We start from the raw sequence: 57,671 nt of genomic DNA on the forward strand, positions 1-57,671 counted from the left end.
CGGACACAGTCGTAGAAGGGAACCAGCGACAGCAGGAAGTCCAGCGCCTGTTCGCGAAAGGTGGCGTCATAGCCTTGTTGATACAGATGGGTGCTGAACTGCGTCTGGTGGTGGGTGGCTAAGGTCATCGCCAGCGCTTCCAGCGGCGCGCCGGTCTGCTTTAGCCTTTCTTGCTGCTCGTGTATTTTTAAATCATAACGTTTGTAGCGATAGTGGCGCGGCGCGGGAAACAGAGTGTGATAGCGACTATCGTCACGGTCCACGCGGCTTAAAAGATACCTGCCCTCCTGGAGCTGCAGGGCATAAATTCGCTCTTCTTGCTGATGACGTGCAAGCAGCAGTTCCACGCCGGGTAGGAGCTCCAGCACTAAATCGACGACCGATTGCCCGCTATGATGCAGGCCGCTTAGCTCAAAAGCGGAAAACGCGGCAACCGGTGAGCGCTCCGCCCGCGCGAAGGTGACCTGCGCCAGACGGATAAAATCCCTCTCCACCTCGTCCAGTCGGGCAAAGGTATTGCTCAAGATCAAAAGATCAACGGTAGCGTAATGGCGGGCCAGTTCAGCGTTTTGTTCTTCAAAACGCCCGTCGATATCGGGCAGCGGCGGCAAATCCGCTTCTCCCGGCGGTGGGCAGGAACAGTGCCAGGGGCCGTGGGCGTTGAGGTAACTTTCCGTATCGGCCTGTAACGCCGCCGCCGCGTCGGCGCGGGCCAGCTCGGGACAGCGGTTGACGATGGCGTCTTGCGCCAGCTGGCGGCGGCTGCGCCAGGCGTCCAGCGCCATACCAAATTGACGTACGGGATCGTTGGCCAGCATCTCGGCATCCACATCGAGGATGAAGCGTTCCAGCGCGCGCGTACGCAGCTCCTCTTCCGGGTAAGCGGCATCGGGAAAGTGATAACGATAGCGCAGCAGGGCAGGGAGCTGAAAAATTTCCAGATATTCCGGCGGCAGCGCGCGTTTCTCCAGCAGCAGCGCCAGCGCGAATCCAAGATCGACGGCTTCATCCACCGAGAGGGCATGAGGCGTGGCGCGCTGTGCCTCATCAGCACGTGCCATCCTCGCCAGCCGCAGCCCCGCATGGGCATAGGCCCAGCGTAAATCCACCACGGGGAGGGCGCTCCAGCGGCGATCGTGAGGCCAGCTCATCAGCGCCGGCGCTGACTTACCGGCCACCTCTTCCAGCAAATATTTACGCGCCGGGTAGTTTAACGTGCCGCCCTGGACGTCGTGTTGGTGCATCAACTGATGCAGCCAGTGGCGCAACTGCCCGACCAGGGCGGCATGCGGCGTTAGCTGCCGCCCGGCGTCGGCCAATGTGTCCGCCAGCAGCGCCTCGAAAGTTTGGTTGAAGAGGACGCCCGTTAACCAGCCGTTAAACAGCTGGTGTTGCGTGTCGGGGCTGAGCCACTCCCCAGGGTTGGCGCCGTATAGACCCGCGGGCCGCAGCAGCTCTTGTACCAGCTGTGATAGGTGCGCCGGCCGGCGGACGAATTTCACCACCAGATTCACCCGGTGTCGAAGCGATAACACCGCGTCGTCCTGCGGATCAAGCCGGCGATGCTGTAGCAGTAGGGTATGAATGGCCCGCGTTTGCGCCTCAAGTCGGGTGGAGGTCATTTCCAGCGGCGTTATGGCCGCGGAATCGGAACTCAGGGCGGCAGGCGTCCGCCCGCCGCCGGAGAAGAACGGCGCCGCAATGCCGGCCGGCGCCGGGCCGGCGGACGATGGCCCCGGCGCGCTATCATCCCGCGGCGGCAAGGCCGTGACGGCATCTTCATCGCCCGCGCGCTTCAACGCTGGCGGCACCGACGCGCCGATCCTCGATGATGTCGGGATAGCGGGCTGCGGCTCAGTCCGCCCGGCGGCGGACGCTACCGTTTCCGGCGGCAGGCGCACCAAGGCGGTTTTATCGTTTCGGGGTGGCGCTGCGCGGAAGGGAGAGGTTGCGCCAACCGGGAACGTCTGACGAAAAGCGGCCGCGGCGCTGGTCGAGGATGCCGCGTCGGAGGGGGACGTTGCACCGGCAGAGAACGCCGTCGTGGCGCGAAGGCCGTCTGCCTGGGTTGTGGTTCGCGTCCTCGTGATGCCTATGTCTTGCGCCGCGGGCGTCGTCGCTGCCGGAGGTGAGAGGCTCGCCATCCCGGCCGGGTCCGGCGTTAGCGCACTCACCCGCCAGAGCCCCGATCCTTTGCCAAGCGCCGACCCCTTGCTAAAAATTGCGCCCTCCGCCGGCGGATCGCGCCTGGGCACCTTCAGCACAACGGGGCGTCGTCCAAGGGCTTGTACCGGTTGTAGCTGTACCGAGAGGAGCGCCAGAATAAAAATATTCGCCATGGCTTTATGATAGCCGCTGTAATGCTCACGATGGGGAGATGGGTCAACGGAAGACCATCGTGACCCGCGCGGACGCGTGGCGTTTTTCGACGCGCGGCTTACTTGCAAATCATTATAGTAATGCCCAATACATTTACGATGGCGATTAATACTGGTTGGCATAAGCGATCTCCAGACTATTAACGCTAAGGCGCAATAAAATGGCCGGTAAGCGTCAAAATTGAAACGGTTAAATTCGCTAATTACGCTTCGCTGCACGTTCAGCGCGGCAATTAAAACGCGTTATAGACCTGTTGCCAACGACGATCGTTGGGCTGCAAGCGGCGCCGATGTGTAGCCTCTAGCTGCCATTACCCGCTGCGATAGGTGGAGAGATAACGATGCCGCACGATCGGCTGAGTTAATTTTAATGACTCAGTTGGCAATAACATCAGCCTGAATATCGCGTATGTTTCTGCGTCCTTACAATTCATTGGTGTATTATTGAGTTAAGGCGTTACCCATTAACCCATCAATGGTTAATGTCCTCGTCATTAATAAGGTTATCCCGTAGCTTGTCAATAATAAATTGAATTTTTACGGCATTAATCGATTCGTTTATCATTAAACTGCTATTGCTGACAGCAAATAAAATAGACGATCATTATTCAAGTTTTGCTACACGGCGTGCGAACGGCAGAGGAGTAACGTTGATAAACGACAGGACGAGGTAAATTGCGGTTGCCCTCCGGCCGATACCCTCGACCCCATGACCTACCGCCGTTCTGCAACCTTGCCTGGCGCTTCGCAACCATCGCCCGGTGAGGTGCAGCGATTAACGCCGGTGGCTGCTGGCAAAACCGAACGGCGATGGCGGGCATCGCCGCTGTTTATCACATTGTGTCCTTACCAGAGGGTGAAAAATGTTTTTCTTTTATTGCAACTTGACGGCCGATGAGAATAAAAGGGGATGCGTCGACCGGTTTATTTCTCTCTGCCGCAGTATGACTGTTAATAATCCGAAAGTTCTGTTAGGCAGGCGCAAAAGTTTTTTCCCAGGAGAGTAAGGAAGAATGAGTGAAATATTAAAGTCAGAAGGCTTGATGATGCATTGCGGTGCAAAATACGCCATTGGTCATGATCTCTTAGCGCCTTTTTTTTATTATTTCCCTTCTCTAATTCGCTATAATTAATGCCGTATATCGTCTCTTATGCTGTGTTTTATTCTATTTTTCGCTTGGCTGTTGTCGTGTAAAAATGTTAATTCATTTCGGCGGGTGAGGGTTGAGGTATAGTCCCTTCCTGTTAGCGTATTGCATAGCTGAAAGACAGCTGTGATCCCTGGAAATAAAGGAGAGACATGATGATTACCGAATTATCGTCGTACCGCCGGCAGATTGGCTGCCACCATAATCGCCAATTACCAACGAGTAATATCCACCGCAATTCCGCGGCCAGAAATGACGAAACGACTGCCCGCACCGTGCCATCGCGGTGTATGCCGCTATTGATAACGGGCTTGTTACTCACGAGCCAAATCGCCCAAGCGCTTGCCGCCCCGCCTACCGTTGCCCGGGGGCAGCACGGTCCTCCATCGCGCGGCGCTGGCGCGTTGCGCACCGTCAGACAGACAGCTGCAGCGCATTCCCCGAGCAAAAGCTACGCGCCCGCAGCGCCCGCCTTGGGCGTGGGACATGCGCCTGAGCCACCCGTTTTTCCCAGCCGGTTAGACCGGAACAGCGTGCTTGCTGGGCTTGACCTTTTCTCTCACCCGGGCGAAGCGCAAGCGCCGCCGGCACGCGCCGCTGCACGTAAAAAACGCGACTTCCTGAGAACCCCTAGCTTAATCTCTTTTCCTGGTTGTGACGCTTCAGGACGCCTCAATCTGACCGCCCCCGCGTCGCAATGTCGGGATGTCACCGTTTCGCAGTGTCCGGCCCGGCACCTCGACGAGGCCGCAGCGTCCCCCGCGCGGTTACCTTTCTCTCTGGCGCAAGCCGCCAAAGAAGGGGATCTCGGTTGCGTTAATGCCTGCTTACGCGCGGGTACCGCCGTCGACCAGCGTGATGAAAATAATTACACGCCGCTACAGTTGGCCATAACACATGGCCACTTCGCCGTGGTAGACACTTTATTGAGCCATAACGCAAGCCTTGCGGTGGTCACTCGGGACAAGAACGCCACCGTGCTGCATTTGGCCGCACACGCCGGTTGTCCCGAGGTGTTGCTACTGCTGACTGATGTTGACAGAGGCTTAGTCAATCAGAAGGATAGCTGTGGATGGACTCCATTGATGATTGCCACGCAATGGCCCGACCCCACGCTGTGCTCAACCCTGCTTAACGTCACGGGAATCAATGTCAACCTTACCAATGCTTATCATCAAAGCGCCTTGTGGTTAGCAACCGCCCATGGCAGCAAGAAGGTCTTTGATCGGCTACTTCAATGCCAGGATGTTGACGTTAATATTGCCGATATCTATAACAATACCGCGCTAATGGAGGTGGTCAAAAAGGGTAAAAATTACCGCCTAAACCAACTTCTTAACAACACTAGTATAGATATCAACCGGCAAAATAATTGGCACAAGACGGCGCTAATGCTGGCGATTGAACACAACAAGCCCCGGATGTTTGATTCATTACTTGCGGCTAAAGGGCAAAACCTCAGCCTTCATGGGTGGCATGGCGAAACGGCGCTACATATGGCGGTGAAATCGGGCAATTTAAGCTACGTTCAGAAACTGATGGCCAAAAGCACTGACGAGATCAACGCGACGGATTATGACGACAACACCGCGCTGCATATGGCGGCCTACGCCGATGAACCGGCCATCGTCGAGCAGTTACTAACGGCTAAGAATATCAACGTCATGCTTACAAACCGTCATGGGAAAGATGCCCTACATTGGGCTACGAAATCTACCGAGGCGTATTGGGTGCTTAGAAACTATACGAAGCAGCATCAACTCGGCCCCATCGACGATGTGACCGACGACGAGATCGCCCTAGATCTGCGTTGGGCGACCCCGGATCCGTAGGACTAAGCTGCCCGCTTTGCGTCGGCAAACCGCCCAGTAGCGCGCATTGAGCGGCGTGCTGTGAGGCAGACAGGCGGCGCGCATTGCGCTGCGTGCTGTGAGGTAGGCAGGCGGCGCGTGCTAGGGCATCCCCGTGCGAATGCGGTCTCGACGGCGCGTGGCAACGCGGGTAAGCGGACACCACGCGCAACGGGATAACGCAAATCCAGCGCAATGGGGTATGGGGTAACAAGCACAACGGGGTATGAAATACGCGACGCAACGGGGTAAAGGGAATAACAAACCAAACGCCGGGACCCGAGGGTCGCCGGCGTAGGGTAAGGCGAGGACTTATTTCAGCAGCAAACGCGCTTTGCTCAGCACGTTATCGACGGTAAAGCCGAACACTTTAAACAACTCTTCCGCCGGTGCCGATTCACCGAAGGTGGTCATGCCGACAATCTGCCCGTTCAAACCAACGTACTTGTACCAATAGTCGGCGATACCGGCCTCTATGGCGACGCGCGCCGTCACCGCTTTCGGCAATACCGACTCGCGATAGGCCTCGTCCTGCGAATCAAAGACGTCGGTGGAGGGAAGCGATACCACGCGCACCCGGCGCCCTTCATCCTTCAACTGCTGATAAGCGGCCACCGCCAGTTCCACTTCCGAACCGGTGGCGATAAGGATCAGTTCCGGCTGCCCGTCGCAATCTTTCAGCACATAACCACCGCGGGCGATATCCGCCAGCTGCTGGGTTGTGCGATCCTGCTGCGCGAGATTCTGACGCGACAAAATAAGCGCGGTAGGACCGTCATGGCGCTCGATGGCTTTCTTCCAGGCAACCGCCGTTTCCACCTGATCGCAAGGGCGCCAGTTACTCATATTCGGCGTCATGCGCAGGCTGGCCAATTGCTCCACCGGCTGATGGGTCGGACCGTCTTCACCCAGGCCAATGGAGTCGTGGGTATATACCATGATGTGGCGCGCCTTCATCAGCGCCGCCATGCGCACCGCGTTACGGGCGTATTCGACGAACATCAAAAAGGTGGCGGTATAGGGCACGAAGCCGCCGTGATGGGCGATACCGTTACCAATGGCCGTCATGCCGAATTCGCGCACGCCGTAATGAATATAGTTACCGGCGGGATCATCGGCGATAGAGGTGGATTTCGACCAAATGGTCAAATTACTCGGCGCCAGATCCGCCGAACCGCCCAGGAATTCCGGCAGCATGGGACCAAAGGCCTCCAGCGCATTCTGCGAGGCTTTACGGCTGGCGATCTTCGCCGGTTTGGCCTGGAGCTGCTCGATGATTTTCTGGCTCTCCGCCTGCCAGTTTGCCGGCAGTTCACCCTTCATCCGACGTTTGAACTCGTGCGCCAGCTCGGGGAAAGCGTTTTCATAGGCGGCGAATTTATCATTCCAGGCAGCTTCTTTCTGCTTGCCCGCCTCTTTCGCATCCCAACCTTGGTAGATTTCCGCCGGGATCACGAACGGCGGCTCGTTCCAGCCGAGCGCTTTGCGGGTAGCGGCGATTTCGTCGTCACCCAGAGGCGCGCCGTGGGCGCCGTGAGTGCCGGCTTTGGTCGGGGCGCCGAAGGCGATAACCGTTTTACACATCAGCAGCGACGGCTTATCGGTGACGGCGCGGGCGTTCTCGATGGCCGCTTTGACCGATTCACTGTCGTGGCCGTCCACGCCGCGCACAACGTGCCAGCCATAGGCTTCAAAACGGGCGGCGGTGTCATCGCTGAACCAGCCTTCGACGTCGCCGTCGATGGAGATGCCGTTATCGTCGTAAAACGCCAGCAGTTTTCCCAGCTTCATGGTGCCGGCCAGCGAGCAGACTTCATGGGAGATGCCTTCCATCATGCAGCCGTCGCCGAGGAAAACATAGGTATGGTGATCGACAATCTCATGGCCAGGACGATTGAACTGCGCCGCCAGCGTGCGTTCGCCAATCGCCAGACCCACGGCGTTGGCGATGCCCTGGCCCAGCGGCCCGGTGGTGGTTTCCACGCCATCGGTGTAGCCATATTCCGGATGCCCCGGCGTTTTGGAATGCAGCTGCCGGAAGTTTTTCAATTCTTCCATCGGCAGATTGTAGCCGGTAAGGTGCAACAGGCTGTAAAGCAGCATCGAACCGTGCCCGTTGGAAAGAACAAAACGGTCGCGGTCGGCCCATTTCGGATTGGACGGATTATGGTTCATGTAATCGCGCCACAGGACTTCGGCGATATCCGCCATGCCCATCGGCGCGCCGGGATGGCCGGAATTGGCTTTTTGCACAGCGTCCATGCTTAACGCACGGATAGCGTTGGCCAGCGCTTTTCTTGATGTCATTAGATGCTCCAAAGGTTACAGTTTTGCCGCCAAAAGATCTTCCAGGCTTTGTTGGTCAACCGCGAACTGGCGGATGCCTTCGGCCAGTTTGTCCACGGCCATCGCATCCTGGTTGTGTTCCCAGCGGAATTCCGATTCAGACAGCGGCGCCGGCTGATGAAAACCTTCGGTAGAGGGAGACAGTTTACGCTCAACGCGCCCATCGCCTTTGTGCAGCTCTTCCAGCAGGGCGGGGGAAATGGTCAGACGATCGCAGCCGGCCAGCGCCAAAATCTGCTCCACTTTACGGAAGCTGGCGCCCATGATAACGGTCTGATAACGGTGCTGTTTATAATAATCATAGATTTTGCGCACCGACACCACGCCCGGATCCTCGTCGACCACGTACGGATCGAGCGGTTTACGCTGGTTATACCAGTCGTAAATGCGGCCGACAAACGGCGAAATCAGATACACGCCCGCTTCGGCGCAGGCGCGTGCTTGCGCAAAGGAGAATAGCAGCGTCAGATTACAGTTAATGCCTTCTTTCTCCAGCTCTTCCGCGGCTTGAATTCCTTCCCAGGTGGAAGCAAGCTTAATGAGAATACGCGATTTATCAATGCCCTGTTCCTGATAGAGTGCCACCAGTTTACGGGCCTTGGCGACACACATGCCGCGATCGAAGGAGAGGCGCGCATCCACTTCGGTAGAGACACGTCCAGGCACGCTTTTCAGAATTTCCACGCCGATATTGACCGCTAATTTGTCGCTGGCGTTAATAATCTGGGTTTCGCGGGTGCCGCCCTGCTTGCGGGCGTAGGCCAGCGCGTCTTCAAACAGCGGCTGATAGGCGGTGAGGCTGGCGGCTTTCAGGATCAGGGATGGATTGGTGGTGGCATCTTGCGGTGTGTAATGACGGATGGACTCGATGTCTCCGCTGTCGGCCACGACGGTGGTGAATTGTTTCAGACCTTCTAACTGGTTCATTTCTCTACTCCATGAATTGAATACTATCACCCGCATAAGTGACGGTTAACGTTAGGATAACACTGCATCAACAAGACGTAGAATGAAATACGCTTTTTCTGATTATTATGATGACTCTAATCGATGGCCGCGCGGAAGGCAGCGTCCGGGGGGCCGGCGCTGTCGCGTAAGGTCATCAATCTACTGTATCTTGTCATAAATAATTGTGAAAGAGTGCTATATATTCGCGTCGCGTTCAAACCTGATGCAGCCATTTATCCAACTGACGCGCAAATTCCTGGCGTTCTCGCTGCCCGAGCGGCGGCGGACCGCCCGTCTGTATGCCGCTGCCGCGTAGCGTGTCCATAAAATCCCGTAGGGTCAGTTTTTCGCGAATCGTAGCCTGCTGATAAAGCTCACCGCGCGGATTAAGCGCCTGTGCGCCCTTCGCCAGTACTTCCGCCGCCAGCGGAATGTCGGCGGTAATGACCAGATCGCCCGCGGCGGCGCGTTTGACGATTTCATTGTCCGCCACGTCGAAACCGGCGGCCACCCGCAAGGTGCGGATAAAGCGTGACGGCGGCACTTGCAGCGATTGATTGGCCACCAGCGTGACCTGTATTTCATGCCGCCCGGCGGCGCGAAACAGAATGTCTTTAATCACCCGGGGACAGGCATCAGCATCCACCCAGATTTCCATGGCGTTACTCCTGCAGCCAGTCGCGGACCGGCAAAAAGTCGCGATATAGCGCGGCTTCAGGGCTATTGGGCGCCGGCTCGTGATGATATTCCCAGCGGGCCAGCGGCGGCATCGACATCAGAATAGACTCGGTGCGGCCGCCCGATTGCAGACCGAATAACGTGCCGCGATCGCACACCAGATTGAACTCGACATAGCGGCCGCGGCGATAGAGCTGGAACTGCCGCTCGCGTTCGCCCCAGGTATGGGACTTGCGCCGTTCGACGATGGGCAAATAAGCGTCCAGATAACCCTGGCCGACGGCGCGGGCAAAAGCGAAGGCCTGGTGAAAACCGGGGGTATTCAAATCATCGAAAAACAGCCCGCCGATACCGCGCGCTTCGTTGCGGTGCCTGAGAAAAAAATAGTCATCGCACCAGCGTTTGTAGCGGGGGTAGACGTCGCCGCCGAACGGCAGGCAGAGCGCTTGCGCCGTGCGGTGCCAGTGCACGGCATCTTCGTGAAAGCCGTAAAACGGCGTCAGGTCGAAACCGCCGCCAAACCACCAGATGGGTGCCGTGCCCGGTTTCTCGGCGATAAAAAAGCGCACATTGGCGTGGCTGGTGGGGACGAAAGGATTTTCCGGATGCACCACCAGCGAGACGCCCATGGCTTGATACGATCGTCCAGCCAGTTCCGGTCGGTGGGCGGTGGCGGAGGCCGGCAGGGCGCCGCCATACACCCGCGAAAAATTCACCCCGGCCTGCTCGAAGACCCGGCCCTGGCGCAGTACTCGCGTCCGTCCGCCGCCCCCCTCGGCGCGCTGCCAGAGATCTTCATGGAAAACGGCGCCGCCGTCGGCGGCGGTCAATGCAGCGCAAATCGTCTCCTGCAGCCCAAGGAGATAGGCATTGATATGTTCGATATCCGGTTGTTCCATCGCTAAATCCCTGTATGTGAGCGGCGAAAAGGTGAAGCCACGCCAGTATAACGCCGCCGCGGCCGTAACACTAACCGTTGCGGGCCAAAACGGCGCTTAGGCGCGGTGTAGACGCCGCGGCGGAGGTAAACGACGTCGAAAGAGAGGGGATTTCGAGCGAAAGCGCGCGAAAGAGTCATAAACCGCGCCGGAGTTATTTGCCTTCATCGCAAATAACGTGATAATCAGTTGAATCATTCATTACTCTGTAGCGGCGGCGGCAATTATGGAAATTCGAGTATTTCGTCATGACGATTTTGAAGAGGTCATTACGCTATGGGAACGCTGCGATTTGCTGCGATCGTGGAACGATCCCGAAATGGATATCGAGCGTAAGCTGAATCATGATCCCGATCTTTTTCTGGTGGCGGAAGTGGCCGGGGAAGTGGTGGGGTCGGTAATGGGCGGTTATGACGGCCACCGCGGTTCCGCATACTACCTGGGGGTGCACCCGGATTATCGCGGCCGCGGTATCGCCAATGCGCTAATAAGCCGGCTGGAGAAAAAATTGATTGCCCGCGGCTGTCCAAAAATCAATTTGATGGTGCGCGGCGAAAACGACGCGGTGATTAGCATGTACGAAAAGCTGGGATACGAAATGCAAGATAGCGTATTGCTGGGCAAACGGCTTATTGAGGATCAGGAGTATTAAAGCGGAGCGACACCGGCGGCCCTCCCGCCGCGGCGTCGCGTCGCGCGATTATTGTTTTTGCAGTTGCTCAACCTCCACCGAGGTCCCCTGCGGGCCTTTATGCAGCCTACCGCTGACGGTAATGAGATCGTCGGGGGAGATATCGGCCCCGTGCCAACCGTCCGGGGCGATATGCAGCGCCAGCGAGCCGGTTTTGTCGTGAAATTCATAGTTATCCTTGCCCAACTACCGGTGAATATTCCCGGTCAGCGTTACCCACGCGCCGTCGCGCAGGGTCTTCACCTGTTTGATCGGGGTAGGGCGCAGGTCCTCGACGCCGCGAATGCCGTCGTCCTGCTTTTGCGGCGGCGGTGGGGCTTTGTCGGGGTGGAAGCCGCCGTCGGGGGCAGCCAGAACGGCGGGGCTAAACAAAGCCAACAGCAGCGCGAAAGTGGTTCTCTTCATCCGGACTCTCCTTTTATATCAACCTGATTTGTCTGGCTGCGGCCGGCCAGGAATAGTAACATCGTCAGATTGAGGCCATGTCGATACACCCTTAAGCATGGCACAGCGGCGCCGATTTGCGAGCCGGCGTCGGTTTCAAACAACAAGGAGAAATGATGAAGTCGTTCCGTCCGTTAATCATTGGACTGCCGCTCCTGCTGGCCGGGTGCTCGACGCTATCCGACCTTTCCTGGTCAAGCTTTTCCCCTTTCCATTGGTTCGGCGAAAGCCGCAAGGTGAGCGATCAGGGCGTCGGTGACATCACCGCCGCCACGCCAATGACGCAGTCGGCCCTGGAGAAGGCGCTGGGAGGCGATTACCGATTGCGCGGCGGTATGGAAACCCGCGACGGCGATATCGTCAGCGTGTATCAGGCGCTGAGCAAGGGACAGGTCAAACTGACCGTCTACGGGCCGTCATCAGGCCGGGTCGCAGAGGTGGCGGTAGCCGATGACGCCATCGAAAGCGCCTGGGGCGTCAAGATCGGTACGCCGTTTAGCGCTGTTTTTCAGAAAGCCTATGGTGCCTGCCACAAGGGAAGCGGCGAGGATCGCGAGGCGGTGGTATGTCAGGCCCCGCAAAGCGGCCACGTCAGTTACGTATTCAAGGGCATCTGGCACGGTCCTGAATCGCTGATGCCGGCTGACGATCAGCTGCAAACCTGGCAGGTGAGCAAAATCATCTGGCGTGCGTCCGCCACGCGCTAACGCCCCCTGGCTCTTTTCAGCGCCTTGCCCGCCGGGCGACGCTGCATGTCATTGTTTGACGCTGTCTATAAAGGGGCGCACCTTTCACCTGACGCGCGCTTCTCGGCTTTGTCTCGGCGGCCGCGGCGCCAGGTGACCGCCGGGCGCCGAGCGACGCTTGGGGGGGCGCGCATCAGCGCTCGCGCGCTTCGCCTCTTTGCCATAACCCCCGGGCGGCCCGTCGTGCGCGAGCGCTGACGTTGACAACCTCGGGCGTGGCTTTCCCGTTCGGCCGTTCCTCTCCCGCGCCCCTCGCCTTATGCTTTTTGAGACTTGTAAATCACCAATCGATATATAAAAGCGTTACGGGTTATCCCTCCGTTATAAATAAACTGTAAGGCTATCGGGGCGGCCTTTTTGTCCTTCACCAATAGGACACTTTATGACCTTTACGCTTTTTTCCGGCCGGGCGGTGCGCGGGTGCGTCGCGGCGGCGATGCTGGCCTGCGGACCGGCGCAGGCCACGGCATTGCTTAACAGCTCCTATGACGTGGCCCGCGAGCTGTTCGCGGCCCTGAATCCCGGCTTTATCGCGCAATGGCAGCAGGCGCATCCCGGCGATACGCTGACCCTTCGTCAGTCGCACGCCGGATCGTCCCGGCAGGCGCTGGCTATCCTACAGGGGTTTCCGGCGGATGTGGTGACCTACAATCAGGTGACCGATGTGCAAATCCTGCACGATCGTGGCCAGTTGATTGCCGCCGATTGGCGCGATCGCCTGCCTAACCAGAGTTCGCCTTACTATTCAACTATGGCGTTTCTGGTGCGCAAAGGAAACCCCAAAGGGATCCACGACTGGAGCGATTTAGCCCGGGACGGCGTACGGCTGGTGTTTCCCAACCCGAAAACCTCGGGGAACGGCCGCTATACCTATTTAGCCGCCTGGGGCGCGATGGAGCAGGCGTTTAACGGCGACCGCGCCCGGACCCGCGCCTGGATGCAGAAATTTCTCGCCAACGTCGAGGTCTTCGATACCGGCGGGCGCGGCGCGACGACGACCTTTGTCGAGCGCGGGCAGGGGGATGTATTGATAAGTTTTGAGTCGGAGGTCAATAGCCTGCGCGATCAGGCCGGCACCGGCGATTATGACGTTATCGTGCCGGCCACGAATATCTTGGCGGAGTTTCCGGTGGCCTGGGTGGATAAGAACGTGGAGAAAAACGGGACCGCCGAGGCGGCGAAGGCTTATCTCAACTATCTCTATAGCCCGGCGGCGCAACACATTATCGCCGGGTTTTATTATCGGGTAAACGATACGCAGATGATGAAGGCAAACGAAAGCAAATTCCCGCCGACCCGGCTTTTCAGGGTTGAAGATCGGTTCGGCGGTTGGCCGTCGGCTATGGCGACGCATTTCGACCGCGGCGGCGAACTGGACCAATTGCTGGCGGCGGGGCATCGCTAATGCTGGCCATGACCACCAAACGGGTCCTGCCCGGCTTCGGCCTGAGTCTCGGCGGCAGCGTGCTGTTCGTCTGCCTGATCCTGCTGCTGCCGTTAAGCGCGCTGGTCATGCAGCTGGCGCAGATGAGCTGGTCGCAATACTGGGAAGTCATCACCGGCCCGGAGCTGCTGGCGGCGTATAAGATAACGTTAATCTGCGCCGGGGTGGCGTCGCTGTTTAATGCGATTTTCGGCATGCTGATGGCCTGGATCCTCACCCGCTACCGTTTTCCGGGCCGTGCGCTGTTAGATGGCCTGATGGATTTACCGTTCGCACTGCCTACCGCGGTGGCGGGGCTGACGCTGGCCACGCTATTTTCCACGACCGGCTGGTACGGCGGCTGGCTGGCCCAGTTTGGCATCAAAGTCTCCTATACCTGGCTCGGCATCGCCGTGGCGATGGCCTTTACCAGCATCCCGTTCGTGGTGCGCACCGTGCAGCCGGTGCTCGAAGAGCTCGGGCCGGAATATGAAGAAGCGGCCCAAACCCTGGGCGCGGGGCACTGGCAGACGTTTCGCCGCGTCATTTTGCCGGAGGTCGCGCCGGCGCTGCTGGCGGGAACCGCACTGTCGTTTACCCGCAGCCTGGGTGAATTTGGCGCGGTGATCTTTATCGCCGGCAACATCGCCTGGAAGACCGAGGTCACCTCGCTGATGATTTTTATCCGCCTACAGGAGTTTGATTACCCGGCGGCCAGCGCCATCGCCTCGGTGATCCTGGCGGCGTCGCTGCTGCTGCTGTTTATCATTAATGTGCTGCAATCACGCTTTGGCCGCCGGCTGGGAGGGCAATGATGACGGATATCTCCGCCTTTAACGGCGCCGCGCGCGCGCCTTTCCCGTGGGGAAAATGGCTGTTGGTCGGCCTCGGCGCGCTGGTTTCGCTGCTGTTGCTCCTGGTGCCGCTGATTTCGATTTTCGCCACCGCGCTGGCCGAAGGGGTGGCGGCGGTGGGGCGCAATCTCAACGATAGCGACATGCTGCACGCCATCTGGCTTACGGTGCTGATCGCGCTGATAACCGTACCGGTCAATGTGGTTTTCGGTACGTTAATGGCCTGGTTGGTGACGCGGTTCAATTTCCGCGGCCGCCAACTGCTGCTGACGTTGATGGATGTGCCGTTCGCGGTCTCCCCGGTGGTGGCGGGCTTGTTGTATCTGCTGTTTTATGGCACCAACGGCCCCCTCGGCGGCTGGCTGGACGAGCATAATTTGCAGTTGATGTTCTCCTGGCCGGGAATGGCGCTGGTGACAATATTCGTCACCTGTCCATTTGTCGTGCGCGAACTGGTGCCGGTGATGCTCAGTCAGGGCAGCGAGGAGGATGAAGCCGCCATTTTGCTCGGCGCATCCGGCTGGCAGATGTTCCGCCGCGTTACGCTGCCCAATATCCGCTGGGCGTTGCTGTATGGCGTCATCCTGACCAACGCCCGCGCCATCGGCGAGTTTGGGGCGGTATCGGTGGTGTCGGGGTCTATCCGCGGTGAAACCTATACCCTGCCGCTGCAGGTGGAATTACTCCATCAGGATTACAACACCGTGGGCGCGTTTACCGCCGCCGCGCTGCTGACCCTGATGGCGATTGTGACATTATGCTTGAAGAGCGGGCTGCAGTGGCGCCTGGCGCGCCATCAGGCGGAGCTTCAACCGGGGGAATCTCAATGAGTATCGCGATCGATAAGGTCAGTAAGTTTTTTGATAACAGCAAAGTACTGAACGCTATTTCGCTGGATATCAACGCCGGGGAGATGGTGGCGCTATTGGGACCTTCCGGCTCGGGCAAGACAACGCTTTTGCGTATTATCGCGGGGCTGGAACACCATAATAGCGGCCATTTACGTTTCGGCGGTAAAGACGTCAGCCGGGTGCACGCCCGCGATCGCCACGTAGGGTTTGTGTTCCAGCACTACGCCCTGTTTCGCCACATGACCGTCGCCGAAAATATCGCCTTCGGTCTGACGGTCCTACCGCGACGGGAGCGTCCCGGGCGTGCCGCTATCAAACAGAAAGTCGCCAGCCTGCTGGAGATGGTGCAGCTGGGCCATTTGGCCGCGCGCTATCCTTCCCAGCTTTCCGGCGGTCAAAAGCAGCGCGTGGCGCTGGCGCGCGCGCTGGCGGTGGAGCCGGAAATCCTGCTGCTCGACGAGCCGTTTGGCGCCCTGGATGCGCAGGTGCGTAAAGAGCTGCGCCGCTGGCTGCGTCAGCTGCACGAAGAGCTCAAGTTCACCAGCGTGTTTGTCACCCATGATCAGGAAGAGGCAATGGAAGTGGCGGATCGGGTGGTGGTGATGAGCCAGGGCAACATCGAGCAGGTGGGAACGCCGCAGGAGGTTTGGCGCGAGCCGGCAAGCCGCTTTGTGCTGGAGTTCCTGGGCGAGGTCAACCGGCTGGACGGTGAAATCCGCGGCGCCGAGCTCTTTGTCGGCCCGTACCATTGGCCGTTGCCTTACGCGCCGGTTCATCAAGGGCAGGTAGAGCTGTTCCTGCGGCCGTGGGAAATGGCGTTAAGCGAAAAACCCACCGCCCGCTGCCCGTTGCCGGTACAAATTATTGATGTCAGTCCGCGCGGCCACTACTGGCAATGGGTAGTACAACCGCTGGGCTGGCACCCGCAGCCTTTGACGGTGGTGGCGGCGACGGAGTCGGCCGGCACGCCGGCACGGGGCGATCGTCGCTACCTCGGTGGCCAGAACGCCCGCCTCTACACCGGCGATAAAGCCCTGCAACCGATAGCCTTCGCCGAAAGCGCCTAAAGCCTCCTCTTTTCATGACCCGTGCGTTGCGCGGGTCTGTCCGCCGCCGACGTTCCGTTGCCCGTCACCCGTTGATTTGCCGCGGCATTTCACATCGAAAAAGCCCGTGCAGTTAAAGCCCCCGGCGGCGTTTGCGGCTTAATAGTGAGGAAATAAATCTCATCATACACCAACCTGACGCGGGCTGCGGGCTGCGGGCTGCGGGCTGCGGGCTGCGGCCGGTGGCTGTCGCGTCAGCGGTCGGCACTCTATCCCCCTTAACGAGGTAAGTCATGGCTGAACTGTTTGAACCCATAAAGATCGGCGCTATCGAGCTGGCTAACCGCATCGTGATGGCCCCGCTCACCCGGATGCGCGCCGACGACGAGCGCGTGCCCGGGGCGCTGGCGCAGGAATACTATCGTCAGCGCGCCAGCGCAGGGTTGATTTTCACCGAGGCGACGTCGGTGTCGCCGCAGGGCGTCGGTTATCCCAATACGCCGGGGATTTGGTCGCAGGAGCAGACCCAGGCGTGGGCGAAAGTGACCGCGGCGGTGCACCAGGCCGGCGGTAAAATCGTCAGCCAACTTTGGCACGTCGGGCGGATATCCGATCCCCTTTACCTTGACGGCGAACGGCCGGTCGCCCCCAGCGCCATTGCGCCGGAGGGCTTTGTCTCGGTTATCCGTCCGCAAAAAACCTATGTTAACCCGCGGGCGTTGGAAACCGACGAAATCGCCGGGATCGTAGAGGATTACCGGCAGGCGGCGGAAAATGCCAAGCGCAGCGGCTTTGACGGCGTGGAGCTGCACGCGGCCAATGGCTATCTTTTCGATCAGTTCCTGCATGACGGTTCCAACCAGCGTACCGATCGCTACGGCGGTTCGATAGCCAATCGCGCCCGCTTTTTGCTTGAGGCGGTGGATGCGGTGCTGACCGTCTGGCCCGCCGATCGTGTGGGGGTGCATCTCAACCTGATGTCGGACACCCACAGCATGCGTGATTCCGATCCCAAGGCGATGTTCAGCTATGTCGCGCGAGAATTAAACGCGCGCGGGCTGGCGTTCATCTTCGCCCGTGAGGCGCTGGACTTTCCCAACCGCTTGGCGCCAACGCTGCGGCAGCATTTCCACGGCGCGTTAATCGTCAACGAAGGGTTTACCGGCGCAAGCGCCGCCGCCACGGTCGCCGCCGGTGCCGCTGAGGCAGTAGCGTTCGGCAAACTGTATATCGCCAACCCGGATTTGGTGGAGCGCCTGCGCGGCCAGGCGTCGCTAAACGAGGTCAACCCGCAGACCCTCTATGCCCGCGGCGCAGAGGGCTATATTGATTATCCGGCGCTCAAGGATCAGGTCGCCTATTAACGACGGTGCGCAGAGGAGGGGCCTGCGGCGGCCGGTGTTCCGCGTGCGGCGACGGCGTGCAATGGCGCCGTCAAACGGTTTCGTGCAGCGGCCCTGCCATGGCAAAGGGCAACGGCGCGGTGCAATGCCTGCGCGCGATGGCCATGCGCCGCCCCGACCCCGCTTTTTTTATGGCGGGAATCTGATACTATTTAAAGAAGACGGTGTATAACATTCGCTAAGCGCTTGATACTTCACTGCACGATAATGACCAACAAGGGCGGCCGCACGGTCGCCTGTTTTTTTAATGGAACCCAGGCCGTGACCACGCTCGAACAGTGCATAGGCAATACCCCGCTGATAAAGCTCCAGCGCATGGCCCCCGCCGGCGGCGGCGAGATTTGGTTGAAGATGGAAGGCAATAATCCGGCGGGATCGGTGAAGGATCGCGCCGCCTTATTTATGATTCAACAGGCGGAGCGGCGCGGCGAGATCGCCCCCGGCGATATCTTGATTGAGGCCACCAGCGGCAACACCGGCATCGCCCTGGCGATGATTGCCGCGCTGAAGGGTTATCGTCTGAAACTGCTGATGCCTGACAATATGAGCATGGAGCGGCAGGCGGCGATGCGCGCCTACGGGGCCGAACTGATCTTGGTGGATCAGGGGCTCGGGATGGAGGGCGCACGCGACCGCGCGCGCGCGCTTGCCCGTGCCACGGGCGGGAAAGTGCTGGATCAATTCAATAATCCAGATAATCCGCTGGCGCATTTTACCACCACCGGGCCGGAGATCTGGCGTCAGACCAACGGGCGCATTAGTCATTTTGTGTCCAGCATGGGCACCACCGGCACCATTATGGGCGTCGGCCGGTTTTTGAAAGCGCGCCGTGCGGACGTCACTATCGTCGGGCTTCAGCCGGCGCCGGGAAGCAGTATTCCCGGCATCCGGCGCTGGCCGGCTGCCTATATGCCGGCTATCTTTCAGCCTGAGCTGGTGGATCGAACCCTGGATATACTTCAAGACGAAGCGGAAACGACGATGCGCCGACTGGCGCGGGAAGAGGGTATTTTCTGCGGCGTTAGCTCTGGCGGAGCGGTGGCCGGCGCATTGCGCGTGGCCGCAGAGGCCCCGGGGAGTCTGGTGGTTGCCGTCTGCTGCGACCGCGGCGACCGCTACTTGTCCACCGGCGTATTCGATTAGGCTGATGCTGCGTCAGCGCTTTTGCCGCATTCTGGCATTATCGGCAGCACCTTTTGCTCACTCGCGGGTCAAACAGTGGCAGGCCTGTGGCCTGATGGATGATGCAAGGCTGTCTGGCGCTAACGCGGGAGAGCAATGGCGACGTTTGTGGGGAGAAAAAAATGAAAATTTTGCTGGTTGATGACGATCGGGAACTGGGCAAAATGCTGAGCGAATACCTGACCGCGGAGGGTTTCGATACCTCTTTGGCCCTAACCGGCCAGGAAGGGGTGGACGGCGCGCTTTCCGGCGACTATACCGCTATGATTCTGGATATCATGCTACCGGATATGAGCGGCACCGATGTCTTGCGCCAGGTTCGCAAAAGCAGCCGTATGCCGATTATCATGCTGACCGCGAAAGGCGATAATATCGATCGCGTCATCGGCCTGGAAATGGGTGCAGACGATTACATGCCCAAGCCCTGCTATCCTCGCGAGCTGGTCGCGCGGCTGCGCGCGGTGTTGCGTCGTTTCGATGAACGGCCGGAGCAGCCTGCCGAGGCCGGCGTCGCAAGCTTCGGCGATCTGATACTCAATCCTGCCACCCGCACCAGCTTATGGCGAGGGAAAGCGTTCGATCTTACCGCTTCGGAATTCAATCTGCTGGAGCTTTTGATCCGCGCGCCCGATAGAGTGGTGTCAAAAGATGACCTGTCGGAAAAGGGGCTGGGCCGTCGCCGTGAGGCGTACGATCGCAGCGTCGACGTGCATATCAGCAACATCCGGCAAAAATTGTCGCTGCTGCCCGGCAGCAGTTTGGGCATTGAAACGGTACGCAGTATCGGCTATCGGATCCGCTGATGAGAATACCGGGGCGGTTGTTCTGGAAGATCCTGCTCGGCTTTTGGCTGATATTCCTGCTGATTACCCAGGCGCTGTGGGTCGGTTTTATCCTGTATGGCAATCGCCACGAACCGCCGGAAGAGTCTATCGCCCGACGTTTCATCCGTTTGCAGATGGTGTCGGCCGAGTCGGCGCTGAAAACGGGCGGACTACCGGCATTGCAGGCGCTGATGGCGCAGTGGCCGGACGGGGAACAAACGCTGCTGGTCGCCAAACCGTTAACGCCCGCCGACAGCAAACCCGGGGCGGCGGCAGAAAACGCTGCCTTTTTCGCCGACAAGGGGATTCGTCCGGCGACGCCCGCGGGAGACGAGGAGGCCGGCGCCCCGCCACAGCGCGGGCCGTCGGGAAACTCCGCGCTGCCGCCGCTGGAATCCATCGCCAACCGGCAGGTAACGGCGGCCGATGGTCGGCAATATCTGCTGCGCTACGACTTTGAAAGCTTACGCAGGCAGTATCACAACGGCCATAGGAGCAATATCCTCAATATGCCCAGTCCGTTGTTCTGGCTGGGGATGACGGTCGGGCTGCTGTTCAGTTTGCTTCTGGCTTGGAACCTGACCCGCCCCATGCGCCAGCTGCGCCGGGCCTTTGCACGCGTATCCCTGGGGGATTTAACGGTGCGCCTCTTTCCCGTTATGCGCCGCCGTCACGATGAGATAACCGAGGTGGCGAAGGACTTTGACGCCATGGCCGAGCGGCTGCAGGTGCTGGTCGCGGCGCGCGAGGCGCTGCTGCACGATATTTCCCACGAGCTGCGTACGCCGCTGGCCCGATTGCAATTGGCCATCGGACTGGCGCACCAGAATCCGGCTAATGTGGAGACTTCCCTGGCGCGCATCAAGCAGGAAGCCGAGCGTCTGGATCGCATGGTGGGGGAGCTGCTGGCGCTTTCGCGCGCGGAGCACCAGGGCATGCTGGCGGAGGAGTATTTCGATTTACTGGGGCTGGTGGAAGCGGTGGTCAACGACGCACGGTACGAGGCGCAGCTCACCCGGGTGACTATCACGCTGACCGCCCAGCAGCCGGCGGACTATACCGTCAAAGGCAACGCGGAAATGATGCGCCGCGCGGTGGAAAACATCGTGCGCAATGCGCTGCGTTTTTCACTCCCAGGGCAAGAGATTGCGGTAAAGCTAGCGGTGGAAGATCGCCTGCTCACAATTAGCGTAGCAGACCAGGGGCCGGGGATTGCCGAAGAGAAGCTGTCCAGCATTTTCGATCCCTTTGTGCGGGTGAATTCCCCGCAAAGCGGCAAGGGCTACGGCCTTGGGCTGGCGATTACCCGCAAAGTGCTGTTGGCGCACGGCGGGTCGGTCGACGCCCATAACGGGCGCGAGGGCGGGCTGCAAATTTATTTGCGGCTACCGCACTGGCAGTAACCTCACTGGCAGTAATCCCACTGGCAGTAATCCCACTGGCAGTAACCCCACTGGCAGTAACCGTTTACGGCCTGGCCGCCGACGGCAAAAATGAACGGCGCTCATTGAGCGCCGTTATCGTTGTTCCGGCCGCAGCGGCCGGAAAGGAAGGGGAGGGGCTACTTGCGGATACGGATGATCGGCGTTTCACCGACCACAACGCTGCCGGACAATTTCACCAGCTCTTTGATTTCATCCATATTGGAAATCACTACCGGCGTCAGGGTCGATTTCGCTTTTTCTTCCAGCAACGGCAGATCAAACTCGATCACCACGTCACCTTTTTTCACACGTTGACCTTCTTCAGCGATACGGCGGAATCCTTCGCCTTTCAGCTCAACGGTATCGATACCGAAATGGACGAACAGCTCAATGCCGCTGTCGGATTCGATGGAGAAAGCGTGATTAGTCTCGAAAATTTTGCCGATCGTGCCGTCTACCGGAGCGACCATTTTATTGCCGCTGGGCTTGATGGCGATCCCATCGCCCACGATCTTTTCAGCGAAAACCACGTCAGGAACATCTTCAATGTTTACAATTTCCCCCGAAAGAGGTGCAACTATTTCAATGCTTCCCGTGTCTTTCTTGTCATCGGAAACCAGAGATTTCAGTTTATCGAACAAACCCATGATCTTCTCCTAAGCATTTATATCGGGTCAGCGTCGTGAAATCAGCAGAGCGTTTTTTCTTCAATAAATTTGTTGACCAGATTCATCAACTCTTCCGCTGTTGGCTGAGCTAATGCTTCCTCTGCTAATGCCTTTGCATCGCCAAAATTGGTATTGCGAATAATTTTCTTGATGCGCGGGATAGAGATAGCACTCATGCTGAATTCATCCAGTCCCATCCCTAATAACAGTAGTGTAGCACGTTCATCTCCCGCCAGCTCGCCGCACATACCGGTCCATTTGCCCGCAGCGTGAGACGCGTCAATGACTTGCTTAATTAATGTCAGTACCGCCGGAGACATGGGATTATACAGATGAGAAATAAGCTCATTACCGCGATCCACGGCAAGAGTATACTGGGTCAGGTCGTTTGTCCCAATACTAAAGAAATCGACTTCCTGGGCCAGATGGCGGGCGATCACCGCGGCGGCGGGCGTTTCCACCATCACGCCGACTTCGATGCCCTCGTCGAAGGCCTTGCCCTCTTCGCGCAGTTGCGCTTTCAACAGCGAGAGTTCCTGCTTCAGGGTGCGCACTTCTTCTACGGAAATGATCATCGGATACATAATGCGCAACTTACCGAACGCCGAGGCGCGCAGAATGGCGCGCAGCTGGGCGTGCAGCATCTCTTTACGATCGAGCCCGATGCGGATAGCGCGCCAGCCGAGGAACGGGTTGTCCTCTTTCGGCAGATTCATATAGGGCAAATCTTTGTCGCCGCCGATATCCATGGTGCGCACGATAATCGAACCGGTGGGCATGGATTCCGCCACCGCTTTATACGCCTGGAACTGCTCCTCTTCGCTGGGCAATGAATCGCGGTCCATAAACAGGAACTCGGTGCGATAGAGACCCACGCCTTCCGCGCCGTTGCGTTCGGCGCCCGCCACGTCGCGCACGGTGCCGATATTGGCGCAGACTTCCACCTGATGGCCGTCAAGCGTGACGGCGGGCAGATCCTTGAGCTTGGCCAGTTCGCTCTTCTCGGCGGCGTATTGGCTTTGCAGCGCTTTCAGTTCTTCAATCACCGCCGGTTCAGGATTGATATAAATCTGGTTGTTGATAGCGTCCAGAATCAAATAATCGCCGTTGGCGACCTGCTTGGTGATGTTACCCGTCCCAACAATCGCCGGCAGCTCCAGCGAGCGCGCCATAATCGAGGTATGGGAAGTCCGGCCGCCGATATCGGTGACGAAGCCCAACACTTTATCCAGGTTCAGCTGCGCGGTTTCCGACGGTGTCAAATCCACCGCGACCAGCACGGCTTCCTCGCTGATGGCGCTCAGGTCGATAATCGGCATAGCGAGAATATTGCGCAGTAAACGTTTACCGATATCGCGCACGTCGGTGGCGCGCTCTTTGAGGTATTCGTCGTCGAGTTCTTCCAGCGCTTTCGCCTGCGTTTCAATCACGGTATACACGGCAGCATCCGCGCTGGCGAGGTCTTCTTTGATAAGGGCTATGATGTCCTGCTCAAGCTCTTCGTCTTCCAATAACATGATATGGCCTTCGAAGATGGCTTCCTTTTCCTCACCGAAGGTTTCACCCGCTTTGGTTTTGATCGCTTCCAGCTGCGCGGAGGCTTTGGCGCGTCCGGCAAGAAAACGTTCAACTTCCGGTTCGACCTGGTCCGCGGTGATCTTTTTCCGGTTGATGACAATCTCATCTTCCTTCAGTAGCAGCGCTTTACCAAAGGCGATGCCCGGTGATGCTAAAATGCCTGAAATCATAACCCTACCTTACTCATGACACATATTAACTAAAAAGACCGGGCCGTATGTTACTCAAGCTCTGCCATCAGTTTAACCAAATGTTCTACCGCCTTTTGTTCATCCTCGCCTTCCGCGGCGATAGTGACGACGGTACCCTGCGTCAGACCAAGGGTTTGCAGTTTGAACAGGCTTTTCGCGCTGGCGCTTTTGCCATTAGAGGTCACGGTGATTTCGGAACTAAAGCCTTTGGCTTCCTTGACAAACTGGGCGGCGGGACGGGTATGCAGACCATTAGGAGCAGTAATCGTAACTTCTTGCTGGTACATTTTATTTCCCCAACTTATTAGATGATATCAGTGTTATGGGGCTAAAGTTTAGCCTAAAAGGTTCACTTTAGCCTATATGGTTGTGGCGGAGTCTGTGGCGCGATCGTAGGCGATACTCGTCCTGACGGGGCATCACAGCATTAATTGCTTAATCACGCCGTTTGAGGCATGAATGCTTTTGACATTAATCATTATGCCGCTTTTCGTCGGAAATCCATAGGCCGGCGAGCGTTTCTGTTGACTGTATAATAAATAGCCTGATTAATTTCATACTCCGAAATAATTGTCCGCTTAAATACAAGACAGGACCAACAAAATCAATTCGTGGTGGGTTAAAAGTATGATCCAGTCCACAAAAAAGCACCCTGGCGGGTGCTTTTTTCAACAAACCGGCTATAGCGGGCGCTATTGTAATTCAGGCGAAGTAAACAGATCGGCAAACAGCGCGGTGCTGAGATAGCGCTCGCCGGAGGAGGGCAGGATCACCACAATATTTTTGTTGGCGAAGTCTTCCTCTTCTTGCAGCTTCAGCGCTGCCGCAACGGCGGCGCCGGAGGAGATGCCGGCCAGGATGCCTTCCTCTTCCATCAGGCGACGCGCGGTGCCGATCGCTTCGTCGTTAGTAATTTTCTCGACCCGGTCGATAAGCTTCAGATCCAGATTATCGGGAATGAAACCGGCGCCGATCCCCTGGATTTTATGCGGCCCAGGCTTGATTTCGTCTCCGGCCAACGCCTGGGTGATGACGGGGGAATCGGTGGGCTCCACCGCGACGGTAAACACGTTCTTACCCTGCGTATTTTTCAGATAACGGCTAACGCCGGTGATGGTGCCCCCGGTACCGACCCCGGCGATAAAGACGTCTACATCGCCGTCGGTGTCTTGCCAGATTTCCGGGCCGGTGGTCTGCTCATGGATGGCCGGATTGGCCGGATTGCTGAACTGCTGGAGCATCAGGAAGCGCTCGGGATCGGTCGCGACAATTTCTTCCGCCTTGGCAATGGCGCCTTTCATCCCTTTCGGGCCGTCGGTCAACACCAGGTTGGCGCCCAGCGCTTTTAGAAGCTTACGGCGCTCGCTGCTCATGGTTTCAGGCATGGTCAGCGTCAATTTATAACCGCGGGCCGCCGCGACATAGGCCAACGCAATGCCGGTGTTGCCGCTGGTGGGCTCCACCAACTCCACGCCCGGTTTAAGCACCCCCCGCTTTTCCGCATCCCAAATCATATTCGCGCCGATGCGGCATTTGACGCTGAAGCTGGGATTGCGCGATTCCACCTTCGCCAGGATGCGGCCATTGCCTATACGGTTTAGACGGACCAGCGGGGTGTGACCGATAGTCAGTGAATTGTCTTCATAAATTTTGCTCATGACCAGTCCTATAGTTCGGGTGCGAAAGAAAGGGGATTTTCAGCAAAGCATACCCTTTCAGCATAGGGGTGGAAGTGACAGAATCGTATATCGTTATGTTATTAAGACATAAGTTTTTAAGAACCGGATAAAGTATGGCCGGCGCGATAGTTGTCTACCCACATCGCCGTGGCGCCACATACCGCCACCGGCAAAATCACCAGATTGACCACCGGTATCAGGGTAAACAGGCTCACCAGCGCCCCAAACTGCAGATTGGCGACCTTGTGACGGCGCAGCGCGGCGCGCATCGCCGGAAAGGGGACCTTGTGATTATCAAACGGATAATCGCAGTATTGAATTGCCAGCATCCAGGCGCTAAAGAGGAACCACAGCACTGGGACCAGCGTTTGGCCGAGGGCGGGAATAAAATGCAGGGCCAGTAATATCAGCGCTCGGGGTAGGTAATAGCACAGCTTCACCCATTCGCGATGCAACATGCGCGGCGTATCGCTCATCAAAGCTACCATGCCGCTGTCCGGGGCGTCATGGCCCGTCAGGCGCGATTCCAGCCGTTCGGCCAGCAGCCCGCTGAACGGCGCGGCAATCACATTGGCCACGGTACTGAAGAAATAACCGAACACCAGCAGTACTGCCAGTACGCATAAAGGCCAGAGGAGGTAATTAAGCCAGTGCAGCCAATGGGGTACGTAGCTCATCAATTGCGGTATCCAGACGCTGAGCTGGCGATACAGCCACCAAAAAGCGCCTCCCAACAGCGCGATATTGACCAATAGCGGTAGCAGGACGTAGCGTTTAATTCCGGGTAGCATGATTAAACGCCAGCCGGCGAAAAAATAATGCACGCCGCTGCGGGAAGTTGTCTCGTTTTGCATGTCGTTTTGTGCCATTTTTGTCCGAATAGATAAAGGTATAACCCAGGTTTTAAGCGTTTATGGCTGCCGCTTGGCTCATTTTGTCTGAAAAAGCAGCAAAAAAAATAACTTGCCAAACTCTTTTTGCCAGAAAGTACCCTGTAGACTTGCACTTGTCTACGCAGGCAAATACAGTTAAGAGAGTAAATGTTTGCCGCTATGGCAATGTGCAATGAATTAGAACAGCTGAGATGGCAATGATGCAGGATTTGCGTCTGATATTAATCGTCGTGGGTGCGGTCGCGATTATAGCGTTGCTTTTACATGGTCTGTGGACCAGCCGTAAAGAGCGCTCTGCGGTTTTTCGCGATCGCCCGGTCAAACGACTGAAACAAGAACGTCAGGATCAGGACGAGCCGCCGCTGTCTGAGCGGGATGAGGGGGTGGGCGAAGTTCGCGTCACGCGCGTGCGCCACCACGACGACGCGGATGTTGGTCGCATCGACGACGACGCGCCGTTCTCACGTCCCGCCGCGCGCCCCGCCCACGCCGGTGAGGGTCAACGGGATGATGATGTCGATCCTCTGCTGGATGAAGGTTTCGGGCAGTCCGCTCCCGGCGCCGCCAGACCCCACCGCGAGCCGCCGCAAATCCGCACCGCCGAGCCCGCAATGCCCGCGCGCGCGCAGTCCGCGCCGGGCGACGATGCGGAATATGACGACGACCCGCTACTGCCCGCCGCCGCTCGCGCCGCGGCGCCGCAGAATGAATACCGACCGTCGGCGCCCTCCGCCGCGCTTGATCCCGTAGACGAGGACGCGGCGCAGCCGTCGCCGGTGCGGGAAAAAGAAACGGTGCTGGTGCTCCATGTCGCCGCCCACAACGGGACGGTGTTAGGCGGCGAAGAATTGCTGCAAAGCGTACTTCAGGCCGGTTTTCAGTTCGGCGAAATGAATATTTTCCACCGCCATCTCAATCCCGCCGGCAGCGGGCCGGTGCTGTTCAGCCTGGCCAATATGGTCAAGCCCGGTTCTTTCAATCCTGACGATATGGCTGACTTTACCACCCCCGGTATCTCCATGTTCATGATGGTGCCCTCCTATGGCGATGCCCATCAGAACTTCAAACTGATGTTGCAATCCGCCCAGCGTATCGCCGATGATTGCGGCGGCGTCGTGCTTGACGACGAGCGACGCATGATGACCCCGCAGAAACTGGACGGGTATAAAGCGCGCATTCGTCAGGTGCTGGACGCCAACGCCGGCGCCTGAACGCGTGAGCGATCCGGCGCGCCGCCGGTGTACCTCGACCGGTCGAAGAGGCGTCACCCGCGCCCACCGCTCGCGGTGAAGCCCGAGCGTCAGGCGGCGGGTGACAGCGTTTGACGGCCGTGGCGAGCCGGCCCCGCGATGGCGTGTCGCCCGCGCCCGCCGTCTGCGGCTACGCTTATCCGGTCGGTTACTGCTAAAATAGCGTTACTCCTCAGCCCCCGCTTGCGGGGGTTTTTGCTGCTGATGGTGCATCATGGAACAGATAGAACAACAGATCCTGCGGCTGCGTGAGCAGTTGCGACATTGGGAATACCTCTATTACGTGGAATCCGCCCCTGAAGTGCCCGACAGCGAATATGACCGGGTCATGGCGGAACTGCGCGAGCTGGAGGCTAACCGGCCGGACCTGCTGACCGCCGATTCTCCCAGCCAGCGCGTTGGTGGGCAGGCGCAGAATAGCTTCGGCCAAGTGCGCCATGAAGTGCCGATGCTTTCGCTGGATAACGTTTTTGAAGAGCCCGGTTTCCTGGCGTTCGACAAACGGGTGCGGGACAGGCTTAAGCGCGATGACGATATGACCTACTGCTGCGAACTCAAACTGGACGGTCTGGCGGTTAGTCTGTTGTATGAAAACGGCGAGCTGGTGCGGGCTGCCACCCGCGGCGACGGCACCACCGGCGAGGATATCACCGCCAATGTGCGCACCATTCGCACCATTCCGCTGCGTTTAAAAGATAACGGAGACCTGCCGCGTCTGCTGGAGATCCGCGGCGAAGTGTTTATGTCGGAAGCGGGCTTTCAACGGCTGAATGAAACCGCCAAACGGGAAGGGGGCAAAGTTTTCGCCAATCCGCGCAACGCCGCCGCCGGCTCCTTGCGCCAACTGGATCCCGCCATCACCGCCAAGCGGCCGCTGACGTTTTATTGTTACGGCGTCGGCCTGCTGGAAGACGGCGCGCTGCCGGAAAGTCATTGGGAGCGGTTGCAGCAGTTTAAAGCCTGGGGCGTACCGGTCAGCGATCGCGTCAGCCGCTGTACCGGCAGCGCCGCGGTGCTGGCGTTCTATCAACAGGTGCACGAGGCGCGCGCGACGCTCGGCTTTGATATCGATGGCGTGGTGATTAAAGTGGATTCGCTGGCGCTACAGCAGCGCTTGGGGTTTGTCGCCCGTGCGCCGCGCTGGGCCATCGCCTATAAGTTTCCGGCCCAGGAGCAGTTAACCCGGGTGCGGGACGTGGAATTCCAGGTGGGACGTACCGGTGCCATCACTCCGGTGGCGCGGCTTGAGCCGGTGCTGGTGTCTGGCGCCATGGTCAGCAATGCCACTCTGCACAACGCCGATGAGGTCGAGCGGCTGGGACTGATGATTGGCGATACGGTGATTGTCCGCCGCGCCGGCGATGTCATCCCGCAGATCGTCGGTGTCGTCGCCTCCGAACGGCCGGAGGGTGCGCGGCCGGTGGCGTTTCCGTCCCATTGCCCGGTCTGCGGCTCGGATGTGGAGCGCGTTGAGGGCGAGGCGGTGTTGCGCTGTACCGCGGGTCTGGTCTGTGCCGCGCAACGAAAGGAAGCGCTGAAACATTTCGTTTCTCGTCGGGCGATGGACATCGACGGCATGGGGGATAAGATTATCGATCAGCTGGTGGAGCGTGAGCTGGTGAAAACGCCGGCCGATCTGTTCCGACTGACGAAAGAGATCCTGACCCGGCTCGAGCGAATGGGGCCGAAATCGGCGCAAAATTTGCTGGATGCGCTGGAGAACGCCAAACAGACCACCTTCGCGCGTTTTCTCTACGCGCTCGGGATCCGCGAGGTGGGCGAGGCGACGGCGGCAAATCTGGCTGCCGCTTATGGTACGCTGGACGCGCTGACAGCCGCCGATATTGACTCGCTGACGGGGGTGCAGGACATTGGCAAGATTGTGGCAACCCACGTACGCCACTTTTTCGAGGAAAGCCATAATCTTGAGGTCATTAGAGAGTTGCTGAGCCCGACGATAGGCATCCATTGGCCGGCGCCTGTGGCCGCATCCGTCGCGGCGGGGGATAACCCGTTTGCCGGTAAGACCATTGTGCTGACCGGATCGCTCAGCACCCTGTCGCGGGATGAGGCCAAAGATCGGCTCGTGGCCCTCGGCGCTCGGGTCAGCGGCAGCGTTTCCGCCAAGACCGATCTGCTGATCGCGGGAGAGGCGGCCGGTTCTAAACTGTCCAAGGCTCAGCAGTTGAATATTCCGATCATGGATGAGGCGGAAATGATGCGTCTTTTGGGGGATTAACCTGACGTGTAAGGGGGCGAAAATGGAAAAAGAGGATCTGGTGGCCATTGCCAATACCGCGATGCCGTTTGGCAAATATCAGGGGCGGATGCTTATCGATCTGCCCGAGCCCTACCTGCTCTGGTTTGCCCGCAAAGGGGAGTTTCCGGAAGGGCGGCTGGGCCAGCTCATGAGTCTGGCGCTGGCGATAAAGATAGAAGGGTTGGATAGCCTCATCACGCCGCTAAAACAGCGGTAAAAGCCGTCTCAGGCGGCGGTGGCGGGGGGCGTTAAGGCGCCGCGCCCATGGCGCTGGGTTGGCGGACGCGCCGGGGAGGCTTCTCCTTGGCCACGCCCCTCGGCCGCCGATGCTGGCGTGCCGTCCCTGGACCTCGCGTTGAGACTCCGCGCGCCATTGCTGTCCCTCGCGTGCCAAAACCTAATGCCGTTAACGGCCCAGGGTGGATAGCTGATGCGCGCCATTCACGTCCTGCGCGCGAATGCCTGATGCGCGCCGTTAACGTTCCTCGCCTGCGGAAGGCCTGATGCCGTTAACGCGCTCCCCGGGTCCAGAGGGTGCCCAACGCGGCGGGTAGAGCCGCCCGGCGCCCGAAAACGACGAGTACCAGCATCACGGTGATGAAGGGCAGCATCTGAATGACATCGGTAGGGAGATTCACCCCCAGCACCTGTAGCGCGGTGGTCAGCGACAGGCACGTCCCGAACAGCAGCGCGCCCGCCAATACCCACAGCGGGCGGCCGCGCGCCAGCATTGCCAGTACAATAGCGATAAAACCGTTGCCCTGCGTCATGAACGGCACGAAGATACCGGCGCCGATCTGCGCCATGTAGGCGCCGCCCAGCCCGGCCAGTGCGCCGGTCGTTAGCACCGCCAACGTACGCGTTCCCTGCACGCTGACCCCGGCGGCGTCCAGCGCGGCGGGCTTATCGCCTGCCGCCTGTAGCGCCAGTCCGGCGTTGCTGGCGCGATAAAGCCAGGCCAGCAGCGGCACGCATCCCACGGCCAAATAGACGACCAGCGGCTGCACGAACAGGGCTTTGCCGAACACCGGCAGATTAGCAAGCCACGGCACGCTGAGAGTGTTGACGCCACCCAGACGGGGATAGCTATGGCTGAAGGCCATTTGCTGTAGTAGCGCGGTAGCCCCCTCGGCGCCAAGGGTCAGGGCGATCCCGATGACTATCTGATTGAGCCGCAGCCACAGGCACAGACCCGCCATGAGCGCCGCCACCATCATCCCGCCTGCGGCGCCGGCCCATAAGCCCAGCGCCATGGAATCATGGCGCCAGGCCACCAAGAATCCTAACCAGGCGCCGGCCAGCATCATGCCTTCCAAACCGATATTCAGCACGCCGGCCTTTTCCGACAGTTGCTCACCCAGCCCCGCCAACAACAGCGGGATGCCGGCGACGATGGCTCCCATCAGTAAGGAGGTGACAAAACCGCTGGTTAACCCTTCCATGTATTCTCCTTCGCCGACGCTAAGCGCCGTCCTGAGGGATATTACGCAGCGCGCGATGGCGCAGCGCCTGCCGCAGCCTGGCGACCGCCAGACGGGTCAATCCCGGCACGATCAACAGCAGCGCTACGGTCAACAAGGTGAAATGGTTGGGGACGCCCATCCGCCGCGCCGCGCTTTCGCTGCCGATGGACAGCACCGAGAAGACGAATACCAGGGCGATACTGCCAAAGCCGTTGAATTGGGCGAGAAACACCAGCGGCACGACGACCAGGCTATAGGCCGGATTCCAATCGGCGCGCACGTTGCCCTGTATCCCGATGATTTCAACCGCTCCCGCCAGCCCCGCCAGCCCGGCGGACAGCGCGAACACCGCAAGCGTCAGCGCGCCGACCGGCAGTCCGGCATGTATCGCCGCGCGCGGGTTGGCGCCCATCACCCGTATACGCAGGCCGAACGCAGTATGGTTTATCACTGCGTGGGTCAATAATACCGCCAGCAGACCGAGCAAAAGGCCGCTGGAAACCTGACCGCCGAACAGCATCGGCAGCCGTTGTTCCCAGGGCAGATTGCGGGTTTGCGGCACGGTGGTGGCCGGATCCGCCAGCAGTAGCTTGACCAGCACATTGGCCAGCGAAACGCCGAGAAAAGACATCATCAGGCTAGTAATGATTTCGTTGATGTTGCGCCAGATTTTTAGCGCCGCCGGCAGCAGACCCCACAGCACGCCGGCCAGCGCCCCGGCCAACAGCGCTAAAAACAGGGTGATGCTTAGGGGAACGCCATGGGACAACAGCGCGGGCGCGATGGCCGACGCCAATACGGCGCCTAGCATAAACTGCCCGTCGCCGCCGAGGTTCCACAAACCGGCGCTGAACGCCACCATCAGGCTGGCGGCGATCAGCAGCAGCGGCCCCATGCGAGTCAGCGAAGCCTGCCATCCAGAGGGGGCCAGCAGCCCTTTACGTAGAATAAAGCCATAGTAGGCCAGTGGGTCGACGCCCATCAGCCAAAGCAGCAGACCGGCCATCAAAAGCGCTAATCCGATCGGTAGCAAAGTCAATCCCGTTTCCAGGCATAAGCGCCTTAACCCGGCGGCGGTGCCGTTGCGGCGGGGAGACGGGGCCCTCATCGCGCTTCTCCGCTTATCAACATGCCGATGCGCCGACGGGCATCGGTATCATTTGCGACCATGCCCACGATCTGTCCCCGGCGCAGGACCGCTACGCGATTGGCCAAGGCCAGCAGCTCGTCGAGATCGGTGGAAATAAGCACTACCGCCACCCCCTGCGCCGCAGTCTGGCGTATGCGTTCACGAATGGCCAAGCTGTTGTGCAAATCAAGGCCATAGGTGGGTTTGGCAAAAATCACCGCTCGGGCGCGGTCGTTGAGCTCGCGCGCCAGCAGCACTTTTTGCCTGTTTCCACCGGACAGCGTGTCGATAAGGGTGCCGGGGTCGGGGGGACGGATATCGAACGCGCGGATACGCCGGCGGGCAAAAGCATTAATACGTGCCGGGCGGCCTATGCCGCCGCGCCAGAAAGGGGGGGCGCCTATCTGCTTGAGCAAGAGATTTTCCGCCACCGGGAATGCGCCAACCGTGCCTTCGCCCAGCCGGTCATCGGTGATGTAGCTCAACCCACGCCGACGTCGCTCGCGCACGCTACAGTCGTGCAGCGACTGCCCGGCCAGCCAGATCTGCCCGGCGCTTAGCGCGCGCTGTCCCGCCAGGGCTTCCGCCAGTTGCGTTTGGCCATTGCCGTCGATGCCGGCGATCGCCAGGATCTCGCCGCCGGCAACGCTAAAAGTGATGTCGCGCAACGGAACGCGTGGATCCGCCACTGACAGGTGCTGCGCCACCAACAGCGGCGTTGCACCTGTTATCCCGCGGAACCGTTCCGGCGTCGTCTGCGCGGCGGCTTGCTCGCCGTCGTCCGGGAGTGATACCGATGTCGCGTCTGCGGGCGGGGGGGCGTCCTCGCCGGTAGGATGAAACATCCACTCTAGCACTTTCCCTCTGGCCATCTGCGGGGAGAGGGCCTGCAGGCGCGCCGGCGGAATTTCCCCCACCTTGCGGCCGCGCCGTAGGACACTGAGGCGGTCGCCCCAGGCTAACGCTTCATTGAGCTTATGGGTGATAAACACCACCGCCAGACCCTGCGCCACCAGACGGCGCATCAGCAGGCCCAGCCGCTCGGCGTCTTGCGGCGTGAGCAGGGCGGTCGGCTCGTCGAGGATCAGCACCCGGCTGCCGCGCAGCACCGCGCGCAGAATTTCCGCCTGCTGCTGCTCGCCCAGCGATAGCGTGCTCACCGGCACGCAGGGGTCCAGCGTTACGCCGAGACTGGCGCCCAGGCGAGCGATAGCGGCGGCGTAGCGCCGCCGGGCGGGGGGGCGCCACCAGGCATCGCCCAGCGCTAGATTTTCCGTTAGCGTCAATGTCGGCACCAGCATCGGGTGCTGGAACACCGTGCCGATGCCGAGGGCCAGCGCCCGGCGGGGGGAATCTATCTGCCGCGCCGCGCCGGCCACCTCAATGCGGCCGCTATCGGGCCGCAGCATGCCGGACAGCAGCGCCACCAGCGTCGATTTACCCGCGCCGTTTTCCCCCAGCAGCACATGCACTTCGCCGGGCCACAGCGCCAGGCTGATAGCCTTATTGGCGATGATGCCGGGAAACGCCTTGGTGACCGCGTGCAGCCTGACCAGGGGCGCGCCGGCGGGGAGAGCATCGTCGGTGTCGGCGGTGTTAGCATCGGCCATGCCGCTATTGACCGGCCAGCAGCGCATGCAGCGTACTGGCGTCATAATCCGCCGGCACAGTGATCTCGCCGCTGATAATCCGATCGCGCACCGCCTGGACCTGCGCCCAGATATCATCAGGAATATGCGGTGTTTTCAGGAGCCCTATCGCGCCGTTGGCCAACGAGGTCTGGTAGTTATGGCTACCGAATTGGTTATTTTTCAGATCCCTTATCATGGCGGTATAGACCGGCGTCAGATTCCATAGCACCGAGCTCAGAAGGTGCCCTTTGTCGATGGGGGATTTGTCGCCGATGACGTCGATAAACCAGACTTTACCGCCGTCCTGGGCGGGCGTGGTTTCCACCGCCTGCAGCATGCCGAAGCTTGAACCGTTGCCCTCGCCGAAAATAACGTCGGCGCCGGCGGCGATCACCGATGCGGTGACGCGTTTACCGCCGGCGGCATCGCTATAGGCGGCAGGACCAATAACCGCATAGCGGATCTTAATCGCGGGCCGCGCCGCACGGGCGCCGAGCACAAAAGCCGCGGCTTGGGCATTCCAGGCCGGCGGCTCGCCGGACACGACGATGCCGAGCGTGCCGCTGCGCGACATTTTAGCCGCCAGGGTGCCCGCCAGCCAGGCCCCTTCTTGGCCGCTGACGGTATAATCGGCAACGCGGCCGGCCTTCAACGAGGAGGGGCTGTCGGTAATGGCAACCGGTATGCCGGTCTGGGCGCCAATTTCCGGCGCCGCCTGGTTATAGCCGCTGGCGTGGGCGATAAACAGCTGCGCGCCGTCGTCGGCGAGATCCCGCAGGGTGGGGCGCACATCGCCATAACCAAGATTGTCGGCCACCAGCACCTTAACGCCCTCTTGTTTGCCCGCTTCACGCGCCGCGTTGATGCCTTGCTGATTCCAGCCGTAATCCGTGCCGGGCTCTGGCGTCAAAATAGCGATGGTGTTAATTTCTGCGGCGTAACACGCCGGGTACAGCAGCGACGTCAGCGCCAGGGCGCCCACGCCGATTTTCCAACCGGTAAACTTCATTGTTCGTCCTCAAAAAGCGTATGATAACGCCCACAATCCAGTACGCCGCCGGCCGTTGCCGGCGCTAATCGTCTTGTTTGACGGAGATGTCGATGAACGCGCGGGGAATACTGCTGTCCGGCCTGTTGTTGCTGACCCACACCGCCAGCGCTGGCGATAAGGTAAATTACCACCGCGGCAACGCCGGGCTACAGGCTTTTTCTGTAACCGTTAACAATCAGGGCCATCTCCCCCTGGCCTGCCAGGCGACCACCGCCCATTGGTATTCGGTAGAGTTGGGCACCCTGGCTCCCGGTGCTACATTGTCCACTCGCCTGTGGAAAAATCCAGTCACCGGTGAAGTTTTTATTCTCAACCAGTCTCAAGACCGCCTGCCGCTGCAGCGCGCTTGGTGCGGCATCGCGGGCGATGCCTGGCGCACCCGCGCCGATATCGCGCTGCCGATACGGCGCAGCCCGACCGTAGCGGCTATCGCGCTGCGCTGCGCGGCCGACGCCGACAGGGTAGCCTGTCGCGCCGCCGCGCCCGCTGCCGAAAAGTAGAACGTCGCGCCGCTAGGGACAACGTAACATGTCGTACTGCTGCGAGACGCATCGACCCTGTAAAATGTCATATCGCCGCGACGCGCGTCGCCCCAGTAAAATGTCATACTGCTGCGACACGCATCGATCCAGTAAAATGTCATACTGCCGCGACGCGCGTCGACCCACCAATGTGTCGTATTGCCGCGATGCACGCCACCTATGCTTGATGGTGACGATGCGCTATCACCTCCGGTGTCCAAGCGGCGCGCGTTGGCGCACCGACGCAGGCGTTTTTAAGTCAGGAAACCTGCCGGTAAACGCGTTTCGAGGCGACATGCCGATGTGATGGGCTTGAGACCCGGTGAGGGTGGCTTAGCTGACGCAGGCACGCCGTAGCGCTGTCGCCGATGTTCAGCCCACTGGCCGATTGAGGGCGCGCCCTGTGTTAATCTGCCGTTTTGACCGAACTGGCCGTGTAAAAACACCGCGGCCAAAACGCGAGGCGGGTGACACTGCGGCATCTTGCATTTTTTGCTGACACCTTACCGAGTGACGCCATGATAACCATAAGAGCACGTACCGTTACCGATAATCCACCGTTGGTGGCCCTTTGGGAGCGCTCCGTCCGCGCTAGCCATCATTTCCTCCGCGAAACGGATATCGACGCGCTACGCACGCTGGTGGCGCAGCGCTATTTGCCCGCGCTGGACGTTTGGGTGGCGGAGGAGGGGCAACACGGGCTCCGAGGCTTCATTGGCTTATCGGATAACCACGTCGAGATGTTATTTATCGAGGCAGCGGCGCGCGGCGGCGGTATCGGCCAACGGTTGTTAGACTATGCCGTGGCTCTGCGTGGCGACCTAACGTTGGATGTCAATGAACAAAACCACCAGGCGCGAGGATTTTACCAGCATTATGGGTTTGTCCAGACGGGCCGATCCGAGGTGGATGCCCAGGGAAATCCCTTTCCTTTACTGCATATGCAATGGCAAAAGCGCTAACGCATACGTCCCCTTCCATTTCTCTATCCTACCGCTCGCCGGGCGCGAGCACCGCGTCCAATGTTCGGTCAGGCATTGGGCGGGCGTTCAAAGGTCCAGCCCGCGATTAGATGCCTAGATTTCAAGCTACCGTGCGGCGTATGGGCAGGCATTGGGCGGGCGTTCAAAGGTCCAGCCCGCGATTAGGTGCCCAGCTTTCATGCCAACGTCCAGTAGCGTCAGGTAGGCGTTCTGCGTCACCCACCCCCGAACAGGCGCGACGCCCATAGGGACGGCCGCCCGGGCCGCCGACAGCCTTGACGGGCGTCGTTTTTTCGCCGGCGGCGGCGCAAAGGCGGCCGTTTTGCCGAGTTTTGTCTGTTTTCGTAAATACCTGGTTACAAAACTGACTATTGTTTACTTTAATTAATAGGGCTATAGTTGCCCGCGGAATAGCTGCCTAGGCATGGATTAAGATGAAACACTTCGCGCCGGAGCAGTTGGAAGAGGTCTTTCAACTGGGCCGCAACATTCACCGGCTCAATAGCGATAAAGATCGGTTATTGGAAACCTGGTTGCTGCCCCACGACATTACCGCGGCGCAGTGCAAGGTCATGCTGCTGATGTGTCGGGAAGGGTTGGAAACGTCGGCGGAGCTTTGCCGCCGAATGAACCTGGACAGCGGCGCCACCTCGCGCATGCTGGATCGTCTGGAAAACAAAAATTTAATTGTGCGCGTGCGCTGCACCGACGATCGCCGCCAAATGCGGCTTTCTTTGACCGATACCGGACGCGTTTTTTGTCGGCAATTGCCGTCGATTATCACCCACACCCTAAATGATCTTATGGCGCCGCTTACCCCCGCCGAGTTTAAAGAATTTGCCCGTCTGCTGAACAAGCTGGTGGGTCCTGCCGGTATTTAAGGAGTTACTAACACTATGCCGTTGCGCATTCGTTTATTACCGCTCTTAAGCGCGATGATGCTGGCGGGCTGCGCCTTGCCTTACGGTTTACATACCGAAGGCCGGGCGCTGGACGCCAATACCCTCGCCGGGCAACAAACCTTTTCATCGGCCAAGCTTTCCAGCGCCAGCTGGCCGACCGCCGATTGGTGGAACAGCCTGGGCGACAGCAACCTGGACGCCCTGATCCGTCGGGCGCTACAGAACAGTCCCGATTTGCAGGTGGCTGACGCGCGCGCGCGCCAGGCCAGCGCATCGGTGATGGCGGCGGAAGCCGCACGCATGCCGACGCTGGACGCCAGCGCCGGTATTACGCGTGCCCGTAACGCCCGCGTGGATGACTATAACGGTCAAGGTAAGCAATACGGCACCGTCAGAACCTTGTCCGCCGATTTTAACTACACCTTTGATTTATGGGGCGGCCAGCGGGCCGCCTGGGAAGCGGCGGTTGGGCGCGCCAACGCCGGCGAAGTGGATCGCCAGGCGGCCCGTCTGACGCTGGCGGCCAATGTGGCGCGCGCCTATAACAACTATGGCGAAGCCCACGCGATGCTCGATTTGGCGCAGCAGGACCTAAACCGCACCCACACCATGCTGGGGCTGGCGCAGCGCCGGTTCACCGCCGGGCTTGACAGTAAGTTCCAATATCAGCAGACCGAAAGTCTGGAAGCGGCGGCGCAGGCGACGCTGACCGCCGCGCGTCAACAGGTGACCGCCGCAGGGATCCGCCTGGCGGTACTGCTGGGCCAAGGCCCCGACGCCGCCCGTACCCTGCCGCGTCCGCAGTTGATTGCGCCGGCCGCGGTGAGCCTGCCGGCAACGCTACCGGCGGAACTGCTCGGCCGTCGTCCAGACCTGATCGCCGCCCGCTGGCGGGTTGAAGCCGCCGCCAAGGATATCAAGGTTAGCCGAACCGCCTTTTATCCCAACTTGAATCTCAGCGCCGCGGCCGGAACCAAATCGCTGTTGGGCGATGCGTTTTTCGGCGCGCCCAGCCGCTTCTTTACCATCGGACCGGCGCTGTCGCTGCCTATCTTTGACGGCGGCCGCTTGCGCGCGGATCTGGCGGGCAGCAATGCCGACTACGATCTGGCGGTCGCGCAATATAACCAGTCGCTGGTCAGCGCCCTTGGCGATATCGGCGATGCCATTACGCGCCTGGCGTCGTTGGAAACGCAAGTGCAACAGCAAACGCGGGCGCGGGATATCGCGCGCGCGTCCTGGGACAACGCCATGCAGCGCTACAGCGCCGGTATCGGTAACTATCTCGATGCGCTGAGCGTGGAACAGCAACTGATTCAGGCCGAACGCGATCTGGCCAGTATCAACGCCCAGCGTACCGATACGGCCATTGTGCTGATGCAGGCCCTCGGCGGCGGTTTCCAAACACCCGCATCTCTCCCGGCCGCGCCTGTCGTGGCGCAGAATAACTAAAACAGACTGAGAACTCATTTTATGGCTGAATCGCAAACTACTCCGCAACAAAATGCGGCTAACACCAGGGCTGATAACGCCGGTGCTGCGCCGGCGCGCAATAAAGGCAAGCGCAAAATGATGCTGCTTCTCCTGCTGGCGATCGTCGTCATCTGTCTGGTCGCTTTTGGCCTGTATTACTGGCTGCACGGCCGGTTCTACGAAAGCACCGACGACGCTTATGTGACCGGCAACCTGGTGCAAATTACGCCGCAGGTGGCGGGTACCGTGACCACTATCGCGGCCGATGACGGCGACTACGTCAAACAAGGGCAACTGCTGGTGCGTCTGGATCCCAGCGATACCATCGTGGCGCAGGAAAGCGCCGAGGCCAATCTGGCCCGTGTGGTGCGCCAGGTGCGCGGGATGTACAGCAACGTGGATAATTACAAAGCGATGGTCGCCGCGCGTAAAGTGGAACTCCAGCGCGCGCGTACCGATTATCAGCGCCGCGCCAATCTGGCGCGCGACGGCGCCATCTCGCAGGAAGAGTTGTCCCACGCCCGTGATGCCCTGACCTCGGCGGAAACCTCGCTGACGTCGGCGCAGCAACAGTTGAACACGACCTTCGCGCTGGTGGACGATACCACTATCGCCTCCCATCCGGACGTCAAAGATGCCGCCGCCTCGCTGCGCAGCGCCTATCTCAACCATGTCCGCAGTACGCTGGTGGCGCCGGTCAGCGGTTTTGTCGCCAAACGCTCGGTACAGGTGGGCAGCCGGGTTCAGCCGGGCGCCGCCTTAATGGCCGTGGTGCCGCTGGATGATGTGTGGATCGACGCCAACTTTAAGGAAACGCAGCTGCTGTCGATGCGTATTGGTCAGCCGGTGGACATTAACGCCGATCTGTACGGCGGCGACATTACTTACCACGGCAAAGTGGAAAGTTTGGGCGTCGGTACCGGAAGCGCCTTCTCGCTGCTGCCGGCGCAGAACGCCAGCGGCAACTGGATCAAAATCGTGCAGCGCCTGCCGGTACGTATCCGCTTGGATCCGGACAATCTGGATCACCACCCGCTGCGGGTCGGTTTGTCCACCAACGTGACGGTGGATATGCACAACCAGGACGGACCGGTGCTGGCGCCGCGGCCTTTGGATAAGCCCCGATACAATACCGACGTCTACGAACATCAGCTGCGTGAAGCGGATAGTCTGGTGACGCGCATCATTCATCAAAATGGCGTCCAGGCACGCGATGCCGGCCAAGGTCAACAGTGATGCGGGGTTGCCATGAGTGAGCAAGGCTTTCGTCCGCCCAGCCTGGTGCTGGCCACCATCGGCCTGTCGCTGGCGACCTTTATGCAAGTGTTGGACACGACCATCGCCAACGTCGCGTTGCCCACGATTTCCGGCAACCTGGGGGTAAGTTCGGAGCAGGGGACTTGGGTTATAACCTCGTTCGCGGTGTCCAACGCCATCGCGCTGCCGCTGACCGGCTGGATGTCGCGGCGCATGGGGCAAACCAAGTTATTTTTGGCCTCTGTGCTGCTGTTCATCATCACCTCCTTTTTGTGCGGTATCGCGCAAAATATGACGCAGCTGGTTATTTTCCGCGCGCTACAGGGCTTCTTCGCCGGGCCGCTTTATCCCATGGCGCAAACGCTGCTGCTGTCCATTTATCCTGCCGCCAAGCGGGGGATGGCGCTCTCGCTTCTGGCGATGGTCACCGTGGTGGCGCCCATCGTCGGTCCGCTGGCCGGCGGCTGGATAACCGATAATTATACTTGGCCGTGGATCTTCTTTATTAACGTGCCTATCGGCGTATTCGCGGCCATGTTAGTGCTGGCGCAGCTCAAGGATCGGCCGGAGACGACGGTGACCCAGCCGATTGATTATGTCGGCCTGGCGCTGCTGGTGCTGGGGGTGGGCTTGTTGCAGGTGGTGCTGGATAAGGGCAACGATCTCGATTGGTTTGAGTCGGTATTTATCATTGTCGGCACGTTGATTTCGGTGATTTCGCTGGTGGCGCTGGTTATTTGGGAACTGACCGACAAACATCCGATTATCGATCTCCGCCTGTTTAAATACCGTAACTTTTCGTTTGGTACGCTGGCGCTGGTACTGGGCTATTCCGGTTTCTTTGGCATCAACCTGCTGCTGCCGCAATGGCTACAGACCCAGCTTGGCTACACCCCGGTCTGGGCCGGCCTGGCGGCGGCGCCCATTGGTATTTTGCCGGTGTTTCTGTCGCCGCTGGTCGGTCGCTACGCGCATAAATTCGATCTCCGGCTGTTGGCGGGCGGATCGTTTTTGGTGATTGGCATCTCCTGCTTCATGCGTTCCGATTTCACCACCGACGTGGATTACTATCATATCGCGATGATTCAAGGCTTCATGGGGATCGGGGTGGCGCTGTTTTTTATGCCCACCACCAGTATTCTGCTCTCCAGTTTACCGCCGAAGGATATTGCCGAAGGCTCCGGTCTGGCGACCTTTTTGCGGGTACTGGGCGGCAGTTTTGCGTCCTCGTTGACCACCTGGATTTGGCATCGGCGCGAGATATTCCACCACGCGCATTTGACGGAGGATATTACCGCCTACAGCCCCGCGACGCAGTCTTACATCGAGGGGTTGGGGGGCAATAGCCAAAGCACGATGGCGCAGCTGGACAAATTGGTGGAAGGGCAGGCGTATATGCTGTCGACCGTGGACTATTTTACGCTGTTGGGCTGGATCTTTTTCGCGCTGATCCTGGTCATCTGGTTGGCAAAACCGCCGTTCAGTCCCCAAGGCGGTGGCGGCGGCCATTAAGGGGGCTGGCGCCAGCGTCTTCTCGCCATCCTGGCAAGCACGCCGGCGGCATTTCTCCCGCCTGGCGCCTGAATGTGAAGCCGTCGCCCGTTGCCGGCCGACGGTTTATTATGCCCTTAAATCCCCCCTTTCGCGTTTTATCTCTGGCGGTGAGGGCAGTGAAGCCGACGCGCAGCGGCGAAGCCTAGGCTCACACCCGTACGTTTGCCGCCTGCGTTAGCGCGGCGGGCGCTTTCTACGCCGCCGACAAAGCTTCCGGCGCCAGTCATGTCTGGACAGCGCCGTCTGCGCCGTAAAAAAACTGAATAAGAGGGACCAATGCGGCAACATTGGCCGGGGAACAAGACTCTTGTTAAATGTCGATGCGCTCCAATCCTACGGTGGTGATGCGATAATGTTGTTGCTTGCCCCTTTCGGCCAACCGCACGTGCTGCATCTCGTTAGTAATGATTAAACGGTCGTCCGGTTCCTCATGAAACAGGCGTATCACCTCGCCACCGTAGCCGGAGAGGGGCAACACTATTGAGCGCGCCTGCTGATTCTGGTTGCCGATCACCGCTTCGCGATAGAGGCTATTGCCGTCAGCATCTTCATAAGCGATTGAAGCGTATACGCTGGAAAAATAGCTGTGTGGGATCCCTGCTGAGATTTTAATCGTTAACGTCTTCTTAACCAAGTCAAGGATACCGCCCAGAAACTGACGGTCATTAAACCCAGCGCCGATAAACATGAATTTATACCCTACGTTATCGCTTGGAGGCGTATTATCGGCGGGAAGGCAGTCCTTATAAGCTACCAATAATTGCTCACGTTCCGGGCTATCAAAAGCCTGGATGGCCAGATAAATGTCGTCTTTGAAAGGTGAATATGCGGCGTGGTAGGCCTGATAAAAGCCGCGCAAACGTAAAGCTGCATTATCCAGCCGCGTTAAGAGCGCCTGCCCAGGATCTCCCTGCAAGTCCGTATTTATCAACCCGTATTCGGCAATGGTTAAGACGTTCGTCAGGTTTTTGCTATCGATGATGTCGGGATAAGGCGGGTTGACCCGTAAGCGCGTCGGTTCTTTATGAAATATCTCAATCTGATCGCCGACGCTGAATATCAGTTCATCATGGCTTAAGGTTGCTTCGGTGCCAGGGATTTCCTTGGTGAAGGTGATTGTCCCTTGCGGATTGCGCACGACAATCTTCGCATAGGTTACACCTGGGAAATAATAATGCGGCGTGGTGGTAAAGACGTCGATGATCAGTTTGCCTTGTACACGATCAACTAATAGCGTGGCGAAAAGCTCGTCTGATATGCCCAAGAAATTTATTTCTTGCGAGATGATCGGCGATACATGTTTTCTGACAAAGGTAATTTCCGCTGCATTATCCCCCTGTTTCACTGTAAGATAATCCGTTGTTGGCTGGTATTTACGATCTTTACCGGTAGGCAAGCGCAGGGTGTACACACCAATCGGCAGCTCTCGCAATGTTAACGTCGGGCTGTCTATACCTATTTTATAAGCGTAACGCGCCCCCTCCAACAGGATCAGGTCTTTACCATAAATCTGCGCAAAGTCATCGATGTTAAAACGCAAGCTGACATTGCCTTTCAGGCCGGTAGCTTTTAACTGAGTTGCATCAACTAGACGGAGGGTGGAGTCAAGCTTCAATTGGTTTTTCACCGCCTCCAACTGCGGTTTATCAACTAATTGATACAGCGGGTAAACGGCCTTAGCGTGGCTAAACTTATTGCGATCGCGCTGCGGTTGCGTTACATCGCCGCCGGTAAGCTGTATAAAAGGCGTTACGTCCACCTGCTCTCCAGCTACAGCGAAACTTTCAGACAGCAGATCCAGCAGTGAGTGTTCGTAAGGAATAAAGTCTGACGTATTACAGCTTTTACGGTACTGCTGGTTGAAATGCGTAAAGGCATTCTTACCCGCCTTGTCCACCATTAACATGAAAAAGTAAAGCTTGGAACGCAAATCCCACTGATTAAGCGGCTTCCCTTTGGCGATCAGTTGAAAGATGGTCTTCTCCACTTTCGCTTTATTGCCGTAATTATATAGCCAGCCATCTTGATATTTACGTTCACCCAGCATCATATCCTGGTAGCTGGCGGCATAAATGTTATTCCATACCTCACCGACGGAGAAATGTTTACCCGTCATAAAATGCCCCTCATAGCCATGGGCAATTTCATGCAGACTACCCCAGTTGCTGGCCTGCGGTGTTAGCCAAAAATTGCTAACCGAGGCGGAAGATTCCGCTGTCCAATTACCGCCGTAATAGCCGCCGTTGCTGTCATCTTTGTCGGCTTTCATTAAGTATCGATTGGTAATATTCCAATCCGAGTCGTGCTCGGCCTCGAAGGAGAGGCCGCACAGCGCATTATAGAAGCTAAAAATACCTTCATAATAGGTGATAAGAGCATCTATACTTCCAACATTTCCCGAGGCCTGCAGTGCTGGTTTGCTGACCTTCGGTACCAGGATCAGCGCGTACCCCGAATCGACTATAGCCAATTCAGCGTCCTGTGAGTTCCACCGCTCGAAAAAGGCCGCTTCATTCTCGCCTTTGCGGTATACCGGCAATATTTTGGACGTCTCGGGATACTCGAATTCCACCACCGGGGCACCCGTCACATAAGGTGTTTCGATGAAAGGAACTGAGGCCGCGTTGACGCTGGCTTCTACCCAATCACGGCCGACGTTGTAGCTAGCCTCAGTTTTACTGCCGTCGTTTAATAATCGTAGCGTCAACATGCTACTGAAAGCCGTATCGACCTGGCGCACTCTAAGCGTCTGATTAGCGCCGAGAATGATGCCTAAATGCTGGTGATCGTGGTGAATTCCTTTACTCATGCCAGCAGCGTCTAACCAATCAGGTCTTGTCAGCGTATAAATTGATTTCAATTGGGTAACACTATGCATTTTACTTTCCTCAATGGTTTCGGTCATTTTGAAAACATTGAGAAATTAGCCTATCACGGATTTTTTTAACAATTAAGTGTGCCTGGTGATATCTTATAAAGAAAACAGAATGGTAAATACTTGGGTAATTGAACTGGGGAAAAAGAGAATCAATTCAGCCAATTTTCAATAGCATTAATGCCGCCACGGTAAATGTCTTTGCCCTCGAGAACGGGATACATATTTCAAGCGTTGCGGCGGTGTTGCTAGGGATCAAAAGTGGGGTAAGTTTCGGCCGGACGCCACGTTTATGAGCGTCATTCTTACATTTCTGATTACTTTTGGGCCTAAAGCACGCTGTTTCCCGCAACGATAGCCATTCCCTTATTCTGCTCCGTCGTGGGTGAATTATTTACTCGTTGATATAAAGGCATGCTATTGATTACGTTATCCTCTCAATACTCCTTGAACGATCAAAAGATTGAGTGAGACGATAGCCATCTATTGTTGGGCATTTACCCTTAATGCATTCATTTCACTGGCATTAAGCCATCGCGGTATCATAAACGTGATATTACCGGGGGTTAACATTATCAGTTATCGCCGGAGGATTTTATAGCAATGCCATAGGCATAAGGTTATGGGTAAGCTATTATCCAGCAATGACATACTGTGCAATTTTTTACCTTAACATTTGTGCTGTAGGGGCCGAGCAGCATTACCCGCCGATTAGCCTGCTGTGGAATCTGACGCTAATGTAACGAGCTAGTGAATGGTAAGCAACTTAACCACGCGTTGCCTATGACAGATAGCGTTGCCATTTCGGCGTCTTGACGAGCGAGAGGAGAACGGGGCACAGAGACGTGCCGTCTGCGGCAGTCAGCATCATAACCTGGCTGCATGGCCGTCATTGCAGCCTGCCGTCTGCGGCGGCGAACAGCAACCTGAACGCACGGGCGTATTTGCAGCGTACCTTTGACAGCGGCGCGACAGGTTAGGCGACGATGGATATTGATGAAGACAACGCACTGAGAAAGGGAAAACGGAAAGTGGTGGGTCGTGCAGGATTCGAACCTGCGACCAATTGATTAAAAGTCAACTGCTCTACCAACTGAGCTAACGACCCACTTAAAGACGTCAGAATTGGTGGGTGATGACGGGATCGAACCGCCGACCCCCTCCTTGTAAGGGAGGTGCTCTCCCAGCTGAGCTAATCACCCATTCTGAAGCGAACATCAAAACAATAGCCATCAAAGAAGTGGTGGGTGATGACGGGATCGAACCGCCGACCCCCTCCTTGTAAGGGAGGTGCTCTCCCAGCTGAGCTAATCACCCACTTCTTAGAGCATATTACTTCTATTTCTCACTGCGGGACACGAAATGCATCGTGGTGGGTGATGACGGGATCGAACCGCCGACCCCCTCCTTGTAAGGGAGGTGCTCTCCCAGCTGAGCTAATCACCCCCGCTGTGTGGAGTCGCATTATAGGGAACCGCCGCAATGAGTCAACGATTTTTCCCGTGAATTTGCGTGTTCGTATTAAATTTAGCCATCCCGGGCGGTTTTGCGCCATGATGCGTGAAAAAACCGCCCCGATGAGGACAGGCGTTGAGGATTCGGCCTTAAGTGGTAGACTATTACCCACTTTTTATTATGGGCCGGAAGCGCCGTTCCGGCTCTTCGCCATGCGTAATGAAGGCAATATAGCTGATGAAAATTAAAACCCGTTTTGCGCCCAGCCCCACGGGCTATTTGCATGTTGGTGGCGCGCGTACCGCGCTCTATTCGTGGCTGTTCGCCCGCAATCTGGGCGGCGAATTCGTGTTGCGCATTGAGGACACCGATCTTGAGCGCTCAACGCAGCCGGCGATTGAGGCCATTATGGACGGTATGAACTGGCTCAACCTGGACTGGGACGAAGGCCCCTATTTTCAGACTAAACGTTTCGACCGCTATAACGCGGTCATTGACGATATGCTGTCCCATGGCAGCGCTTATAAATGCTATTGCTCCAAAGAGCGGCTAGAGACGCTGCGCGAAGCGCAGATGGCCCGCGGCGAAAAACCGCGTTACGACGGACGCTGCCGCGACAGCCACGACCATCACGCCGCAGATGAACCCTGCGTGGTGCGTTTTAGCAACCCGCAGGACGGCTCGGTGGTCTTTAACGATCTTATCCGCGGGCCTATCGAGTTCAGCAATCAGGAGCTCGATGATCTGATAATCCGCCGCACCGACGGATCGCCCACCTATAATTTCTGCGTGGTGGTGGACGACTATGATATGGCGATAACCCACGTCATCCGCGGTGAGGACCATATCAATAATACGCCGCGGCAGATCAATATCCTCAAGGCCCTGGGCGCGCCGGTGCCGGATTATGCCCATGTCTCGATGATTCTGGGCGACGACGGCAAGAAGCTTTCCAAACGCCACGGCGCGGTGGGGGTCATGCAATACCGCGATGACGGTTTTCTGCCGGAAGCGCTGCTGAACTATCTGGTGCGCCTGGGATGGTCCCATGGCGATCAGGAAATTTTCAGCGTCGACGACATGAAGCGGCTATTCAGCCTTGACGCGGTAAGCAAATCCGCCAGCGCGTTCAACACCGAAAAACTGCTGTGGCTTAATCATCATTACATTAATCATCTTCCGGCCGACTACGTTGCCACGCATCTGGTCTGGCATATTGAGCAGCAGGGGATCGATACCCGTACCGGGCCCCAATTGGCGGAGCTGGTGAAACTGCTCGGCGAGCGCTGTAAAACCCTCAAAGAGATAGCCGCCAGCTGCCGCTATTTCTACGAAGATTTCAGCGAATTTGATGTCGATGCGGCCAAGAAGCATTTGCGCCCGGTGGCGGCTCCGGCGCTGCAGGCGGTTCGCGCCAAGCTGGCGGCGCTCGACGCGTGGACGCCGGCTTCGGTGCATGCGGCCATTGAACAAACGGCCGAGGAACTGCAGGTGGGCATGGGCAAAGTGGGTATGCCGCTGCGCGTTGCGGTAACCGGCGCCGGTCAGTCCCCGGCCCTCGATGTTACCGTGCATGCAATAGGTCAGTCGCGGTCTCTGGCGCGCATCGATTTGGCGCTGGATTTTATCGCCCAGCGGGCGCAATAAACGGCCCGTCAGCGCTGATTTGACGGCTTTTTCAGCGTTTGACCCGTTTGGCGAATTTAGCCGTTGACAGAGTTTGTTGGAATTCATATCATGCGCCCCGTCCACCAGAGACGACATCATGTGCACGGGGCTATAGCTCAGCTGGGAGAGCGCTTGCATGGCATGCAAGAGGTCAGCGGTTCGATCCCGCTTAGCTCCACCACTCCATACGGAGTTGGCAAGGATGATGTCTGTTCCAGCTTAAGGTGTGATACCCGCATTCGGGGCTATAGCTCAGCTGGGAGAGCGCTTGCATGGCATGCAAGAGGTCAGCGGTTCGATCCCGCTTAGCTCCACCAATAAAAAAAACCGGCCTCGGCCGGTTTTTTTACGTCTGGAGCGGGCGTCTTCAAGAAAAAAAACGGGCCAGCCAGGCTGACCCGTCCCGACCGACAGGCCGGAGTGCATCTCACGCGGCAGGCGTGGCGTTAAATCACCAGGCCGGCGATGGCGGCCGACAGCACGCTGACCAGCGTAGAGCCATAAACCAGTTTCAGGCCGTAGCGGGAGACCACGTTGCCCTGATGCTCGTTCAGGCCCTTGATTGCGCCGGCGACGATGCCTATCGAGGAAAAGTTGGCGAACGACACCAAGAACACCGACAGAATCCCCACCGAGCGCGGCGATAATTCCCCGGCGACTTTCTGCAAATCGATCATGGCCACAAATTCATTCGACACCAATTTGGTGGCCATAATGCTGCCCACCTGTAGCGCTTCGTGCGCAGGCACGCCCATCACCCAGGCGAACGGGAAGAAAATATAACCGAGGATGCCCTGGAAACTTATGCCGAACAGCAGGCTAAACAGCGCGTTAACGGCAGAGATCAGCGCGATAAACCCGATAAGCATCGCCGCGACGATAATGGCCACTTTAAACCCGGCGAGGATGTATTCGCCCAGCATTTCAAAGAAACTTTGTCCTTCGTGCAGATGGCTCATCTGCAAATCTTCTTCTTTCTCTACCCGGTAGGGATTGAGCAACGATAGAACGATAAAGGTACTAAACATATTCAGCACCAGCGCCGCCACGACATATTTGGGCGCCAGCATGGTCATATAAGCGCCGACGATGGACATGGACACCGTCGACATCGCCGTGGCGGCCATTGTGTACATGCGCCGTTCGGACATTTTGCCGAGGATATCTTTATAGGCGATGAAGTTTTCCGACTGGCCGAGGATCAACGAACTCACGGCGTTGAACGATTCCAGTTTGCCCATGCCGTTGATTTTCGACAGCACCGTACCGATGATGCGGATAACGAAGGGCAGCACGCGGATATGCTGCAGGATGCCGATAAGCGCCGAGATGAACACAATCGGGCAAAGGACGTTCAGGAAGAAGAACGCCAGGCCCTGTTTATTCATATTCCCGAACACGAAACCGGTGCCTTCGGCGGCAAAACCCAGCAGCTTATCGAACAGGGCGGAGAAACCCTGCACGAAGCCCAGACCTATGTGGGAATTGAGGAAAAAGTAGGCGAGTAAAATTTCAATCGCTAACAGCTGGATAATAAAACGCACGCGAATGCTTTTACGATCGCGGCTAACCAACATTGCCAGGATCGCCACCACGGCGAGCGCCAGGACAAAGTGCAAAGTGCGGGACATAGTTGCTCCAAAAATGAGGCAGGCAGAATTCGCCGCTCATTCTATGTAACGGGGCAGGTAAAAACGAGTTATAAGTTGCAAATATAGCAAAATCCTCTTTCTCTCCTGCGCGGCTATCGTCCACACCCAGAATTTTATGCATTTTTGTTAATTATTAGGATCGAAAGGTTAAGATCTGTGCTAGGCTAAAACATAGCCTGTGCTATACTTTTAGCGTCAAGGTGAAACGACGATGAGCCCGGGCCGTCCGACCGTGGGACATGCGGTGCATTAATAGCTGCTATCGCAGAGATAAGCAGAATCGCTCTAAATGCACTTGATAATCATTATCATTTGTATATTCTCATAAACATGTTTGTTGATAAGGGTTATTACTATGGTGGACAGCCGTGCTGCGGATAACGCCAATCGAGCAGCGAGAAAAGTAAAGCTCTCCCTACTCGGACCGGCTTTTATCGCCGCGATTGGGTATATCGACCCCGGTAATTTCGCGACCAATATTCAAGCCGGCGCCAGTTTTGGCTATCGGCTGCTGTGGGTGGTGGTATGGGCCAATATTATGGCGATGCTGATTCAGCTTTTGTCCGCCAAATTGGGGATCGCCACCGGCAAGAATCTGGCTGAACACATCCGCGATCGTTTTCCCCGTCCGGCGGTCTGGGCCTATTGGGTACAGGCGGAAATCATCGCGATGGCCACCGATCTGGCGGAATTTATCGGCGCCGCCATCGGCTTTAAAATGCTGCTGGGGGTAACGCTGCTTCAAGGCGCGATCATTACCGGCGTTGTCACCTTTTTAATCTTGATGCTGCAAAATCGCGGGCAAAAACCGCTTGAAGTGGTGATAGGCGGCCTGCTGCTGTTTGTCGCCGCCGCCTATATCGCCGAGTTGTTTTATTCCCGTCCGGTGCTAAGCGAATTGGGCGCCGGCATGCTCTGGCCGACGCTGCCCAACGGCGAAGCGGTATTCTTGGCCGCCGGCGTGTTGGGCGCCACCATCATGCCGCACGTAATTTATTTGCACTCCTCGCTAACCCAGAATAGCCGCGAGGGCAGCCGCGCCGAACGTTACTCTTCCACTAAACTGGATGTGGCCATCGCCATGACGATTGCCGGGTTCGTCAATCTGGCGATGATGGCGACCGCGGCGGCGGCGTTCCATTTCAGCGGACATACCGGTATCGCTGATTTGGATGAAGCCTACTTGACGTTGTCACCGTTGCTCAACCATACCGCCGCTACGGTGTTCGGTTTGAGTCTGGTCGCGGCGGGGCTCTCCTCCACGGTGGTAGGCACGATGGCCGGCCAGGTGGTGATGCAGGGGTTTGTGCATTTCCATATCCCGCTGCTGCTGCGGCGGGTGATAACCATGCTGCCGTCGTTCGTCGTCATTCTGCTGGGGCTGGATCCGACGCGCATCCTGGTGTTGAGCCAGGTACTGCTCAGCTTCGGCATCGCGCTGGCGCTCGTGCCGCTGCTGGTCTTCACCGGCAACCGCCAACTGATGAACGAATTGGTTAATCGGCCGCTCATCAACACGCTGGGCTGGCTTATCGTGGCGGTGGTCGTCACGCTGAATATCTACTTGTTGATCGGCACCGCCATGGGACATTAGATCAGGCCAGGATGGCCTCGATCTCGGCCAGCTCACGCTCGCTAAATTGCCGGTTGGACAACATGGCGACCGCATCGTCAATTTGTGCGGTTTTGCTGGCGCCAATCAGCACTGACGTGACCCGATCGCCCCGCAGCACCCACGCCAGCGCCATTTGCGCCAATTTTTGCCCTCGTGCGGCGGCCACCGCGTTGAGGCGGCGAACTTTCGCCATCTTCTCCTCGGTCAACTGCGCGCCGGAGAGAAAGACGCTCTGGCTGGCGGCGCGCGAGTCTTCCGGGATACCGTGAATATACCGATCGGTCAGTACTCCGCCCGCCAGCGGCGAAAAGGCGATTGCGCCGACGCCATGGCTGGCCAGACTGGATAATAATTGCGGTTCCACCCAGCGCTCGAACATCGAATATTTCGGCTGATGAATAAGACAGGGCGTGCCCAGTTCACGCAACAGATTGAATGCCCGCTCCGCCAGCGGCGCCGGGTAATTCGACAGACCGATATACAGCGCCTTACCCTGGCGCACCAGGAGATCCAGCGCCGCCATGGTTTCCTCCAGGGGCGTGTCCGGATCCGGCCGGTGATGATAGAAAATATCCACATAATCCAGCCCCAGGCGCCGCAAACTCTGGTTCAGGCTAGCCACCAGATATTTTTTCGATCCCCAATCACCATAAGGCCCCTGCCACATGGTGTAACCCGCCTTGGTGGAGATAACCAGTTCATCGCGGTAGGGCGTAAAATCCTCGCGCAGCAGCCGGCCAAAGTTTTCCTCCGCCGATCCCGGCGGTGGACCATAATTATTGGCGAGATCGAAATGGGTAATGCCCAGATCGAAGGCATGACGCAGCATTTGGCGGCTGGTGTCCAACAAAGTGGCATCGCCAAAATTGTGCCAAAGCCCCAGCGAGACCGCCGGCAGTTTCAGTCCGCTGTTGCCACAGCGGTGATATTCCATCGTTTCGTAACGGGACGGGCTGGCCTGATATACCATAGAGATTCCTTACTGTTCGCCAAAATGAGAAAAAAGGCGTCAGAATGACGTGGGCTAACGCTGCGCCAGACGGTATCTTTATCGAGCGCCGGGAATAACACAAGAATTATCCACACGGAGACCCTATTGAGCCGGGTACTCCTCACCATGGCGACGCACGCCAAAGGAAAGCGGATGAAAACATTGGGATTGCTAGGCGGCATGAGTTGGGAATCCACCGTGCCGTATTATCGGTTAATCAATCAGGGCGTCAGCGAGCGCCTGGGCGGATTGCACTCCGCCTCCCTGGTTCTGGCGAGCGTGGATTTCGCCGATATTGCCCGCATGCAGTCCGCAGGGGCATGGCAAGAGGCGGGAGAGGTTTTGTCCGAGCGCGCGCAAGCGCTGCGCCAGGCCGGCGCCCAGGGCATCGTCCTTTGCACCAACACCATGCACAAAGTGGCGGATATTATCACGCAGCGCTGTTCGCTGCCGCTGCTGCACATTGCCGATGCCACCGCCGTCCGCCTCCATCGCGCGGGGGTGCGGCGGGTTGGTTTGCTCGGCACCCGCTTTACCATGGAGGAGGCGTTTTATCGTGACCGGCTATCGGCGCCCCACGGGCTGGAAGTGGTGGTTCCGGGGCCTGACGAGCGTCAGCGGGTGCATGACATCATTTTTACCGAACTGTGTTTGGGTATTTTACGCGACGATTCCCGGCGGGCGCTGAGCCAGATTATCGCCGGATTGCAGTTTGAGGGGGTGGAAGGGATAGTGCTGGGATGCACGGAAATCGGCTTGCTGCTCAGCCAGGATCAGGTCTCGGTACCGCTATTCGACACCACGGCGATTCATGCCGCGGCGGCGGTAGAATTTGCCCTTGGCTAAGGGGACGGTCGGCGGCGGCACGCCCGTTGCCGTCATTCCTAAATGGTTATCTCGCTTATAGCAATGAAGGCTATAAATGTTATTATTCTACTATTGAGAATTATTAAAGCTTGTTGTCCGGCGGACGCCTTGCGGCAAGCGATTGAGTAAGTGGAGCCTGAAACGAATGACAAATTATGTCCTGGTCGGCGATGTTGGCGGAACCAATGCCCGGCTGGCGCTGTGCGATGTGGACACGGGAGAGATCTCACATATCCATACCTATTCCGGCGATGATTACGACACCCTGGAACGGGTTATCCGCCATTATTTGACCGGCCAAAACGTCGCGGTCAAAGAGGCCTGCATCGCTATCGCCTGCCCGATAACCGACGATTGGGTTGAAATGACCAACCATTCCTGGGCGTTCTCCATCAACGCGATGAAGGCAAGCCTGGCGTTGGAACAGCTCGAAATTATCAATGATTTTACCGCAGTATCGATGGCTATTCCGATGCTGACCGAAAAAGACGTCATTCAGTTCGGCGGCGGTCAAGCCATCGCCGGCAAGCCGATTGCGATTTACGGCGCCGGCACGGGGCTAGGCGTCAGCCATTTGATCCAGGCGGAGAAGCGCTGGATTAGCCTGCCGGGCGAGGGCGGCCATGTGGATTTCGCGCCTAACAGTGAAGAAGAGGATAATATTCTGTCGGTGCTGCGCGCGGAGTTAGGGCACGTTTCCGCGGAGCGGGTACTGTCCGGCCCGGGACTGGTGAATTTATACCGCGCTATCGTCAAAGCCGATGGACGCTTGCCGGAGAATCTGCTGCCCAAGCAGGTGACCGAGCAGGCGCTGGCCGACAGCTGTATCGACAGTCGCCGCGCGCTGTCGCTGTTCTGCGTACTGATGGGCCGTTTCGGCGGCAACCTGGCGTTAAATCTGGGGACCTTCGGCGGCGTATATATCGCCGGCGGCATCGTGCCGCGCTTTTTGGATTTCTTCCGCGCCTCCGGTTTTCGCGCGGCATTTGAAGATAAAGGGCGTTTTAAGGATTACCTGCTGGATATTCCGGTGTATTTGATCCGCCATGAGCAGCCCGGATTGCTCGGCGCCGGCGCCCATATGCGCCAACTGATGGGCCATCAGCTTTAACACGCGCGCTGCCCGTGCCCGCCACGGGCGGTACCCTCCTTCCCATCGGCGTGTTTTACGTCAGCGCAGGCCGGCGTCCTTCGCCGCGTTTGGCACCACGGGCGGCGAAAATTTACCTCGTGCGTTTTCTCTGCCACAGCGCAGGCCGGCGTCCTTCGCCGCGTTTGGCACCATGGGCGGCAAAGATTTACCTCGTGCGTTTTGCGTTTTCCCTGCCACAGCGCAGGCCGCCGTTCCGCGCCTTGAGTCTCTGGGGGATTGACCGTCACGCCTGGCTATGCTTTGGCTTTTGCATGCCATGGCCGGCGCTGTGCCGGCCGATGTCAGAGCCCCATCATCAGGCGAAAGGCTTTCACCTTGCCGCGGCTGACCGGCACCTCAAACTCCAAATCGTTAAGGCGCAGCAGGTAGGTATTATTAAACCAGGGCACAATTTCGCGGATCTTATCTCTGTTGACGGCATAAGAGCGATGGCAGCGGAAAAATACGTCATCCGGCAAACGGGCGCAAAATTCCGTTATCGCCATCGGCATCGTGTAGATTTCGCGGCGGGTATAAACCCGCGTGACCTTCTCCTGCGCGACGGCATAATAGAGATTATGTATGTCGGTGACGATAATGCGTTCATCTTTGATAAGATTAACGGTATGGCTGCTGCGGGCGCCGGGAGTACTTAGCGCGGCCTGGGTAAGGGGCCGGTTGGCCTCCAGCTTTTGCAGCATGGTGACGATGCGCTGCTCGTGGTAGGGCTTGAGAATGTAATCAAACGCTTCCAGCTCAAAGGCTTCTACCGCATGTTCTTTATAAGCGGTAATAAAAATAATCGCCGGTCTGCGGCTGAATTTACTGATGCTTTGGGCTAATAAAACACCGTCCAGCGACGGTATATTGATATCCAAAAACACCACATCCACCTCGTTGGTTTGCAAATAGCGCAGCACGTCCAACCCATCGTCAAAGGTGGCGACGATGTCCAGGTGACTGTGTTTTTCCACTAAATAGCGTAACTCTTCCTGAGCCAGAAATTCGTCTTCAACAATAATAGCTTTCATTCTGTCTCGCTTGTCAACCGCGAAAAATAGTCATACGTCAGGCAGCCTGCTTGCGGCCGTCGGTGGTCAGATAAAACCAAATCTCAGTGCCGGGCTCCCGGCGACGGATGTGTAATCCTTCGCCGTAAAGCAAGGCGACCCGTTGATGCACATTGAGTAACCCGATGCGCCGCGACGGCTGTTCGTTGCGCCGCACCTGCTCAATTACCGCCTCGCTGATGCCGCTGCCGGTATCGGTGACGGAAATGCGAATACGCTCCTGCTCGGCCTTAATGGCAATCACCACCACGCCATTACCGCGGCAGGGCTGAATACCGTGTACGATGGCGTTCTCCACCAGCGGTTGAATGAGGAGACTGGGAAGGGTGAACGACAATTCTTCATCAATATCGTAGATGACGGTAAGTTTACTGCCGAAGCGCGCCTGCTCAATCGCAATATAATCCTGAATTTGGTACAGCTCTTTTTTGATATCGATGTGTTCGTCGTTCAATTCCAGGTTGTAGCGTAGATAGCGGGACAAATTGATGACCAGCTGGCGCGCGGTATCCGGCTTACCGCGGATCGAGGAGGAGATAGCGTTCAGAGCATTGAAGAGGAAATGCGGGTTGATTTTACTTTGCAGCGCGCGCAGCTCGGCGCGGTCGGCCATTTCCCGCAATTGTTCGATGCGCGACACCTCTATTTGCGTAGAGATGATTTGTGACAGGCCCACCGCCATCACTTTAAGCGAATAGGTAATCTGATGGGCGTGGCAGTAGTAAATTTTCAGCGAGCCGGTGACAACGCCTTTTTCCCACAGCGGGATGATGATCAGCGAGTGGATCTGCGGGGTGCGGTCCGCCTCGTCGTTGTTTTTGATAGTGATTTTGCCGCTTTCAATACTTTCGCGGGTCATCTCGCTGATAATTTCATGGCCGATATTATAGTGCTCGGCGCCAATGCCGACGTAGGCCAGGATATTCTGCTGATTGGTGATGGCGACCGCGTCCGCCTTGATGTCGGTACGGATAATATCGCAAATATGGGTTAAGGATTCACTGTTGATATGGCGAAAATAGGGTAGCGTCTTATTGGCAATGTCCAGCGCCAGTTTGGCCTGCCGCGCGGCTATCACCTCTTTTTCATCTTCAACGCCCTGTACCAGTAAAACAATCAGGCCGATGCTGACCGCCCCCAAAATCATCGGCACAGCTATTTTGGCAACAATATCCAGACCCAACGAGGTAGGCTCCGCCCACACCACTACCAACAGCATAGTGAGAGACTCACACAGCATGCCGCCCAGGATCCCCAAGCTCCATCGGCGTTCTTTCGTGACCCGCAGATGAATCAATCCAGACACCACCCCCGCCACCACGCTACTAATTAGACAGGGCACCGATGTCGGGCCGTGGATGTCGATGGCGAAGCGGTGCAGGCCGGCAACCGCGCCGGTAATGATCCCGACCCAAGGGCCAAAGAGGATCCCGCCGGACATGACCGCAATAACGCGTACGTTGATAAGCGATCCTTCCACATGGATCCCGGAATAGTTACTAAAAATCGCAAACAGACAGAAGATGGCGGTGACCACCACCTGCTCCTGACGGCTGTGCTCTTCGGTTTGCAGTAACTGACGGAAACGGCGGGTGCGGGTCAGCAAAAATAGGCAGATGAGCATCAACGCGGCGCGTTCATACACCGCGAGTAGCATTTCAAAAATTTCATTCACAACGGTAATCCGGCCGATGGCAGACCCTTACTATAGGCAAAATGTGATCTCTGTTCCATAACTGAGGTCAAACTCCGCGCCGCGTTAGGGGATTATCCGCGTTTAAGAGCGCCATTGATCCCGGCTGTCCGGGTTAAAAGAGGAAACCTGAGTAAAAATTTAAGGAAACGTAAACCGCGCTAAAAGGGATGTCCATCGGCGAATTTCCGCTTTAAAAGAGGATGATTTTATAAAAAGATAAATATATTTCCCCTTTTTCCTAACGTACCGATAGCTGTGGCGCGATGATTTGCCAGAGCCAGCGGCCCCTGATGCCTGTGCCTCGCCTGGCTCGGGGCCAGATAAGGCGCCGCGCCGCGGTCAAAACCGCGGCTTTTCGGCGGTCGCCACCTTAAGGCGCGATGGCGTGCGGAATGAAAGCGCCGACCGCAAAAAAGTTATCTTTCCCTACTCGACAGCCTGTAATGAATGGGATAGTTTCATTGATGACCCCGTTCAGGGGTAGCGTCGCTCGGACGGTCCGGGCGCTTACGTCATCAGAGGATAATATGGCTGAATTCGGTTCTGCACGCCGCTTTACGCGCATTGAACGTCTCCCCCCCTATGTTTTCAACATTACCGCCGAATTGAAAATGGCTGCGCGCCGGCGCGGCGAGGATATCATTGATTTCAGCATGGGCAACCCGGACGGCCCGACACCGCCGCATATCGTGGAAAAGCTATGCACGGTCGCTCAGCGCGAAGATACCCACGGTTATTCCACCTCTCGCGGGATCCCGCGCCTGCGCCGCGCTATTTCGCGCTGGTATGCAGACCGCTACGCGGTTGACATCGATCCGGAAAGCGAGGCTATTGTCACGATCGGTTCCAAAGAGGGCTTGGCGCATTTGATGCTGGCGACGCTTGATCACGGCGATACCGTGTTGGTGCCGAATCCTAGCTATCCCATTCACATTTACGGTGCGGTGATTGCCGGTGCCCAAGTGCGGTCCGTTCCGCTGGTGGAAGGCGTGG

Annotated in this window: 46 protein-coding genes and 6 tRNA genes (2 of these 52 only partly in view); 27 read left to right on the forward strand and 25 right to left on the reverse strand. The window is 58.0% G+C overall.

What is annotated here, in order from left to right:
• Nucleotides 1-2,501 carry the 5' end (the start) of an ankyrin repeat domain-containing protein gene (locus SANT_RS06145; RefSeq protein ID WP_025421426.1) on the reverse strand. It extends 3,301 nt beyond the left edge of the window, so the window shows 2,501 of its 5,802 coding nt (coding positions 1-2,501); the start codon lies at nucleotides 2,499-2,501; the stop codon falls past the left edge of the window.
• A gap of 1,177 nt (nucleotides 2,502-3,678) precedes the next feature.
• On the opposite strand from SANT_RS06145, the gene SANT_RS23265 reads away from it, so the two are divergent.
• Nucleotides 3,679-5,358 carry an ankyrin repeat domain-containing protein gene (locus tag SANT_RS23265; RefSeq protein WP_071882004.1) on the forward strand — a complete coding sequence of 560 codons (1,680 nt, stop codon included), beginning with the start codon at nucleotides 3,679-3,681 and terminating at the stop codon, nucleotides 5,356-5,358.
• Between the two features lie 330 nt (nucleotides 5,359-5,688).
• On the opposite strand, the gene tkt is transcribed toward SANT_RS23265, so the two are convergent.
• The 4 genes from tkt to hemF form a co-directional block, all read right to left on the reverse strand.
• Nucleotides 5,689-7,683: a transketolase gene (tkt, locus tag SANT_RS06155; RefSeq protein ID WP_025421428.1), complete on the reverse strand. Its 1,995-nt coding sequence runs from the start codon at nucleotides 7,681-7,683 to the stop codon at nucleotides 5,689-5,691.
• A gap of 15 nt (nucleotides 7,684-7,698) precedes the next feature.
• Nucleotides 7,699-8,649: a transaldolase gene (gene tal / locus SANT_RS06160; protein WP_025421429.1), complete on the reverse strand. Its 951-nt coding sequence runs from the start codon at nucleotides 8,647-8,649 to the stop codon at nucleotides 7,699-7,701.
• 235 nt (nucleotides 8,650-8,884) lie between these two features.
• Entirely contained in the window at nucleotides 8,885-9,328 is a 444-nt protein-coding gene (locus tag SANT_RS06165; protein ID WP_025421430.1) for a YaiI/YqxD family protein, read from the reverse strand.
• A gap of 4 nt (nucleotides 9,329-9,332) precedes the next feature.
• A complete protein-coding gene (hemF, locus tag SANT_RS06170; RefSeq protein WP_025421431.1) occupies nucleotides 9,333-10,247 on the reverse strand; it encodes an oxygen-dependent coproporphyrinogen oxidase in 915 nt (304 codons plus the stop codon).
• A gap of 265 nt (nucleotides 10,248-10,512) precedes the next feature.
• Between hemF and SANT_RS06175 the strand changes: the two genes are divergently transcribed.
• Nucleotides 10,513-10,938 (forward strand): GNAT family acetyltransferase, encoded by a 426-nt coding sequence (locus SANT_RS06175; RefSeq protein ID WP_025421432.1) that lies wholly within the window; start codon nucleotides 10,513-10,515, stop codon nucleotides 10,936-10,938.
• Nucleotides 10,939-10,986: 48 nt separating this feature from the next.
• Here the strand turns inward: SANT_RS06175 and SANT_RS23790 are convergent, their stop codons facing one another.
• The gene (locus tag SANT_RS23790; RefSeq protein WP_081730423.1) at nucleotides 10,987-11,163 is read right to left on the reverse strand and encodes a NirD/YgiW/YdeI family stress tolerance protein; all 177 of its coding nucleotides are present in this window, start codon (nucleotides 11,161-11,163) and stop codon (nucleotides 10,987-10,989) included.
• Nucleotides 11,164-11,382, reverse strand: coding sequence for a YgiW/YdeI family stress tolerance OB fold protein (locus SANT_RS23795; RefSeq protein ID WP_051440123.1), 219 nt, complete (start codon nucleotides 11,380-11,382; stop codon nucleotides 11,164-11,166). It abuts the gene before it with no gap.
• Between the two features lie 155 nt (nucleotides 11,383-11,537).
• Here SANT_RS23795 and SANT_RS06185 point away from each other — a divergent pair, with 155 nt between their 5' ends.
• The 9 genes from SANT_RS06185 to SANT_RS06225 all read left to right on the forward strand — a co-directional run bounded on the left by SANT_RS06185 (nucleotide 11,538) and on the right by SANT_RS06225 (nucleotide 21,153).
• Nucleotides 11,538-12,128, forward strand: a complete 591-nt coding sequence (locus SANT_RS06185; protein ID WP_025421433.1) for an RpoE-regulated lipoprotein — start codon at nucleotides 11,538-11,540, stop codon at nucleotides 12,126-12,128.
• A 421-nt stretch (nucleotides 12,129-12,549) separates the two neighbouring features.
• Nucleotides 12,550-13,572 carry a sulfate ABC transporter substrate-binding protein gene (locus tag SANT_RS06190; protein WP_025421434.1) on the forward strand — a complete coding sequence of 341 codons (1,023 nt, stop codon included), beginning with the start codon at nucleotides 12,550-12,552 and terminating at the stop codon, nucleotides 13,570-13,572.
• Nucleotides 13,572-14,405 carry a sulfate/thiosulfate ABC transporter permease CysT gene (gene cysT / locus SANT_RS06195; protein ID WP_025421435.1) on the forward strand — a complete coding sequence of 278 codons (834 nt, stop codon included), beginning with the start codon at nucleotides 13,572-13,574 and terminating at the stop codon, nucleotides 14,403-14,405. Before SANT_RS06190 ends, cysT begins: the two co-directional genes overlap by 1 nt.
• Complete coding sequence (gene cysW, locus SANT_RS06200; protein WP_025421436.1) at nucleotides 14,405-15,274, forward strand: sulfate/thiosulfate ABC transporter permease CysW; 870 nt, start codon at nucleotides 14,405-14,407, stop codon at nucleotides 15,272-15,274. Before cysT ends, cysW begins: the two co-directional genes overlap by 1 nt.
• Complete coding sequence (gene cysA / locus SANT_RS06205; RefSeq protein WP_025421437.1) at nucleotides 15,271-16,362, forward strand: sulfate/thiosulfate ABC transporter ATP-binding protein CysA; 1,092 nt, start codon at nucleotides 15,271-15,273, stop codon at nucleotides 16,360-16,362. The genes cysW and cysA overlap by 4 nt, the downstream gene beginning before the upstream one ends.
• A 272-nt stretch (nucleotides 16,363-16,634) precedes the next feature.
• Entirely contained in the window at nucleotides 16,635-17,705 is a 1,071-nt protein-coding gene (locus tag SANT_RS06210) for an alkene reductase (RefSeq protein WP_025421438.1), read from the forward strand.
• A gap of 300 nt (nucleotides 17,706-18,005) precedes the next feature.
• Complete coding sequence (cysM, locus tag SANT_RS06215) at nucleotides 18,006-18,887, forward strand: cysteine synthase CysM (RefSeq protein WP_025421439.1); 882 nt, start codon at nucleotides 18,006-18,008, stop codon at nucleotides 18,885-18,887.
• A gap of 161 nt (nucleotides 18,888-19,048) precedes the next feature.
• On the forward strand, nucleotides 19,049-19,729 hold the full coding sequence (locus tag SANT_RS06220; RefSeq protein ID WP_025421440.1) for a response regulator transcription factor: 681 nt from the start codon (nucleotides 19,049-19,051) through the stop codon (nucleotides 19,727-19,729).
• Nucleotides 19,729-21,153: an ATP-binding protein gene (locus SANT_RS06225; RefSeq protein ID WP_038668305.1), complete on the forward strand. Its 1,425-nt coding sequence runs from the start codon at nucleotides 19,729-19,731 to the stop codon at nucleotides 21,151-21,153. Before SANT_RS06220 ends, SANT_RS06225 begins: the two co-directional genes overlap by 1 nt.
• Nucleotides 21,154-21,311: 158 nt before the next feature.
• On the opposite strand, the gene crr is transcribed toward SANT_RS06225, so the two are convergent.
• The 5 genes from crr to cysZ form a co-directional block, all read right to left on the reverse strand.
• Nucleotides 21,312-21,821, reverse strand: coding sequence for a PTS glucose transporter subunit IIA (crr, locus tag SANT_RS06230; protein ID WP_011411527.1), 510 nt, complete (start codon nucleotides 21,819-21,821; stop codon nucleotides 21,312-21,314).
• 41 nt (nucleotides 21,822-21,862) lie between these two features.
• Nucleotides 21,863-23,590 (reverse strand): phosphoenolpyruvate-protein phosphotransferase PtsI, encoded by a 1,728-nt coding sequence (gene ptsI, locus SANT_RS06235; RefSeq protein ID WP_025421442.1) that lies wholly within the window; start codon nucleotides 23,588-23,590, stop codon nucleotides 21,863-21,865.
• 50 nt (nucleotides 23,591-23,640) lie between these two features.
• The gene (gene ptsH, locus SANT_RS06240; protein ID WP_011411525.1) at nucleotides 23,641-23,898 is read right to left on the reverse strand and encodes a phosphocarrier protein Hpr; all 258 of its coding nucleotides are present in this window, start codon (nucleotides 23,896-23,898) and stop codon (nucleotides 23,641-23,643) included.
• A gap of 405 nt (nucleotides 23,899-24,303) precedes the next feature.
• Nucleotides 24,304-25,269: a cysteine synthase A gene (gene cysK / locus SANT_RS06245; RefSeq protein ID WP_025421443.1), complete on the reverse strand. Its 966-nt coding sequence runs from the start codon at nucleotides 25,267-25,269 to the stop codon at nucleotides 24,304-24,306.
• Between the two features lie 116 nt (nucleotides 25,270-25,385).
• Entirely contained in the window at nucleotides 25,386-26,144 is a 759-nt protein-coding gene (gene cysZ, locus SANT_RS06250; RefSeq protein ID WP_038668309.1) for a sulfate transporter CysZ, read from the reverse strand.
• Between the two features lie 236 nt (nucleotides 26,145-26,380).
• On the opposite strand from cysZ, the gene zipA reads away from it, so the two are divergent.
• The 3 genes from zipA to SANT_RS06265 all read left to right on the forward strand — a co-directional run bounded on the left by zipA (nucleotide 26,381) and on the right by SANT_RS06265 (nucleotide 29,910).
• Nucleotides 26,381-27,394: a cell division protein ZipA gene (gene zipA, locus SANT_RS06255; RefSeq protein WP_025421445.1), complete on the forward strand. Its 1,014-nt coding sequence runs from the start codon at nucleotides 26,381-26,383 to the stop codon at nucleotides 27,392-27,394.
• A gap of 253 nt (nucleotides 27,395-27,647) precedes the next feature.
• Nucleotides 27,648-29,672, forward strand: coding sequence for an NAD-dependent DNA ligase LigA (gene ligA, locus SANT_RS06260; protein WP_025421446.1), 2,025 nt, complete (start codon nucleotides 27,648-27,650; stop codon nucleotides 29,670-29,672).
• Nucleotides 29,673-29,694: 22 nt separating this feature from the next.
• On the forward strand, nucleotides 29,695-29,910 hold the full coding sequence (locus tag SANT_RS06265; RefSeq protein WP_025421447.1) for a DUF3820 family protein: 216 nt from the start codon (nucleotides 29,695-29,697) through the stop codon (nucleotides 29,908-29,910).
• A gap of 292 nt (nucleotides 29,911-30,202) precedes the next feature.
• Here the strand turns inward: SANT_RS06265 and SANT_RS06270 are convergent, their stop codons facing one another.
• The 4 genes from SANT_RS06270 to SANT_RS06285 form a co-directional block, all read right to left on the reverse strand.
• Nucleotides 30,203-31,135, reverse strand: a complete 933-nt coding sequence (locus SANT_RS06270) for a putative B6 ABC transporter permease subunit 1 (protein WP_025421448.1) — start codon at nucleotides 31,133-31,135, stop codon at nucleotides 30,203-30,205.
• 19 nt (nucleotides 31,136-31,154) lie between these two features.
• Nucleotides 31,155-32,195 (reverse strand): putative B6 ABC transporter permease subunit 2, encoded by a 1,041-nt coding sequence (locus SANT_RS06275; protein ID WP_237234657.1) that lies wholly within the window; start codon nucleotides 32,193-32,195, stop codon nucleotides 31,155-31,157.
• A 65-nt stretch (nucleotides 32,196-32,260) separates the two neighbouring features.
• Nucleotides 32,261-33,940: a putative B6 ABC transporter ATP-binding protein gene (locus SANT_RS06280; protein ID WP_237234658.1), complete on the reverse strand. Its 1,680-nt coding sequence runs from the start codon at nucleotides 33,938-33,940 to the stop codon at nucleotides 32,261-32,263.
• The gene (locus SANT_RS06285; RefSeq protein WP_025421451.1) at nucleotides 33,900-34,925 is read right to left on the reverse strand and encodes a putative B6 ABC transporter substrate-binding protein; all 1,026 of its coding nucleotides are present in this window, start codon (nucleotides 34,923-34,925) and stop codon (nucleotides 33,900-33,902) included. Before SANT_RS06285 ends, SANT_RS06280 begins: the two co-directional genes overlap by 41 nt.
• Before the next feature lie 92 nt (nucleotides 34,926-35,017).
• On the opposite strand from SANT_RS06285, the gene SANT_RS06290 reads away from it, so the two are divergent.
• From SANT_RS06290 to SANT_RS06315, 6 genes are all read left to right on the forward strand, one after another.
• A complete protein-coding gene (locus tag SANT_RS06290) occupies nucleotides 35,018-35,467 on the forward strand; it encodes a hypothetical protein (RefSeq protein ID WP_025421452.1) in 450 nt (149 codons plus the stop codon).
• Nucleotides 35,468-36,006: 539 nt separating this feature from the next.
• On the forward strand, nucleotides 36,007-36,450 hold the full coding sequence (locus SANT_RS06295; RefSeq protein ID WP_025421453.1) for an acetyltransferase: 444 nt from the start codon (nucleotides 36,007-36,009) through the stop codon (nucleotides 36,448-36,450).
• Between the two features lie 455 nt (nucleotides 36,451-36,905).
• Nucleotides 36,906-37,352, forward strand: coding sequence for a MarR family winged helix-turn-helix transcriptional regulator (locus SANT_RS06300; RefSeq protein WP_038668312.1), 447 nt, complete (start codon nucleotides 36,906-36,908; stop codon nucleotides 37,350-37,352).
• A 15-nt stretch (nucleotides 37,353-37,367) separates the two neighbouring features.
• A complete protein-coding gene (locus tag SANT_RS06305; RefSeq protein WP_038668317.1) occupies nucleotides 37,368-38,825 on the forward strand; it encodes an efflux transporter outer membrane subunit in 1,458 nt (485 codons plus the stop codon).
• Between the two features lie 117 nt (nucleotides 38,826-38,942).
• Nucleotides 38,943-40,082, forward strand: coding sequence for an efflux RND transporter periplasmic adaptor subunit (locus SANT_RS06310; protein WP_200867278.1), 1,140 nt, complete (start codon nucleotides 38,943-38,945; stop codon nucleotides 40,080-40,082).
• A gap of 12 nt (nucleotides 40,083-40,094) precedes the next feature.
• Nucleotides 40,095-41,615, forward strand: coding sequence for a DHA2 family efflux MFS transporter permease subunit (locus tag SANT_RS06315; protein ID WP_025421456.1), 1,521 nt, complete (start codon nucleotides 40,095-40,097; stop codon nucleotides 41,613-41,615).
• A 352-nt stretch (nucleotides 41,616-41,967) separates the two neighbouring features.
• On the opposite strand, the gene SANT_RS06320 is transcribed toward SANT_RS06315, so the two are convergent.
• The 5 genes from SANT_RS06320 to SANT_RS06340 all read right to left on the reverse strand — a co-directional run bounded on the left by SANT_RS06320 (nucleotide 41,968) and on the right by SANT_RS06340 (nucleotide 45,978).
• Nucleotides 41,968-44,562, reverse strand: a complete 2,595-nt coding sequence (locus SANT_RS06320; protein WP_237234659.1) for a putative mucin/carbohydrate-binding domain-containing protein — start codon at nucleotides 44,560-44,562, stop codon at nucleotides 41,968-41,970.
• A gap of 1,002 nt (nucleotides 44,563-45,564) precedes the next feature.
• Nucleotides 45,565-45,640, reverse strand: a tRNA-Lys gene (locus SANT_RS06325).
• 18 nt (nucleotides 45,641-45,658) lie between these two features.
• A tRNA-Val gene (locus SANT_RS06330) sits at nucleotides 45,659-45,734 on the reverse strand.
• A 39-nt stretch (nucleotides 45,735-45,773) separates the two neighbouring features.
• Nucleotides 45,774-45,849 (reverse strand) — tRNA-Val (locus SANT_RS06335).
• Nucleotides 45,850-45,902: 53 nt separating this feature from the next.
• A tRNA-Val gene (locus SANT_RS06340) sits at nucleotides 45,903-45,978 on the reverse strand.
• 246 nt (nucleotides 45,979-46,224) lie between these two features.
• On the opposite strand from SANT_RS06340, the gene gltX reads away from it, so the two are divergent.
• The 3 genes from gltX to SANT_RS06355 all read left to right on the forward strand — a co-directional run bounded on the left by gltX (nucleotide 46,225) and on the right by SANT_RS06355 (nucleotide 47,972).
• Entirely contained in the window at nucleotides 46,225-47,634 is a 1,410-nt protein-coding gene (gene gltX, locus SANT_RS06345; RefSeq protein WP_025421458.1) for a glutamate--tRNA ligase, read from the forward strand.
• Nucleotides 47,635-47,760: 126 nt separating this feature from the next.
• Nucleotides 47,761-47,836, forward strand: a tRNA-Ala gene (locus tag SANT_RS06350).
• Nucleotides 47,837-47,896: 60 nt separating this feature from the next.
• A tRNA-Ala gene (locus SANT_RS06355) sits at nucleotides 47,897-47,972 on the forward strand.
• 129 nt (nucleotides 47,973-48,101) lie between these two features.
• Here SANT_RS06355 and SANT_RS06360 read toward each other — a convergent pair.
• Complete coding sequence (locus tag SANT_RS06360; RefSeq protein ID WP_025421459.1) at nucleotides 48,102-49,286, reverse strand: NupC/NupG family nucleoside CNT transporter; 1,185 nt, start codon at nucleotides 49,284-49,286, stop codon at nucleotides 48,102-48,104.
• 376 nt (nucleotides 49,287-49,662) lie between these two features.
• Between SANT_RS06360 and SANT_RS06365 the strand changes: the two genes are divergently transcribed.
• Nucleotides 49,663-50,901 carry an Nramp family divalent metal transporter gene (locus SANT_RS06365; protein WP_025421460.1) on the forward strand — a complete coding sequence of 413 codons (1,239 nt, stop codon included), beginning with the start codon at nucleotides 49,663-49,665 and terminating at the stop codon, nucleotides 50,899-50,901.
• A gap of 1 nt (nucleotide 50,902) precedes the next feature.
• Here the strand turns inward: SANT_RS06365 and mgrA are convergent, their stop codons facing one another.
• A complete protein-coding gene (gene mgrA / locus SANT_RS06370) occupies nucleotides 50,903-51,892 on the reverse strand; it encodes an L-glyceraldehyde 3-phosphate reductase (protein ID WP_025421461.1) in 990 nt (329 codons plus the stop codon).
• A 174-nt stretch (nucleotides 51,893-52,066) separates the two neighbouring features.
• Between mgrA and SANT_RS06375 the strand changes: the two genes are divergently transcribed.
• Together SANT_RS06375 and glk are read left to right on the forward strand one after the other, a co-directional pair.
• Nucleotides 52,067-52,759, forward strand: coding sequence for an aspartate/glutamate racemase family protein (locus tag SANT_RS06375; RefSeq protein ID WP_025421462.1), 693 nt, complete (start codon nucleotides 52,067-52,069; stop codon nucleotides 52,757-52,759).
• A gap of 166 nt (nucleotides 52,760-52,925) precedes the next feature.
• Nucleotides 52,926-53,891: a glucokinase gene (gene glk / locus SANT_RS06380; protein ID WP_025421463.1), complete on the forward strand. Its 966-nt coding sequence runs from the start codon at nucleotides 52,926-52,928 to the stop codon at nucleotides 53,889-53,891.
• A 323-nt stretch (nucleotides 53,892-54,214) separates the two neighbouring features.
• Here the strand turns inward: glk and SANT_RS06385 are convergent, their stop codons facing one another.
• Both SANT_RS06385 and SANT_RS06390 read right to left on the reverse strand, forming a co-directional pair.
• Nucleotides 54,215-54,943, reverse strand: coding sequence for a LytR/AlgR family response regulator transcription factor (locus SANT_RS06385; RefSeq protein ID WP_025421464.1), 729 nt, complete (start codon nucleotides 54,941-54,943; stop codon nucleotides 54,215-54,217).
• Nucleotides 54,944-54,980: 37 nt separating this feature from the next.
• Nucleotides 54,981-56,657: a sensor histidine kinase gene (locus tag SANT_RS06390; protein WP_025421465.1), complete on the reverse strand. Its 1,677-nt coding sequence runs from the start codon at nucleotides 56,655-56,657 to the stop codon at nucleotides 54,981-54,983.
• Nucleotides 56,658-57,205: 548 nt separating this feature from the next.
• On the opposite strand from SANT_RS06390, the gene alaC reads away from it, so the two are divergent.
• On the forward strand, nucleotides 57,206-57,671 hold the 5' end (the start) of the coding sequence (gene alaC / locus SANT_RS06395; protein WP_025421466.1) for an alanine transaminase. 779 nt of this gene lie beyond the right edge of the window; only the first 466 of its 1,245 coding nucleotides appear in the window; the start codon lies at nucleotides 57,206-57,208; the stop codon falls past the right edge of the window.

The sequence above is a fragment of the Sodalis praecaptivus genome (genome assembly GCF_000517425.1).
GTDB lineage: Bacteria > Pseudomonadota > Gammaproteobacteria > Enterobacterales > Enterobacteriaceae > Sodalis_A > Sodalis_A praecaptivus.

Coding starts and splice junctions, on each gene's coding strand:
- SANT_RS23265 (WP_071882004.1), top strand. CDS start 3,679: ATGATGATTACCGAATTATCGTCGTACCGCCGGCAGATTGGCTGCCAC.
- tkt (WP_025421428.1), bottom strand. CDS start 7,683: ATGACATCAAGAAAAGCGCTGGCCAACGCTATCCGTGCGTTAAGCATG.
- tal (WP_025421429.1), bottom strand. CDS start 8,649: ATGAACCAGTTAGAAGGTCTGAAACAATTCACCACCGTCGTGGCCGAC.
- SANT_RS06165 (WP_025421430.1), bottom strand. CDS start 9,328: ATGGAAATCTGGGTGGATGCTGATGCCTGTCCCCGGGTGATTAAAGAC.
- hemF (WP_025421431.1), bottom strand. CDS start 10,247: ATGGAACAACCGGATATCGAACATATCAATGCCTATCTCCTTGGGCTG.
- SANT_RS06175 (WP_025421432.1), top strand. CDS start 10,513: ATGGAAATTCGAGTATTTCGTCATGACGATTTTGAAGAGGTCATTACG.
- SANT_RS23795 (WP_051440123.1), bottom strand. CDS start 11,382: ATGAAGAGAACCACTTTCGCGCTGCTGTTGGCTTTGTTTAGCCCCGCC.
- SANT_RS06185 (WP_025421433.1), top strand. CDS start 11,538: ATGAAGTCGTTCCGTCCGTTAATCATTGGACTGCCGCTCCTGCTGGCC.
- SANT_RS06190 (WP_025421434.1), top strand. CDS start 12,550: ATGACCTTTACGCTTTTTTCCGGCCGGGCGGTGCGCGGGTGCGTCGCG.
- cysT (WP_025421435.1), top strand. CDS start 13,572: ATGCTGGCCATGACCACCAAACGGGTCCTGCCCGGCTTCGGCCTGAGT.
- cysW (WP_025421436.1), top strand. CDS start 14,405: ATGACGGATATCTCCGCCTTTAACGGCGCCGCGCGCGCGCCTTTCCCG.
- cysA (WP_025421437.1), top strand. CDS start 15,271: ATGAGTATCGCGATCGATAAGGTCAGTAAGTTTTTTGATAACAGCAAA.
- SANT_RS06210 (WP_025421438.1), top strand. CDS start 16,635: ATGGCTGAACTGTTTGAACCCATAAAGATCGGCGCTATCGAGCTGGCT.
- SANT_RS06220 (WP_025421440.1), top strand. CDS start 19,049: ATGAAAATTTTGCTGGTTGATGACGATCGGGAACTGGGCAAAATGCTG.
- SANT_RS06225 (WP_038668305.1), top strand. CDS start 19,729: ATGAGAATACCGGGGCGGTTGTTCTGGAAGATCCTGCTCGGCTTTTGG.
- crr (WP_011411527.1), bottom strand. CDS start 21,821: ATGGGTTTGTTCGATAAACTGAAATCTCTGGTTTCCGATGACAAGAAA.
- ptsI (WP_025421442.1), bottom strand. CDS start 23,590: ATGATTTCAGGCATTTTAGCATCACCGGGCATCGCCTTTGGTAAAGCG.
- ptsH (WP_011411525.1), bottom strand. CDS start 23,898: ATGTACCAGCAAGAAGTTACGATTACTGCTCCTAATGGTCTGCATACC.
- cysK (WP_025421443.1), bottom strand. CDS start 25,269: ATGAGCAAAATTTATGAAGACAATTCACTGACTATCGGTCACACCCCG.
- cysZ (WP_038668309.1), bottom strand. CDS start 26,144: ATGCAAAACGAGACAACTTCCCGCAGCGGCGTGCATTATTTTTTCGCC.
- zipA (WP_025421445.1), top strand. CDS start 26,381: ATGATGCAGGATTTGCGTCTGATATTAATCGTCGTGGGTGCGGTCGCG.
- ligA (WP_025421446.1), top strand. CDS start 27,648: ATGGAACAGATAGAACAACAGATCCTGCGGCTGCGTGAGCAGTTGCGA.
- SANT_RS06265 (WP_025421447.1), top strand. CDS start 29,695: ATGGAAAAAGAGGATCTGGTGGCCATTGCCAATACCGCGATGCCGTTT.
- SANT_RS06270 (WP_025421448.1), bottom strand. CDS start 31,135: ATGGAAGGGTTAACCAGCGGTTTTGTCACCTCCTTACTGATGGGAGCC.
- SANT_RS06280 (WP_237234658.1), bottom strand. CDS start 33,940: ATGACGCCAGTACGCTGCATGCGCTGCTGGCCGGTCAATAGCGGCATG.
- SANT_RS06285 (WP_025421451.1), bottom strand. CDS start 34,925: ATGAAGTTTACCGGTTGGAAAATCGGCGTGGGCGCCCTGGCGCTGACG.
- SANT_RS06290 (WP_025421452.1), top strand. CDS start 35,018: ATGAACGCGCGGGGAATACTGCTGTCCGGCCTGTTGTTGCTGACCCAC.
- SANT_RS06295 (WP_025421453.1), top strand. CDS start 36,007: ATGATAACCATAAGAGCACGTACCGTTACCGATAATCCACCGTTGGTG.
- SANT_RS06300 (WP_038668312.1), top strand. CDS start 36,906: ATGAAACACTTCGCGCCGGAGCAGTTGGAAGAGGTCTTTCAACTGGGC.
- SANT_RS06305 (WP_038668317.1), top strand. CDS start 37,368: ATGCCGTTGCGCATTCGTTTATTACCGCTCTTAAGCGCGATGATGCTG.
- SANT_RS06310 (WP_200867278.1), top strand. CDS start 38,943: ATGATGCTGCTTCTCCTGCTGGCGATCGTCGTCATCTGTCTGGTCGCT.
- SANT_RS06315 (WP_025421456.1), top strand. CDS start 40,095: ATGAGTGAGCAAGGCTTTCGTCCGCCCAGCCTGGTGCTGGCCACCATC.
- SANT_RS06320 (WP_237234659.1), bottom strand. CDS start 44,562: ATGACCGAAACCATTGAGGAAAGTAAAATGCATAGTGTTACCCAATTG.
- gltX (WP_025421458.1), top strand. CDS start 46,225: ATGAAAATTAAAACCCGTTTTGCGCCCAGCCCCACGGGCTATTTGCAT.
- SANT_RS06360 (WP_025421459.1), bottom strand. CDS start 49,286: ATGTCCCGCACTTTGCACTTTGTCCTGGCGCTCGCCGTGGTGGCGATC.
- SANT_RS06365 (WP_025421460.1), top strand. CDS start 49,663: ATGGTGGACAGCCGTGCTGCGGATAACGCCAATCGAGCAGCGAGAAAA.
- mgrA (WP_025421461.1), bottom strand. CDS start 51,892: ATGGTATATCAGGCCAGCCCGTCCCGTTACGAAACGATGGAATATCAC.
- SANT_RS06375 (WP_025421462.1), top strand. CDS start 52,067: ATGAAAACATTGGGATTGCTAGGCGGCATGAGTTGGGAATCCACCGTG.
- glk (WP_025421463.1), top strand. CDS start 52,926: ATGACAAATTATGTCCTGGTCGGCGATGTTGGCGGAACCAATGCCCGG.
- SANT_RS06385 (WP_025421464.1), bottom strand. CDS start 54,943: ATGAAAGCTATTATTGTTGAAGACGAATTTCTGGCTCAGGAAGAGTTA.